General features: G+C 65.3%; 47 protein-coding genes, 3 tRNA genes and 4 pseudogenes (2 of these 54 only partly in view). 28 read left to right on the top strand and 26 right to left on the bottom strand.

The features are described from left to right. A protein-coding gene (locus K307_RS11915) for a LysR family transcriptional regulator (RefSeq protein ID WP_042878444.1) crosses the window boundary here: on the top strand, positions 1-102 show its 3' end. Its footprint begins 843 nt before the window's first position; only the last 102 of its 945 coding nucleotides appear in the window; its start codon lies beyond the left edge, outside the window; its stop codon occupies positions 100-102. Positions 103-244: 142 nt separating this feature from the next. Here the strand turns inward: K307_RS11915 and K307_RS11920 are convergent, their stop codons facing one another. The 3 genes from K307_RS11920 to K307_RS11930 all read right to left on the bottom strand — a co-directional run bounded on the left by K307_RS11920 (position 245) and on the right by K307_RS11930 (position 3,456). After that, positions 245-1,408: a porin gene (locus K307_RS11920; RefSeq protein WP_042878446.1), complete on the bottom strand. Its 1,164-nt coding sequence runs from the start codon at positions 1,406-1,408 to the stop codon at positions 245-247. 116 nt (positions 1,409-1,524) lie between these two features. Beyond that, positions 1,525-2,094: an RBBP9/YdeN family alpha/beta hydrolase gene (locus K307_RS11925; protein WP_042878448.1), complete on the bottom strand. Its 570-nt coding sequence runs from the start codon at positions 2,092-2,094 to the stop codon at positions 1,525-1,527. A 27-nt stretch (positions 2,095-2,121) separates the two neighbouring features. Then, entirely contained in the window at positions 2,122-3,456 is a 1,335-nt protein-coding gene (locus K307_RS11930; protein ID WP_042878450.1) for an MFS transporter, read from the bottom strand. 569 nt (positions 3,457-4,025) lie between these two features. Here K307_RS11930 and K307_RS11940 point away from each other — a divergent pair. The 4 genes from K307_RS11940 to K307_RS11955 are packed head-to-tail and all read left to right on the top strand — an operon-like array spanning position 4,026 to position 9,590. Beyond that, positions 4,026-6,344, top strand: coding sequence for a DUF3141 domain-containing protein (locus K307_RS11940; protein ID WP_042881871.1), 2,319 nt, complete (start codon positions 4,026-4,028; stop codon positions 6,342-6,344). 53 nt (positions 6,345-6,397) lie between these two features. Further along, complete coding sequence (locus K307_RS11945) at positions 6,398-7,336, top strand: phosphate acetyltransferase (RefSeq protein WP_042878454.1); 939 nt, start codon at positions 6,398-6,400, stop codon at positions 7,334-7,336. A gap of 4 nt (positions 7,337-7,340) precedes the next feature. Continuing rightward, positions 7,341-8,516, top strand: a complete 1,176-nt coding sequence (locus tag K307_RS11950) for an acetate/propionate family kinase (protein WP_042878455.1) — start codon at positions 7,341-7,343, stop codon at positions 8,514-8,516. 45 nt (positions 8,517-8,561) lie between these two features. Next, positions 8,562-9,590 carry a hypothetical protein gene (locus K307_RS11955; RefSeq protein ID WP_042881873.1) on the top strand — a complete coding sequence of 343 codons (1,029 nt, stop codon included), beginning with the start codon at positions 8,562-8,564 and terminating at the stop codon, positions 9,588-9,590. Between the two features lie 40 nt (positions 9,591-9,630). Here the strand turns inward: K307_RS11955 and K307_RS11960 are convergent, their stop codons facing one another. After that, positions 9,631-10,581, bottom strand: coding sequence for a LysR family transcriptional regulator (locus tag K307_RS11960; RefSeq protein WP_042878456.1), 951 nt, complete (start codon positions 10,579-10,581; stop codon positions 9,631-9,633). 93 nt (positions 10,582-10,674) lie between these two features. Here K307_RS11960 and K307_RS11965 point away from each other — a divergent pair, with 93 nt between their 5' ends. Beyond that, entirely contained in the window at positions 10,675-12,012 is a 1,338-nt protein-coding gene (locus tag K307_RS11965; RefSeq protein ID WP_042878458.1) for a D-serine ammonia-lyase, read from the top strand. A gap of 73 nt (positions 12,013-12,085) precedes the next feature. On the opposite strand, the gene K307_RS11970 is transcribed toward K307_RS11965, so the two are convergent. Beyond that, positions 12,086-13,405 carry an MFS transporter gene (locus K307_RS11970; RefSeq protein WP_042878460.1) on the bottom strand — a complete coding sequence of 440 codons (1,320 nt, stop codon included), beginning with the start codon at positions 13,403-13,405 and terminating at the stop codon, positions 12,086-12,088. 134 nt (positions 13,406-13,539) lie between these two features. Between K307_RS11970 and cyoA the strand changes: the two genes are divergently transcribed. The 4 genes from cyoA to cyoD all read left to right on the top strand — a co-directional run bounded on the left by cyoA (position 13,540) and on the right by cyoD (position 17,776). After that, positions 13,540-14,589 (top strand): ubiquinol oxidase subunit II, encoded by a 1,050-nt coding sequence (cyoA, locus tag K307_RS11975; RefSeq protein WP_042878461.1) that lies wholly within the window; start codon positions 13,540-13,542, stop codon positions 14,587-14,589. Positions 14,590-14,686: 97 nt separating this feature from the next. After that, positions 14,687-16,690 (top strand): cytochrome o ubiquinol oxidase subunit I, encoded by a 2,004-nt coding sequence (cyoB, locus tag K307_RS11980; protein ID WP_042878462.1) that lies wholly within the window; start codon positions 14,687-14,689, stop codon positions 16,688-16,690. Continuing rightward, complete coding sequence (gene cyoC / locus K307_RS11985) at positions 16,683-17,342, top strand: cytochrome o ubiquinol oxidase subunit III (protein WP_042878463.1); 660 nt, start codon at positions 16,683-16,685, stop codon at positions 17,340-17,342. Before cyoB ends, cyoC begins: the two co-directional genes overlap by 8 nt. Then, entirely contained in the window at positions 17,339-17,776 is a 438-nt protein-coding gene (cyoD, locus tag K307_RS11990; protein WP_022538575.1) for a cytochrome o ubiquinol oxidase subunit IV, read from the top strand. Before cyoC ends, cyoD begins: the two co-directional genes overlap by 4 nt. Before the next feature lie 54 nt (positions 17,777-17,830). On the opposite strand, the gene K307_RS50605 is transcribed toward cyoD, so the two are convergent. Further along, a complete protein-coding gene (locus tag K307_RS50605; protein ID WP_329955850.1) occupies positions 17,831-18,058 on the bottom strand; it encodes a hypothetical protein in 228 nt (75 codons plus the stop codon). Between the two features lie 134 nt (positions 18,059-18,192). Further along, positions 18,193-18,708, bottom strand: coding sequence for an Lrp/AsnC family transcriptional regulator (locus tag K307_RS11995; RefSeq protein ID WP_042878467.1), 516 nt, complete (start codon positions 18,706-18,708; stop codon positions 18,193-18,195). A 173-nt stretch (positions 18,709-18,881) separates the two neighbouring features. On the opposite strand from K307_RS11995, the gene K307_RS12000 reads away from it, so the two are divergent. Further along, entirely contained in the window at positions 18,882-19,898 is a 1,017-nt protein-coding gene (locus tag K307_RS12000) for a 1-aminocyclopropane-1-carboxylate deaminase (protein ID WP_042878470.1), read from the top strand. 38 nt (positions 19,899-19,936) lie between these two features. Here the strand turns inward: K307_RS12000 and K307_RS12005 are convergent, their stop codons facing one another. Further along, the gene (locus K307_RS12005) at positions 19,937-20,434 is read right to left on the bottom strand and encodes a hypothetical protein (RefSeq protein WP_042878472.1); all 498 of its coding nucleotides are present in this window, start codon (positions 20,432-20,434) and stop codon (positions 19,937-19,939) included. A gap of 178 nt (positions 20,435-20,612) precedes the next feature. Here K307_RS12005 and K307_RS12010 point away from each other — a divergent pair, with 178 nt between their 5' ends. Further along, the gene (locus K307_RS12010; protein WP_042881875.1) at positions 20,613-21,011 is read left to right on the top strand and encodes a DUF1801 domain-containing protein; all 399 of its coding nucleotides are present in this window, start codon (positions 20,613-20,615) and stop codon (positions 21,009-21,011) included. Positions 21,012-21,063: 52 nt separating this feature from the next. After that, positions 21,064-21,462, top strand: a complete 399-nt coding sequence (locus K307_RS12015) for a cupin domain-containing protein (protein ID WP_419187115.1) — start codon at positions 21,064-21,066, stop codon at positions 21,460-21,462. Between the two features lie 23 nt (positions 21,463-21,485). Here K307_RS12015 and K307_RS12020 read toward each other — a convergent pair whose 3' ends face one another. The 3 genes and pseudogenes from K307_RS12020 to K307_RS50340 all read right to left on the bottom strand — a co-directional run. Next, a complete protein-coding gene (locus K307_RS12020) occupies positions 21,486-22,280 on the bottom strand; it encodes a 1,6-dihydroxycyclohexa-2,4-diene-1-carboxylate dehydrogenase (protein WP_042878474.1) in 795 nt (264 codons plus the stop codon). Between the two features lie 15 nt (positions 22,281-22,295). Further along, positions 22,296-23,214, bottom strand: a pseudogene (gene benC, locus K307_RS49395) (benzoate 1,2-dioxygenase electron transfer component BenC); the annotation flags it as partial. Then, a pseudogene (locus tag K307_RS50340) lies at positions 23,200-23,559 on the bottom strand (dioxygenase); the annotation flags it as partial. The pseudogenes benC and K307_RS50340, both read right to left, overlap by 15 nt. Positions 23,560-23,718: 159 nt before the next feature. Between K307_RS50340 and K307_RS12035 the strand changes: the two are divergent. Next, positions 23,719-24,469, top strand: a pseudogene (locus tag K307_RS12035) (LysR family transcriptional regulator). 4 nt (positions 24,470-24,473) lie between these two features. Here K307_RS12035 and K307_RS12040 read toward each other — a convergent pair. Beyond that, the gene (locus K307_RS12040) at positions 24,474-25,370 is read right to left on the bottom strand and encodes a LysR family transcriptional regulator (protein WP_042878475.1); all 897 of its coding nucleotides are present in this window, start codon (positions 25,368-25,370) and stop codon (positions 24,474-24,476) included. A gap of 112 nt (positions 25,371-25,482) precedes the next feature. Between K307_RS12040 and K307_RS12045 the strand changes: the two genes are divergently transcribed. The 6 genes from K307_RS12045 (at position 25,483) to K307_RS12070 (ending at position 30,903) form a co-directional block, all read left to right on the top strand. Beyond that, positions 25,483-26,619: a muconate/chloromuconate family cycloisomerase gene (locus K307_RS12045; RefSeq protein ID WP_042881881.1), complete on the top strand. Its 1,137-nt coding sequence runs from the start codon at positions 25,483-25,485 to the stop codon at positions 26,617-26,619. Between the two features lie 38 nt (positions 26,620-26,657). Next, the gene (gene catC / locus K307_RS12050; RefSeq protein ID WP_042878476.1) at positions 26,658-26,936 is read left to right on the top strand and encodes a muconolactone Delta-isomerase; all 279 of its coding nucleotides are present in this window, start codon (positions 26,658-26,660) and stop codon (positions 26,934-26,936) included. A 70-nt stretch (positions 26,937-27,006) separates the two neighbouring features. Next, complete coding sequence (locus K307_RS12055) at positions 27,007-27,981, top strand: tripartite tricarboxylate transporter substrate binding protein (RefSeq protein WP_419187151.1); 975 nt, start codon at positions 27,007-27,009, stop codon at positions 27,979-27,981. A gap of 211 nt (positions 27,982-28,192) precedes the next feature. Continuing rightward, positions 28,193-28,978, top strand: coding sequence for a 3-oxoadipate enol-lactonase (pcaD, locus tag K307_RS12060; RefSeq protein ID WP_042881883.1), 786 nt, complete (start codon positions 28,193-28,195; stop codon positions 28,976-28,978). A gap of 242 nt (positions 28,979-29,220) precedes the next feature. Then, positions 29,221-30,066 carry a class II glutamine amidotransferase gene (locus K307_RS12065; protein WP_042878479.1) on the top strand — a complete coding sequence of 282 codons (846 nt, stop codon included), beginning with the start codon at positions 29,221-29,223 and terminating at the stop codon, positions 30,064-30,066. Between the two features lie 162 nt (positions 30,067-30,228). Beyond that, positions 30,229-30,903 carry a response regulator transcription factor gene (locus K307_RS12070; RefSeq protein WP_042878481.1) on the top strand — a complete coding sequence of 225 codons (675 nt, stop codon included), beginning with the start codon at positions 30,229-30,231 and terminating at the stop codon, positions 30,901-30,903. Between the two features lie 27 nt (positions 30,904-30,930). Here K307_RS12070 and K307_RS12075 read toward each other — a convergent pair whose 3' ends face one another. Next, complete coding sequence (locus tag K307_RS12075; RefSeq protein ID WP_042878483.1) at positions 30,931-31,302, bottom strand: response regulator transcription factor; 372 nt, start codon at positions 31,300-31,302, stop codon at positions 30,931-30,933. Positions 31,303-31,733: 431 nt separating this feature from the next. Between K307_RS12075 and K307_RS12080 the strand changes: the two genes are divergently transcribed. The 5 genes from K307_RS12080 (at position 31,734) to K307_RS12100 (ending at position 38,990) form a co-directional block, all read left to right on the top strand. Continuing rightward, positions 31,734-32,771 (top strand): LysR family transcriptional regulator, encoded by a 1,038-nt coding sequence (locus K307_RS12080; RefSeq protein ID WP_042881885.1) that lies wholly within the window; start codon positions 31,734-31,736, stop codon positions 32,769-32,771. Between the two features lie 303 nt (positions 32,772-33,074). Further along, entirely contained in the window at positions 33,075-38,579 is a 5,505-nt protein-coding gene (locus tag K307_RS12085; protein ID WP_042881888.1) for a trifunctional serine/threonine-protein kinase/ATP-binding protein/sensor histidine kinase, read from the top strand. A 145-nt stretch (positions 38,580-38,724) separates the two neighbouring features. Continuing rightward, positions 38,725-38,800 (top strand) — tRNA-Asn (locus K307_RS12090). 5 nt (positions 38,801-38,805) lie between these two features. After that, positions 38,806-38,881: transfer RNA gene (locus tag K307_RS12095), tRNA-Gly, on the top strand. Between the two features lie 34 nt (positions 38,882-38,915). Further along, positions 38,916-38,990: transfer RNA gene (locus K307_RS12100), tRNA-Thr, on the top strand. Positions 38,991-39,068: 78 nt separating this feature from the next. Here the strand turns inward: K307_RS12100 and K307_RS12105 are convergent. The 8 genes from K307_RS12105 to K307_RS12140 form a co-directional block, all read right to left on the bottom strand. Next, complete coding sequence (locus K307_RS12105; RefSeq protein ID WP_042878485.1) at positions 39,069-40,592, bottom strand: MFS transporter; 1,524 nt, start codon at positions 40,590-40,592, stop codon at positions 39,069-39,071. Positions 40,593-40,619: 27 nt separating this feature from the next. After that, positions 40,620-41,798, bottom strand: coding sequence for an efflux RND transporter periplasmic adaptor subunit (locus K307_RS12110; RefSeq protein WP_042878487.1), 1,179 nt, complete (start codon positions 41,796-41,798; stop codon positions 40,620-40,622). Next, the gene (locus tag K307_RS12115) at positions 41,795-43,300 is read right to left on the bottom strand and encodes an efflux transporter outer membrane subunit (RefSeq protein WP_051974826.1); all 1,506 of its coding nucleotides are present in this window, start codon (positions 43,298-43,300) and stop codon (positions 41,795-41,797) included. Before K307_RS12115 ends, K307_RS12110 begins: the two co-directional genes overlap by 4 nt. A gap of 577 nt (positions 43,301-43,877) precedes the next feature. Further along, entirely contained in the window at positions 43,878-44,066 is a 189-nt protein-coding gene (locus K307_RS46075; protein ID WP_419187116.1) for an MEKHLA domain-containing protein, read from the bottom strand. Beyond that, positions 44,067-45,569 (bottom strand): DHA2 family efflux MFS transporter permease subunit, encoded by a 1,503-nt coding sequence (locus K307_RS12125; protein WP_196251580.1) that lies wholly within the window; start codon positions 45,567-45,569, stop codon positions 44,067-44,069. A gap of 139 nt (positions 45,570-45,708) precedes the next feature. Continuing rightward, on the bottom strand, positions 45,709-47,025 hold the full coding sequence (locus tag K307_RS12130; RefSeq protein WP_042878491.1) for an HlyD family efflux transporter periplasmic adaptor subunit: 1,317 nt from the start codon (positions 47,023-47,025) through the stop codon (positions 45,709-45,711). Positions 47,026-47,066: 41 nt separating this feature from the next. Next, positions 47,067-48,554, bottom strand: a complete 1,488-nt coding sequence (locus K307_RS12135) for an efflux transporter outer membrane subunit (RefSeq protein ID WP_042878493.1) — start codon at positions 48,552-48,554, stop codon at positions 47,067-47,069. A 170-nt stretch (positions 48,555-48,724) separates the two neighbouring features. Then, positions 48,725-49,162 (bottom strand): MarR family winged helix-turn-helix transcriptional regulator, encoded by a 438-nt coding sequence (locus tag K307_RS12140; RefSeq protein WP_042878495.1) that lies wholly within the window; start codon positions 49,160-49,162, stop codon positions 48,725-48,727. Between the two features lie 216 nt (positions 49,163-49,378). Between K307_RS12140 and K307_RS51040 the strand changes: the two genes are divergently transcribed. From K307_RS51040 to K307_RS12145, 3 genes and pseudogenes are all read left to right on the top strand, one after another. Next, positions 49,379-49,756, top strand: a complete 378-nt coding sequence (locus tag K307_RS51040) for an amidohydrolase family protein (RefSeq protein ID WP_419187152.1) — start codon at positions 49,379-49,381, stop codon at positions 49,754-49,756. Continuing rightward, positions 49,731-50,049, top strand: a pseudogene (locus tag K307_RS48530) (amidohydrolase family protein); the annotation flags it as partial. The gene K307_RS51040 and the pseudogene K307_RS48530, both read left to right, overlap by 26 nt. A 167-nt stretch (positions 50,050-50,216) precedes the next feature. Further along, entirely contained in the window at positions 50,217-50,963 is a 747-nt protein-coding gene (locus K307_RS12145) for a TrmB family transcriptional regulator (protein ID WP_042878497.1), read from the top strand. Between the two features lie 550 nt (positions 50,964-51,513). Here K307_RS12145 and K307_RS12150 read toward each other — a convergent pair. The 5 genes from K307_RS12150 to K307_RS12170 all read right to left on the bottom strand — a co-directional run. Next, complete coding sequence (locus tag K307_RS12150) at positions 51,514-52,743, bottom strand: CaiB/BaiF CoA transferase family protein (protein ID WP_155301132.1); 1,230 nt, start codon at positions 52,741-52,743, stop codon at positions 51,514-51,516. A gap of 41 nt (positions 52,744-52,784) precedes the next feature. Continuing rightward, positions 52,785-53,954 carry an acyl-CoA dehydrogenase family protein gene (locus K307_RS12155; protein ID WP_042881892.1) on the bottom strand — a complete coding sequence of 390 codons (1,170 nt, stop codon included), beginning with the start codon at positions 53,952-53,954 and terminating at the stop codon, positions 52,785-52,787. Between the two features lie 79 nt (positions 53,955-54,033). After that, positions 54,034-55,026: a Bug family tripartite tricarboxylate transporter substrate binding protein gene (locus K307_RS12160; protein ID WP_042878500.1), complete on the bottom strand. Its 993-nt coding sequence runs from the start codon at positions 55,024-55,026 to the stop codon at positions 54,034-54,036. A 57-nt stretch (positions 55,027-55,083) separates the two neighbouring features. Then, on the bottom strand, positions 55,084-57,234 hold the full coding sequence (locus tag K307_RS12165; protein ID WP_042878502.1) for an acetate--CoA ligase family protein: 2,151 nt from the start codon (positions 57,232-57,234) through the stop codon (positions 55,084-55,086). Positions 57,235-57,345: 111 nt separating this feature from the next. Next, on the bottom strand, positions 57,346-57,671 hold the 3' portion of the coding sequence (locus K307_RS12170; protein ID WP_042878504.1) for a DUF2889 domain-containing protein. Its footprint extends 250 nt past the window's final position; the window shows 326 of its 576 coding nt (coding positions 251-576); its start codon lies beyond the right edge, outside the window; its stop codon occupies positions 57,346-57,348.

Raw genomic sequence — 57,671 nt, forward strand, 5'->3', positions numbered from 1 at the left:
TCGTCGGCAAAGGTCAGAGTTTGCATTGATTGGTTGCAGAAGCACTTGCCACGTGAACGGCTGCAAGCGCCTATGCCTCCTTCTCGAAAGGTTCCGCGCTGAGGTAGCGGCCGGACGAGTCACCGGCCGCCTTCCCCGGAAATCGGTGAAGAGCCCCCAAAAAAAACGGCCGCTCGGGAAAATCCCCGGGCGGCCGCTAACGAGCAAGGTGCTCGGTGTCGATCCGATGATCTGGAGCGTCTGGTCAGAACTTGTGGCGAATGCCGACGGCCGCGCCGAACATATTGCTCTGGCCGTTGGCCAGCGTGTAGCTGTTGCCCAGCGACAGGCTGTTGGCGAAGATCGTTGCCAGCGACTCGAGCATTAGCCCGGCGTTCTTCGCATAGGCGGTGGTCAGGTAGACGTCGGTGCGCTTGGAGAACGCATAGTTGGCCACGAAAGCGACCTGCCAAGGATTGGCGACGTTGGTATTGCCGAACAGGCTCCTGACGTTGTCGTAGTTGTATTCCAGCGTCAGGCCGATGGCCGGCGTGACCTGGTAGTTGGCGCCGATCCAGTAGAAGTCATCGCGCTGGATCACGACATCCGCCGCGTTCTTGTTCTGGCCCCAGCGGTAACCGCCCATGATCTTGGCCGGCCCGTAGGTATAGCTGGCGCCCACCACGGCCTTCTTGGCGGTGCCATTGCTGGTGCCGATGGTCGGGTTCCACTGGTCGTAGCCAGCGGTCACGCCAAACGGCCCGCCCTGGTACGCCACAGCGGCGCCATAGGCGGTATCGCGGCGGAACTGGCCCGGGACTTCGCCGTTGCCACCGATCGGCGTTGCTACGCCCACGGTTGCCGGCAAGGCCAGGCCAGTGCCGAACGACCAGTGCGCCAGCGCCGTGACCGGGCCGAACTTGCCGGTGTACTTGACCGTGTTGTCCTCACGGAAGTTCGGGCCGGACTGCAGCACCACCGGTTCGTATTGCGTGGCATAGGCCGTGGGCGAGAAATTGGCCAGCGCCTCGAACATCGACGTGTACTGGCGGCCGAGGCTGATCTGCCCGATGCCGGCCTTCTGCACGCCCACGAACGCCTGGCGCCCGAACAGGCGGCCGCTTTGCTGCGAGGTGCCGGTGTCAAGGTTGAAGCCGCTTTCCAGTACGAACAACGCCTGCAGTCCGCCACCGAGATCCTCGCTGCCGCGAAGACCCCAGCGCGAGCCGGAGACCCCGCCGGAGTTCATGCGGTAGACGTCGTTGGCCGGGCCGCGGTTGAACTGGTTGGCGGCGGTCGGTACCGCGCCGAGGTGATTGACGTACTCCACGTTGATGTCCGCCACGCCGTAGAGCGTGACGTTCGTCTGCGCGAAGGCGCCTCCCGAACAGGCGAGCAGTGCAACTGCTGCCGTGCTCCTGAGCTTCATTGGTATTTCTCCTCTTTTTCCTTTGGTTTGCGATGCGGATGAATCCGTCTTGGCAAGTACTACGGGTACTGCAATGTCTCTTGCGGCGTTGTGCGGCGCGAAGGCCGTCCCGGGCCTCAGTTGGCGCGCAACAGCTTTTCCAGCAACTCGATCGCCCGCGGCCACGGGCCATATCCCGCTGCCGGGTTCAGGTGACCGACCTCGCCGAGGTCGATCAGCCGGCTGCCCCAGTCGCAGGCCATCTGCGCGGCGCGCTCATAGCTGGCGAGCGGATCGTTGCGGCTGGCGGCGAGGATGCTGGGGAAGGGCAGTTGCGAGCGGGGTACGGGCAGCCAGCCGTGCTCGGCCAGCGTGGCGTTGTCCGGATAGCCGGCCGGCATCGGTGTTTCGAGGTCGGCGGGCGTGGCCAGCAGCGCGCCACGGATCTTGCGGTGGTGCTGCGCAGCCCAGTGCACGGTGATCATCACGCCGGCGCTGTGCGCCACAAGCACCACCGGGCCGTCGATGTCGGCAAGGGCGGCATCCAGCGCGGCCACGCGGGCGTCGCGGCTGAGTTTGTCGTGTTCGAGCGGCGCCACCGAGCGGGCGTTCGGCAACTGAGCCTGGAGCAGGGTCTGCCAGTGCTCCGCCACATGGTCGCGCAGGCCTGGAACCATCAGGAAGGTGGTATCAGCGGGAAGATTCATCGGTATTTCGGGTAGTAAGTCAGAGAATCAGGCGTTGTTCGCGTGTGCCTCACGCTGGCGTTCCATGCGAAGCAGGTCGGCCGTGTAGGTGCGGCGCCCGACCAGGAAGCACACTGCGGCAAGCACGCCGGCCAGCGGGATCACCTGGAGCGCGCCCAGCAAGCCGATGCGGTCGGCAATCAGGCCGGTGACAAAAGGTCCGGGCGCGAGGCCCAGCAGGTTGTTTGCCAGCGTGAGCGTGGCAAACGCGGTGGCATGGATGGCCGGGTGGGTCAGGTTAGCCACCACGGCACTGGCCGGGCCGGCCGTGCCACCGACAAACAGCATGCCGGCACCGATCAGCACCAGCTGCGCAGTGCCCGCAGGCAAGTGGAACGCAGTGAGCAGCAGCGCGCAGCAGGTCACGCTGTAGGCAACCGCCATCAGCCACTTGCGCCTGGGCGCGTGGCGGGCCGCCCAGTCGGTCAGCGCGCCGCACAGGATCATCCCCGCGCCAGCCGCCAGCACGAACGCCGCGGCGGTCATGCCCGCACGATCGGTCGCCATGCCGTAGTAGCGCGACAGGTAGCTCGGCATCCAGGTAAGCAGGGCACCCATCACCAGCAACTGCAGCGCACTGCCTACATACGCAAAGAGAATCGAACGCGCCGAGAAGAGGGCGGACAGCAGCGGGCGCAGCGACACGGTCTCATGCCGGGGGGCACTGTCCGCTTCCTCGCCCAGCGCACGACGCTGCGCCTGCAGGCGCGGCTCGGTAATGAAGAGGCGATAGAACGCCACCAGCACCAGCCCGAAGATCGCCATGCCGGCAAAGGCCCAGCGCCAGCCAAACTGTGCCGACAAGGCACCGCCCAGCCCCATGCCCAGCACGGAGCCAAACGCACCGCCAGCGATAAACGCCGAGCTCAGGCTGGCACGCAGGTGGCGCGGAAACACCGACAGCACCACGGCAATGCCGACGCTGCCATAGGCCGCCTCGCCAATCCCCACGCACAGCCGCGCCACGAACATCTGCCCGAAATTGTTGGCCAGCGCGCAGCCCAGCGTAGCCAGGCTCCACAGCGCTGCCATCAGGATCAGGCTCCTGACCCGGCCCCATCGGTCAGCCAGGATCGATAGCGGAAACGTCAGCAAGCCCACCATCAGCGCCACGATCCCGCCCAGCGCACCCAATTCGGTATCGCTCAGCGACCATTCCACCTTCAGCAGTGGAAATACGGCATTGAGCACCTGCCGGGACATGTAGTCCGACAGCAGCAAGCCAAAGCTCAACGCAAAGACGAGCCAGGCGTAAGAACGTGACGATTTCGCACCGGCTGCGCCGGCTGCGATGGGGGAATGCGTGGAGGTTTGCCCGAGCATGAAAGTCCTTCCTGAATGCGCTTGACTGCGACCATCGCTGGGCCGGCCAGGGAGTCAAAACTCTCCCTTGAGGCGCTGGCCACAGTCCTGTCGCGACTGGCGAAGTATCTAGGATTGGCTATCGATGGTTTGACGAACGGGGACAAGTTGTTTGCATTTTGGGACAGTCGGGGAAAACCAGAGGTGGGTGGCGGGGGCTGAAATGGCGGTGGGCAAGGCAGGCGTCACCTGCAATCCGGAGGCTGCCGATATTGCCCAGAATAGACGGGCCCGGGCCAGTGCGACATGACGCACCTGTTCGCGGCGCTATCAGGCTGCGTCAAAGTTCTGGCGGACAGCGCGGATACGTCATAGATTGATCAGGGCAAGCGAAACGCGGCATTGCAGCAAAGCCCGGTGTGACCGAACCGCCCATGCGCATGGCATGGCGTTTGCGGTTTGGCGCGCACTCAGCGACCGGATTTCATCCCAACGGTAGGCGCAGACTTACCGACGGGAGTCTGTTGTCGCGATTCCGCCGGTGAATCTCTGGCCGGATGCTCGAAAAACAGGCTATCGAGGCGGTGACCATGGACGCAGGAAAGCAACTCGTGCATGCCCAAGAGGTCGGCATCAAGACCGGCCTGGTGCTCCAGAAACGGCTCAAGAATGCGCAGGAAGCCTTGAGCCGCCGCGTGCAGGCGGCTTCCGGGGACGGCGATATCGGCGAGACCGCCTCCGATGCGCTGTCCGGTGTCGATCCCATCAATGGCTTCGCCTACGCGGTGGACGCTGCGCAGCGCGCCATCCTCTTCTGGGACACGCTGCGCCAGCGCGGAAATCATTTTGTCGAGCACGCCGCCGAGGGCCTGAAGCCAGTCCTGCACTTCGAATACGAGTTCATTCTCGACGGCCGCCAGTTCGAGCGGCCGGTGAATTACGCGCTGCTGCGCATCACGCCGCCCGCAGGCGTGACGGTGGACAACGGCCGCCGTCCCTATGTCATCATCGACCCGCGGGCCGGCCATGGTCCTGGCATTGGCGGCTTCAAGGACGATTCGCAGGTGGGCGTGGCGTTGCGCGCCGGCCACCCGGTCTACTTTGTCATCTTCTTCCGCGATCCTGAGCCTGGACAGACCCTGCTGGACGTCTGCGAAGCCGAACAGCGTTTCGTGCGCAAGGTACGGGCGCTGCATCCGGACAGCCCCAAGCCGGCCATCGTCGGCAACTGCCAGGGCGGCTGGGCGGCGATGATGCTGGCGGCGTCGAGCCCGGACGACACCGGCCCGATTGTCATCAATGGCGCGCCGATGTCCTACTGGAGCGGCGCCTGGAGCGAAGGTGAGGGCGATAACCCGATGCGCTACGCGGGCGGACTGCTCGGCGGTACCTGGCTGGCTTCGTTCACCGCCGACCTCGGCAACGGCAAGTTCGACGGCGCCCACCTGGTCCAGAACTTCGAGAACCTGAACCCGGCCAACAGCCTCTGGGACAAGTACTACAACCTCTTCAACAAGGCCGACACCGAGCCACCGCGCTTCCTTGAATTCGAGCACTGGTGGGGCGGCTACTACCTGATGAACCGCGAAGAGATCGAGTGGATCACCCGCAACCTCTTTGTCGGCAACAAGCTGTGGTCCGGGGATGTCAAGGACTCGGGCGGCCAGGGATTCGACCTGCGCCATATCAAGTCGCCGATCGTCCTGTTCGCCTCGATGGGCGACAACATCACCCCGCCGCAGCAAGCGTTCAACTGGGTGGTGGACCAGTACGCGAGCACCGAAGAGATCAAGGCGCGCGGGCAGGTCATCGTCGGCATGATGCACGAAAGCATCGGGCATCTCGGCATCTTCGTTTCAGGCAAGGTCGCCATGAAGGAGCATGCGCAGATCGTTTCGGTGCTGAAGACCATTGAGCTGATGCCGCCCGGCCTGTATGGCATGGTCATCACCGAGCGCAAGGAGAAGGACGAGCACGGCCAGAAGCAATATGACGTCGCCTTCCACGAGTATCGGCTGGAAGATATTGCGGCGCGGCTCAATCGCTTCCAGCGCGTCGACGAAAGGCCGTTCGAGGCGGTGGCCGCATTGTCCGACTTCAACCAGCGGGCCTATGAACTGTTCGCACAGCCATTCGTGCAGGCAATGTCCAACGATATGTCGGCGCGCATGCTGCGCGCATTCCACCCGCTGCGGGTACAGAACTGGGCCCTCTCCGACATGAATCCATGGATGGCCTGGCTGGGCCCCGCCGCCGACGCGGTCAGGGCCAACCGGCAGACGCTCGCGGCGGACAATCCGCTGCGCCGGCAGGAGCAGGCAGGTGCCGAAATGGTGAGCGCCATGCTGGACAACTATCGCGCGGTGCGAGACGCCATGACGGAAGCGTCCTTCTTCAACATCTACGCCAATATGTTCTGGCAGTATCTCGGCGACAAGGCCGAAACACGGCCTGGCGTGCCCGTGATTACCGAGCCCAGGGAGTTGCCGGAAGTCAAGCAAGCCCTGGCCGCCATCAGCGAAGGCGGCTATGTCGAGGCGCTCGCCCGCGTGGCCTTCCTGCTGACGCACAGCGGCGAACCGTTGCCGCTTTCGCGGCTCGAGTTACGCAAGGAACTGGTCGCCGACTATGCCGAATACCTGCCCGCGCTGGCGCCGGATGCGTGGCGCAGGATCCGGGGCGTGCAGGAGATCATCGTGCAATACGCACCGGACCAGGCGCTCAAGACGCTGCCGGCATTGCTCAATGATCCGGCCGAGCGCGAGCGGCTCCTGACCTTGCTCGACAAGCTGTCCACCGATGAACACGTACTTGGCAGCCAGCCCACGCCTGAACAGGCGGCGATGCTGGCGCGCATCCGTGCCGCACTGGCGGGAAAGCCGGAGCGCATTCGCCGCGCGGCCGGGTGACTGCGCAGCGCGTGTCCACGCCAATGCAAAAAACCGAAGCAGGAGGATGGTAGATGGACAACAAGCACGAGAAGTACCAGCGCCTGATCGAGTATTGCCAGGCCATCCCGCCAACGCCGACCGCGGTGGCGCACCCGTGCGACCAGAGTTCACTGGAGGGGGCGGTCGAGGCTGCAAAAATGGGGCTGATCGCTCCCATCCTGGTCGGGCCGCGTGAGCGCATCGAAGCGACTGCGAAGGCCTTTGGCCTGGATATCAGCCCCTATCCGATCGTCGACGCGCCACACAGCCACGCCGCCGCAGCGGCTGCGGTGGAACTGGTGCGCGAAGGCAAGGCCGAAGCGCTGATGAAGGGCAGCCTGCACACCGACGAGCTGATGGCAGCCGTGGTAAAGCGGGAGAGCGGCTTGCGCACCGACCGGCGCGTCAGCCATTGCTTCGTGATGGATGTGCCTGGCCATGAAGAGGCCTTGATCATCACCGATGCCGCGGTCAATATCGCTCCCACGCTGGAGGAGAAGGCGGACATCCTGCAGAACGCAATCGATCTTGCCCATGCGCTGCAGATCAAGGAAGTCCGCGTGGCGGTGCTGTCGGCCATGGAAACCGTCAACCCGAAGGTGCCGTCAACCATCGAGGCCGCGGCGCTATGCAAGATGGTGGACCGCCACCAGATCACCGGCGCGCTCGTCGACGGACCGCTGGCCCTCGACAATGCCATCGACCTGGAGGCGGCGCGGATCAAGAAGATCGACTCCCCGGTGGCCGGCCGCGCCAACGTGCTGCTGGTGCCGGACCTGGAAGCCGGCAATATGCTGGCCAAGAGCCTGTCTTTCCTGGCTGGCGCCGACGCGGCCGGGATCGTGCTCGGTGCGCGGGTGCCGATCATTCTCACCAGCCGGGCCGATTCCGTGCCCACCCGGCTGGCGTCCTGCGCCGTTGCCGCCCTGGTGGCGAAAGCCAGGCGCGAGTCCGCAAAGGTAATGGGGTAGCGCCATGGCCGACGTGATCCTGGTACTCAATGCGGGCTCATCCAGCATCAAATTCAGCGCCTTCGACGCCAGCGACGATGCGCTCCGGCTGGTCCTGCGCGGCAGCATCGACGGGCTCTACACATCGCCCGGCTTCCGTGCCATTGACGGGGCCGGCGACGAGGTCGAGGCGAAGCAGTGGGGCGACGGCACCGAACTGGGACATGGCGGGGGCATCGCCTTTCTCGCCGATTTCCTGCGCAGTCATGGCGAAGGGCACCGGCTGATCGCGGTCGGGCACCGGGTTGTCCATGGCGGTGTCCGCTTTACGCAGCCGGCGAAGATCACCACCGAGGTCATCGCGGGGCTGGCAGCCCTGAGCCCACTCGCGCCATTGCACCAGCCGCATAACCTCAAGACCATCCAGATCCTGGCGCAGCAGCGCCCGGAGCTGCCGCAGGTGGCGTGCTTCGACACGGCGTTCCACAGCACCCAGCCGGATACCGCGCAGGCGTTCGCGCTGCCGGCTGAAGTGACCGGGCGCGGCGTGCGGCGCTATGGCTTTCACGGGCTGTCCTACGAGTACATAGCCAGCGTTCTGCCCGACGTGGATGCCCAGGCCGCTGCGGGGCGCACCGTTGTCGCCCACCTGGGCAATGGCAGCAGCATGTGCGCACTGGTTGCAGGGCGCAGCGTTGCCAGCACGATGGGATTCACGGCAGTGGATGGTCTGCCCATGGGCACGCGTTGCGGCAATCTGGATCCTGGGGTGATCCTGTACCTGATGGATGAACTGGGCATGGATGTCCGCGCCGTCGAGGACCTGATCTACCGCAAGTCCGGTCTGCTCGGTGTCTCGGGCATCTCGAGCGATATGCGCGCACTGCTTGCCAGCGACGATCCGCGTGCCCGCTTTGCGGTCGAGCTGTATGCCTACCGGATCGGGCGGGAACTCGGCTCGCTTGCGGCCGCCGCGCAAGGCCTGGACGCGCTGGTGTTTACCGCCGGCGTTGGCGAGCACGCCGTCCCGATACGGGAACAGGTGTGCCGGCAGGCACAATGGCTGGGCGTGGCACTGGACGCAAGCGCAAATGCAAGCGGCGGACCGAAAATCAGCGCCCCGTCGAGCAAGGTCGCGGTGTGGGTGATCCCGACCAATGAAGAGCTCATGATCGCCAGGCATACCAGGGCGGCGCTCTGAACGGGGCGCGTGTCGGTTTGAAGGGGACCGCGCGGGAGCATGTCGATGGGACTTCTACGGTGGATGCGCCGGCGCGATGCGCGAGGCCATGCACACGACAAGCAAGAGATGGCCGAGCTGACGGAGCGCGTCACCCGGCTGAATCCGCGCTTGCGGCTGGTGTCGCGCTACCAGCAGCGGCTTCGGCCTGCGCTTGGGCAGGCGCTGGACTATGTGCGCGAACTGGTCCAGGCGCTACCCGCCCCGCGCGAGGCCAGCCCGCAGGCATGGGGTACCGACCCCTGCATCCAGGCTTTCTTCGGCACGGCCCGTGACGTGCAGCTGGCCCTCAGCCGCTCTCCCGAACTGCGGGAGTTCTTCGCGCAGTCGCCAGATACGCCGCAGGCCTACGCAGTCCTTGGGATGGAGATGACCGAGCGGCGCACGCTCGGCGTTGCGCTGGAAGGTGACGTCATGCGCACGGAAGTGCCGCAAACCACCATCAGTTTCGGCGATCACAAGGTCAGGATCATCGCTTGCACCGAGGGCGCCCTGCGCGAGGAAATCGTGGGACGAATGTTCGATCAGCTCGCCATGGAAGGGCTGGCCCGTTCCGCTGCCGGCAAGTCGCGCCGTGACGTCCTCGAGCGCGAGCAGGCGCTGCTGGTGGCGCGCCTGAACCTGGCCCGGCGGCAAGGCACCGGCATGCGTTCGGTGTTTGGCGGCGATGGAGAAGCCACGCCCGGCGAGCAGGGCAGGTTGAGCGAGCAGGTTGCCGAGAACGAGCGCGAACTTGCGCAGCTTGGCCCCGAAACCGGGGCGCTTGAGCGTCAACTGGAATGCCTGGCCGAGGTACTCGCGGACGCGCGCTCTTGCTTTTCCCTCGAGAAAAGACACCTGCGGCTTAGTGCAATGAATGTGCTGCTCGCGCCGGACAGCACGGCGCCGGCACACGAGATCGACCTGCTCACCGCCCACGTTCCGGGCGATCCGCCACTGGTGCGATCCTTCGCGCTGGTACGCATTGCACGTGGCGACATGCTGCCGGCCACCGCGCTGCTCGATGAGGCGGAGCGCCTGCTTGGGGGGCTTTAAGAACTCGGGAATTCGGGAAATATTGCACGTCAGCGTCGCCTTACCCGATCCCGAGCACGCGCCTGCGCGCGCCGTCGAACGCCGCGCCTTCCACCGCCAGCCACGCCTCGACCTCGGCCACCTGCGCAGTCTGTCGGTGTGCGCAGACGAAGTGGTATGACGCTTCGCTGGGCGCGTGGATGCCCCAGAGATCGACAAGCCGGCCCGATTCGATTTCCCCGAGCACCAGCGCCGAGCGTCCGATGGCAACGCCTTGCCCCGCCAGCGCGGCATGGATGGCCAGCTGCGACAGGTTGAATCGCTGGCCGTCCGATACGTCGGGCAGGGTCACGCCGGCATGGCGCAGCCAGCACTGCCATTCATCGGACTCTCCGGCGCCGTCCCACGGGCTGACATCGTGCAACAGCATGCTGGCGCGCAGGCCGTCGGGCGAGCGTAGTTCGGGGTGTGCCGCCAGATAGGCGGGACTTGCAATCGGGATCAGCCATTCCTTGAGAAACAGGCGCGCCTTGAGGTCCTCGTAGCCGCCGGGATCAAAGCGCACGGCTGCCTCGGTGCCGTCGCGCATCATGCGCGAGCGGTCCAGTGCGTGGAACTCGCCGTAGACGCGCAGGCCGATGTCGGGGTGCTGCCGGAAGAAGTTGCCGAGCCGCGGCGTGAGCCAGGCCATGGCGAACGATGGCGAGCAGGACAGGGCGATGGGCTGCTTGTCCCCCGGCTTGCGCAGTTGCGTCAGCGTGCTCTCGATGGCCTGGAACGACTCGCGCAGCACGAGGCGCAGCCGCTCGCCTTCCGGCGTCAGCACGAGCGCGCGCGGCGTGCGCAGGAACAGGGGTCGGTCCAGCCACTGTTCGAGCTGCTTGACCTGCTGGCTGACCGCGCCCTGCGTCACGCACAGTTCGGCAGCCGCCTGCGTGAAGTTGCAATGGCGCGCGGCCGTCTCAAAACAGCGGAGCCATCCCAATAATGATGCAGAGAGCAAGTTTGCCATTAGTATGACTAATAGATTGATCAGTACGAATGGTTTGTCACGGGCAGCGATCGGGGAAAGAATGCGCACATCTCCGTTCACGCCTCTTGTTCCATGACAATCGATTCTTCCGCATTATCTTCGGACATGATCAAGGATATGCAGGCCGCCCAGCCTGTGTTCTGGGGCAATCCCCAGCGCAGCGAGGACCCGGCGCTCCAGACCGTGGTGGATGGGCACGGCATTAGTCTAGCTGATGTACGCGCCGCACAGGCGCGTTTTGACCGGTTCGCGCCGCTGCTGGCGCGGTTGTTCCCGGAGCTGGAGGAAAGCGAAGGGCATATCGAGTCGGCCTTGCTGCCCGCGCCGGCCATGCAACGCTCGCTCGGCTTGACTGCGTCGGCCGGTGTCCTCTGGATCAAGGCGGACCACAGCCTGCCTGTGGCCGGGTCGATCAAGGCCCGGGGCGGCGTTCACGAGGTACTCGAATTTGCCGAATCCCTGGCGCTCGAACATGGCCTGGTGACGCTAGACGGCGACTACGCCGCGCTGGCCGGGCCGGCGGCGCGAGCGCTGTTCGGCCAGTATCAGGTAGCGGTGGGCTCCACCGGCAACCTCGGCCTGAGCATTGGCGTGATGGCGTCGGCGCTGGGCTTCCGCGCCGCGGTACACATGTCTGCCGATGCCAAGGCCTGGAAAAAGGCACGGTTGCGGGCGCGCGGCGTGGAGGTGGTGGAGCATACCGGCGACTACGCGTCGGCCGTGGCGGCCGGGCGGCGCGAGGCCGATGCCGATCCGTACAGCTATTTCGTCGACGATGAGCGATCGTTGGCGCTGATGCTCGGCTACAGCGCGGCGGCACTGCACCTGCAGCGCCAGCTCGATGCGGCAGGCGTGCGCGTGGATGCCGCGCATCCGCTGTTCGTCTATCTGCCGTGCGGGGTCGGCGGCGCGCCTGCCGGTATCGCTTTCGGCTTGCGCGAGTTATACGGGCCCCATTTCCATGCATTCTTCGCCGAGCCCACGCAGTCGCCGTGCTTCCTCGTGGAAATGCTGTCGCACGGGGCGTCGGTCTACGACTTCGGCCTTACGAACCGCACCGAGGCCGACGGCCTGGCCGTGTCCCAGGCATCGGAACTAGCCGCCGAGGCAATGCGTCCGCTGCTCGGGGGCGTCTACACCGTGGCTGACGACAGGCTGTTCGTCGACCTGCACCGCCTGCGCGAATCAGAGGGACTGCAGATCGAGCCGTCGGCTGCCGCCGGCTTCAGCGGGCCGGGCATGCTGACCGGCACCGACGCCGGCCGCACCTACCTGAAGCAACACGGTCTTGACCGGACGATGATGCAGGCCACGCACCTGGTGTGGACCACAGGCGGGCTGTTCGTCCCGCCGGAGGAGTATGCGCGCTTTGCCGGGCGCGGCGCGGCGCTGGCCGCATCGGGCCGTTGAGTATTTGCCCCGCTTATTTGCCCGCTTATTTGGCCCGATTTTTCCGACCTGCCAAGACGAGGGCGTTGCGCGATCACAACTCCGGTGTACCGAGCGCGCGGCTGATCCGCAACGCCGCCAGCGTGGCAACCACGCCTGACATCAGGTACAGGCTGACCGCGACCAGGCCGAACAGCGACGACAAGCCCAGCGCCACCAACGGTGCAAAGGCAGCGCCGAACAGCCAGCCGAAGTCCGTGGTCAGCGCAGCCCCGGTATAGCGGAAACGGGGTTCGAAGTTCGACGTTACGACGCCGGCAGACTGCCCGTACGACAAGCCCAGCAGACCGAAGCCGACCAGGATGAACAGATCCTGGCCTACGGGGCCCCCATCGAGCAGCCACGGCGTCACCAGGCTGAAGACGCCGATCAGCACGGCCATCGTCGCCAGCGTCTTGCGCCGGCCGACGCGGTCCGCGATCCACCCCGAGAGCAGCGTGCCGATGAACGCAATGAAGCCACCCACGATCTGGATGGCGAGCACATCGGAAATGTCCTGCGTCTGGTGCAGGATCACCCAGGACAGCGGGAACACCGTGACCAGGTGGAACAGCGCATAGCTGGCCAGCGCGGCAAACGCGCCGAGAAAGATGTTGAACCCCTGCGCATTCACCATCTGCAGCGTGCTGATCGGCTCAAGCTCGTCTTCTTCCAGCAGCCGCGTGTATTCGTGGGTCACCACCAGGCGCAGCCTTGCAAACAGCGCCACGACGTTGATGGCGAAGGCCACGTAGAACGGATAGCGCCAGCCCCACTCGATAAACTCCTGCGGTGTCAGACTGGCATGCAGGAACAGGAACAGCGCACCGGCAACGATGAAACCGGTGGGCGCGCCGAGCTGGCCCACCATCGCGTACCACCCGCGCTTGTCCTGGGGCGCGTTGAGCGCCAGCAGCGACGGCAGCCCGTCCCACGATCCGCCAAAGGCAATGCCTTGCAGGACGCGGAACAGTGCCAGCAGGTAGATCGAGGTGGCACCCAGCGAGGCGTACGACGGCAGGAAGGCAATTCCCACCGTGGCCGTGCCGAGCAGGAACAGCGACGCGGTCAGCTTGATACCGCGCCCCCAGCGCCGCTGGATGCGCATGAACAGCGCCGTGCCGAACGGCCGCGCGATAAACGCGAACGAGAAGATCGCGAAGCTGTAGAGCAGTCCCGCCAGCTCGCCCGCGAACGGAAAGTAGACCGTCGGGAAGACGAGCACGGAGGCAATGCCGTACACGAAGAAGTCGAAGTACTCGGAGGCGCGCCCGATCACCACGCCAGTGGCGATCTCCGCAGGAGCCACGTCATGGTGGCCAGGGGCCGGAGGTGCCGTGGGCGACGCGCGATGCTGGTGGGTCAGGCTGGCCATCGTAGAGGCTCCTTATCGCCGAGTGCTTCTTTAAGTCACGCACTCACAAGAATAGCGCCTAAACTGCCATAGGTAATCGAAAGGTCGGTTCGTCGGTACATCACCGATATTCTTTTGACGCCACTTCCGAGACCATGCGACGCTTCGACGCTGCTGTGACGCCGCTGCGTGCCCCGGGAAGACTGCTTCTTCGGTGTGCCGCGATCGCCTTGCTGGCAAGCCTGGCCGGTTGCAGCGCAGTGCTGCTTTCGCCATCCGGTGACATGGCCGTGCGCCAGCGCGATCTGATCATCATCGCCACGTGCCTGATGTTGCTGATCATCGTGCCGGTGATCCTCCTCACGCTGTTGTTTGCGTGGCGCTATCGGGAAAGTGCCACCGATGCGCCCTACAACCCCGAGTGGGACCATTCGACGGTGCTTGAGCTGGCGATCTGGTCTGCGCCGCTGCTGATCATCATCGCGCTCGGTGCCGTGACCTGGGTCAGTACCCACCAGCTCGATCCGTACCGGCCGCTGACGCGGCTGGAGCCGGGGCGGCCCGTTGCGGCCGAAGTCAAGCCGCTGACGGTGCAAGTGGTGGCGATGGACTGGAAATGGCTGTTCCTGTATCCCGAGCAAGGCATTGCAACGGTCAACGAACTCGCAGCGCCGGTCGATCGCCCGATCGCCTTCCGCATTACCGCGACCTCGGTGATGAACGCGTTCTTCGTTCCCTCGCTGGCCGGCATGGTCTACGCGATGCCCGGGATGGAAACCAAGCTCCATGCGGTCATCAACAAGCCCGGCGTCTTTGACGGCTTCTCGGCCAACTACAGCGGCGCGGGCTTTTCGCACATGCGCTTCAAGTTCCACGGCCTGTCGAACGAAGACTTCGATCGCTGGATCGAGCAGGCCAAGGCATCGGGAAAAGACCTGTCGAAGGACACTTACCAGAAGCTCGCGCAGCCAAGCGAGCGCGATCCGGTGCAACGCTATGCCAGCGTGGCGCCAGAGCTTTACGACCTGATCCTGAACCGCTGCGTGGGTGGCGGGACCTGCATGGCAGACACCATGGCGCTCGACCGCAGCCGCGGAAAGTTCGACCCGTCCGGCGAGATCTGTACCGCGAGCAACACCGGGGCGGTTGCGCCGGTGTTCGCGTCGGATTCCAAGCCGAACGACGGCAGGCGGCTGCTGCGGTGAGGCTTGCTATCGCAGCCTCCCGCTTAGCATCCCTCGTTGCGGTTTTCGCCAATCCCTAACGGCCACTCTTGGTCATTTCAGGCCCCAGGTGACAATAATGCCCGAGCGCTCCGAACTCGCCAATCTGATCTTCGGCCGTCTTTCATGGGATGCGATCCCGCTCCATGAGCCGATCCTGATCGGCACCTTCATCGTGGTCGTGCTGGGCGGGCTCGCGCTGGTCGGCGCGATCACCTATTTTCGCCAATGGGGCTATCTCTGGCACGAGTGGTTCACGAGCATCGACCACAAGAAGATCGGCATCATGTACGTGATCCTGGGCATCGTGATGCTGCTGCGCGGCTTCGCCGATGCGGTCATGATGCGCATCCAGCAGGCCATCGCATTCGGCGACAACGCCGGTTACCTGCCGCCGCATCACTACGACCAGATCTTTACCGCGCACGGCGTGATCATGATCTTCTTCGTGGCCATGCCGCTGGTCACTGGGCTGATGAACTTCGTCATGCCGCTGCAGATCGGCGCGCGCGACGTGGCGTTCCCGTTTCTCAACAACTTCAGTTTCTGGATGACCACGGGCGGCGCGATCCTGGTCATGATGTCGCTGTTCGTCGGCGAATTCGCGCGCACCGGCTGGCTGGCCTATCCGCCGCTGTCCGGCATCATCCACAGTCCGGACGTCGGCGTCGATTACTACATCTGGGGGCTGCAGGTGGCCGGGGTGGGGACCTTGCTCTCAGGGATAAATCTGCTGGTCACCATCGTCAAGATGCGCGCGCCAGGCATGACGTTGATGCGCATGCCGATCTTCACCTGGACGGCGCTGTGCACGAACGTGCTGATCATCGCCGCGTTCCCGGTCCTGACCGCTGCGCTGGCATTCCTGGCACTCGATCGCTATGTCGGCACGAACTTCTTCACGGCCGACCAGGGCGGCAGCGCGATGATGTACGTGAACCTCATCTGGATCTGGGGCCATCCCGAGGTCTATATCCTCGTGCTACCCGTCTTCGGCGTGTTCTCCGAAGTGGTCGCCACGTTCTGCCGCAAGCGCCTGTTTGGCTATGCGTCGATGGTCTACGCCACGGTGGTGATCACCGTGCTGTCATACCTGGTCTGGCTGCACCATTTCTTCACGATGGGCTCGGGCGCCAGCGTCAATTCGTTCTTCGGGATCACGACCATGATCATCTCGATCCCGACCGGCGCCAAGATCTTCAACTGGCTGTTCACGATGTACCACGGCAAGATCCGCTTCGAGGTACCAATGCTGTGGACCATCGGTTTCATGGTCACGTTCGTGATCGGCGGCATGACCGGCGTGCTGCTGGCGGTGCCGCCGGCGGACTTCTCGCTGCACAACAGCCTGTTCCTGATCGCCCACTTCCATAACGTGATCATCGGCGGTGTGCTGTTCGGGCTGATGGCGGGCATCACCTACTGGTTCCCGAAGGCATTCGGCTATCGCCTGGTCTCGTCGTGGGGCAAGGCCTCGTTCTGGTTCTGGCTGATTGGCTTTTACTTTGCGTTCATGCCGCTGTACTGGCTTGGCCTGCATGGCGTGACCCGCCGCATGAGCTATTTCGAGGATGCGTCGCTGCAGATCTGGTTCCAGCTGGCGGCCTTCGGCGCGTTGTTGATCGCCATCGGCATCGCGTGCTTCCTGGTCCAGCTGGTGGTCAGCTTCATGCGTCGCGAGGAGTTGCGCGACCTGACTGGCGATCCGTGGAATGGCCGCACCCTCGAATGGTCGACGTCGTCGCCACCGCCGCAGTACAACTTCGCCTTTACGCCAGTGGTGCACGACACCGACGCCTGGTGGCACATGAAGCAGCATGGCTTCCAGCGGCCGGAGCAGGGCTTTATCCCGATCCACATGCCGAAGAACACCGCGGCCGGCATCGTGCTGGCGGGCCTCTCCACGCTATGTGGCTTCGCACTGATCTGGTACATCTGGTGGCTGGCGATTGCCTCGTTCGCGGCAACCATCGTCGCCGCGATCATCCATACCTTCAACTACAAGCGCGACTACTATCTTCCGACCGAGCAAGTGGTTCGGACCGAAGCGGCGCGCACACAACTGATGGCCGGCCATGGTTGAGACGACGACCTTTCCCCGCCACGTGGAAGCCACCGCTGTTGCCGGTGAAGCCCCACCGGGTGGGTACCAGTTCTATCTGACCGATGCGCACCACCCGCAGAACGGCACGCTGCTCGGGTTCTGGCTCTACCTGATGAGCGACTGCCTGGTATTCGCGTGCCTGTTCGCCGCCTATGGCGTGCTCGGCCGCGAGTACGCGGGCGGGCCGACCGGGGCGGAGCTGTTCGAACTGCCGCTGGTGGCACTGAACACCACCTTCCTGCTGATATCGTCGATCACGTATGGCTTCGCCATGCTGCAGATGCAGCAGAACCGCATCGCCGGCACGCAGATCTGGCTGGCCATCACGGGCGTTTTCGGCGCGGCGTTCCTGGCCGTCGAACTTTACGAGTTCGCGCACTTTATCCACGAGGGCGCGGGCCCGCAGCGCAGCGCGTTCCTGACCTCGTTCTTCTCGCTGGTCGGCACGCACGGGCTGCACGTGACGTTCGGCATCGTCTGGCTGATCGTGCTGATGACGCAGGTGGCACGGCACGGGCTGATCACGGCCAACAGGCGCCGGCTGATGTGCCTGTCAATGTTCTGGCACTTTCTCGACGTCGTATGGATCGGCGTCTTTACCTTCGTCTACCTGATGGGATCCTTGCCATGAGCGCGCACGACGATACGCTGGGTGTCCCCGGACACGGCCATGGACATGAACATGAAGAAGACGTGGGGCCGCACGCCACGCTGGGCGGCTACCTGACGGGCTTCGTGCTTTCCGTCTTTCTGACTGCCGTCCCGTTCTGGCTGGTGATGGGCGAGGTGTTCGAGAAGACGTCCACCACGGCCATCGTAATCCTGCTGATCGGCGCGGTACAGATCGTGGTGCACATGATCTACTTCCTGCACATGAACGCGAAATCCGAGGGCGGCTGGAACATGCTGTCGCTGATGTTCACGCTGGTGCTGGTGGTGATCACGCTGACAGGTTCGCTATGGGTGATGTTCCACCTGAACAGCAACATGATGCCGACCATGCAGCATGACCGGACGACGGAAGCGGGGTCTGGGACTGCGATCTTGCCGCCCAAGACGAAGTAGGGGAAGAAGGATCGGACGAAGCGGCCTGGCGTGTATAGCCAGGCCGCTTGCGCTTTAGCGTCCGCGGGTCGAAGCCGCGCGTTGCGCGCGGGTGGCGAAGCTGCCCTTCGGTACTCCACCACCCATGGCCTTTGCGGTAGCTGACTGGATCCGTGACGCATCAGGCTGCGTCATGGGCTTGGCTTTGCCAGCCGTCTTTGCTGGGCCTTGCGATTGCCGTCCCGAGCCTTTCATGGTGGTCTCCATCGTGGTAAGGGCGTGTCTCTTGCACACGTCTTTCATTGGACGCGGCGGAAAGAGGCAAGTTTCTCAGTGAGCGGCCCCCGCTCGAGATAGAAGGCTGGCGGAGCGCCTGCCTGGGGCGCCTTAAGAATCCGGGCAAGATTGCACGGCAGGGCCACTGTGCCTTGCTTCCCCTAGACCGGAAACTGCGTCGTGGACAACACCTGCTTGAGCACCATGAACGAGCGGATCTGCCTCACGCCTGGCAGGTACAGCAACTGTTCCGCGTGCAACCGGTTGAAGCTCTCGCTGTCGCGGGTGCGCACCATCAGGAAGTAGTCGAATTCGCCGGTCACCTCATGGCACTCCATGCAACCGGACACTTTCTGCACGGCTTTCTCGAATGCCGCAAAGGATTCCGGCGTGGAACGGTCCAGCACCACGCCGATGATCACCAGCATGCCCGCGTCCAGCGCGACCGGGTTCAGCAGCGCCACCACGCCCCGGATCATCCCGGCTTCCTTCAGCCGCTCCACGCGCCGCAAGCAGGCGGGCGGGCTCAGGTTCACCCTGGCCGCCAGCGCCACGTTCGAAATCGAGGCGTCTTTCTGCAACAGGCGGAGTATGGCCTTGTCCGTGCGATCCAGCGCCGGGGCGGGTTCCGGGGCCGGCGCGATATCTGCGCGAACTTTTATTTTGCGGGTGACCATTTTTCTGCAACTATCGTAGGCAAAGACGTGGCTTGATAACGTAATGGTGTGTTTAAACAGCAATCTTTGCAAGCACGTTTCTCAGGCAATTGCCTACCATTTCACTGAACGCAGCGCCTCACCTGTCCAGGGGGCGGTGCCCCCCCTCAACGCCACCACCCGGAGAAGATGCCGTGAACCTCGACCGCTTTCCCCGCTACCCGCTGACTTTCGGTCCCACGCCAATCCACCCGCTGGCACGCCTGAGCGAGCATTTGGGCGGCAAGGTGCATCTCTATGCCAAGCGCGAAGACTGCAACAGCGGTCTGGCCTTTGGCGGCAACAAGACGCGCAAGCTGGAATACCTTGTGCCCGACGCGCTGGAGCAGGGCGCCGATACGCTGGTGTCGATCGGCGGCATCCAGTCGAACCAGACGCGCCAGGTGGCTGCCGTGGCGGCCCACCTCGGCATGAAGTGCGTGCTGGTGCAGGAGAACTGGGTGAACTACTGGGACGCCGTGTACGACCGCGTCGGCAATATCCAGATGTCGCGGATGATGGGCGCCGACGTGCGGCTTGTGGCGGACGGCTTTGACATCGGCATCCGCCCGAGCTGGGAGGATGCCATGCAGAGCGTGCGCGACGCGGGCGGCAAGCCGTATCCGATCCCCGCGGGCTGCTCGGAGCACCCGCTCGGCGGGCTGGGTTTTGTCGGCTTTGCGGAGGAAGTGCGCGCGCAGGAAGCCCAGCTCGGCTTCAAATTCGACTACATCGTGGTCTGCTCGGTTACGGGCAGCACGCAGGCTGGCATGGTGGTCGGCTTCGCGGCGGATGGCCGCGCCGACCGCGTCATCGGCATCGATGCCTCCGCCAAGCCGGCGCAGACGCGCGCCCAGATCCTGCGCATTGCGCGACATACCGCGGAGCTGGTCGACCTCGGCCGCGATATCGCCGAAGAGGATGTCGTGCTGGATACGCGTTACGGCGGTCCGGAATATGGCCTGCCGTCCGAAGGGACGCTCGAGGCCATCCGCCTCTGCGCGCGGCTTGAAGGCGTGATGACCGACCCGGTCTACGAAGGCAAATCCATGCACGGCATGATCGACATGGTGCGCCGCGGCGAGTTCCCGTCGGGCTCCCGCGTGCTTTACGCCCACCTTGGCGGCGCGCCCGCGCTGAACGCCTACAGTTTCCTGTTCAAGGACGGCTGACGCGATCCGCGGCCCGGATTCGCTGCCGTAGCAGCCGGCTAGCGAATCTTGTCAAACCCGCCAGCCGCCCAGCGGGCGGCGCTCTCGCGCGTCAGGCGAAAGTCGGGCCGTACCTTGACGGTCGCCAGCGCATCCCCGAAGGGATCCAGTGCCGTGAGCGTGCCGACGGGCTCGAATTCATCTGGCGTGATGACCAGCCTGACGGTCACAGTCCCGGATTCGGTCTCGATGCTGCACTGCTTGTTGAGTTGGGCGTGCAGTTGCTGCTCATGCCGCCGGATGACTTCCGCGGCAGTCTTGACCAGCGTCTGGTGGGCCGTGGCATCGAGCGGCTTCGGATCGACCTTGTTTCGTCCCATGGTCCAGGGGCCGACCAGCGCCGGCTCGGCGCTGCCGTCCCGGATCATTTCGACCGCCCAGCCGTCGCCATCCTCGTTCTTGATAACCCGGGCGGTCCAGCCCTTGTCTCGCCAAAGCCGGGGCTCGTGAATGGCGGAAGATTCGTGCTCGGAAAGAGCGTCGTCGGTGTGGTGCATCAATCTCGTCGTACTGGTCGCGGACCCGCGAGCATACAACACCATGGATGGGGCGCGTGGGCGGGCATTGAATCCGCCTGTGAGCCCACCTTAGAATCTGGCTCTGACACCCACGTCGCGCATAATCTGGCTCTGACACCCACATTGGATCAGCGTTTGCGCTTGAGGAGAAATGGGCATGACGAAGAACGACACGCAGGAAAGCCAGTCTGCTTCTCAGCTGATAGACGCGAGAATCAAGGAGCTGGACGACTGGCGGGGCACGATGCTCAGCCGGCTCCGTACCCTGGTCAAGGAAGCCGATCCTGAGGTCGTCGAGGAGTGGAAGTGGAGAGGGGTTCCGGTCTGGTCGCACGACGGATTGATCTGCACCGGCGAGACTTACAAGAGCGTCGTGAAGATGACCTTCGCCAAAGGGGCGGCTCTGAAGGATCCTTCTGGCCTCTTCAATTCCAGTCTTGACGGGAACACAAGGCGTGCCATCGACTTCCACGAGGGCGAGAAGATAGACGAGGAAGCGTTGAAGACTCTCGTTCGCGCCGCCGTGACCCTGAACAAGTCCAAAGCCAAAGGCTAATCCACGCGAGCGGGTACACCGGCAAGACAAGAACAATCCAGGAGGAGGGCAAATGATGAATTCCAAGATACTGAGTATCCTGGCGGCCGCCGGGCTCTGGATCGCCTCCGGGGCCGTGCTGGCGCAGACCGGCGGCCTGTCCCGCACGGTTGTTGGTCGCGCGGACGTTTCCGTTCCGGGACGCGAAGCCGTGGTAGCGCGTGTGGAAGTGGCGCCGGGCGGCCGTGCCGGGCGCCACACGCATCCAGGCGACGAGATCAGCTATGTGATGGAGGGCGAGGCCCAACTGCTGATCGACGGCCAGCCGCCCCGGATGGTCAAGGCCGGCGAATCCTTCGTGGTGCCGGCCGGGGTCGTCCATGACGCGCACAATCCCGGCAGTTCGCCGGCGCGCGTTATTGGCGTGTATGTGGTCGAGAAGGGCAAGCCGCTGGCGAGTCCAGCGCCCTGAGACCGCAGCGGCCGGCGCATTGCTCAGCCCTGATCGCCACCGCCCACGGGTAATACGGTTCCGGTGATGTACGAGGCCTCGTCCGACGCCAGGAACAGGATCGCGCCGACCTGCTCGTCGATCGTGCCGTAACGGCGCATCAGGCTCGACGCCACGGTCTGATCGACGATGGCCTGGTACCAGCCCGCCTCCTGCGCCGACTGGGGCGCGGCGTTGCGAGGAATGCGGCGCGGTGGCGCCTCGGTGCCGCCGGTGGCCACGGCGTTCACGCGAATGCCTTCGGCCGCATGCTCGAACGCCAGGCTCGCGGTCAGCGCGTTGACGCCGCCCTTGGCCGCCGCGTAGGGCACGCGGTGGATGCTGCGCGTCGCGATCGACGACACGTTGACGATCGCGCCGTGGCGCCGCTCGACCATGCCGGGCAGCACCGCGCGGCAACACCACAACGTGGGGAACAGCGAGCGCCGGATCTCCGCCTCGATCTGGTCTTCCTCGTAGAGCTGGTACGGCTTCGCCCAGATGGTGCCGCCGACGTTGTTGACCAGCACATCGATGCGGCCCCACGCGTCCAGCGCGGCCCGCGCCATTTCGGACGCGCCGGCATAGGTTTCCAAGTCCGCGGTAACAGCGACGACCTTGCCGCCACCGGCGGCGATCTCGCCGGCGGCCTCGTGCACGAGTTCAGAGCGGTCCACCAGCACCACTGACGCGCCCTCGGCCGCCGCGCCCAGCGCCACGCCGCGCCCGATACCCTGCGCGGCGCCGGTAACGACGACGACCTTGTCCGCAAAGCGGGCATTGCGGTCCCTTGCTTGCATGCTTGCTCCTTGCAGTCAGGCCGCGTTGCTGGCCGAGAATTTTTCGTAGTAGAAGCCCGAGGGCGCTATGCCCGCCTGCTGCAGCCAGTCGCGTACGGCCTCGAACATCGCGACCGGGCCGCACAAGTAGACGTCGACATCGCCGCCATTGAGCCATTCATCATCCACGTGCGCGGTCACGTAGCCCTTGCGCGGATGCGCGCTGGCCGGATCGGCGACGCAGGTGCGGTACTCGAAGCCCGGTACCGACTGGCGCGCGGCATCGAGCTGCGCCAGAGCCACCAGGTCGATATCGTTGGTCACGCCGTACACCATGCGCACAGGCTGCGTGCTGCCGGACTCGGCCAGCACGCCAGCATCGACAGGAACGGAGCGATGCCGGTGCCGCCCGCCAGCATCAGCACCGGCCGCGTCACGGGACGCAGGTAGAAGCTGCCGTACGGCCCCGAGAACGAAATGCGCTGGCCCGGCTGTGCGGCGCCGGTCAGGTAAGTGCTCATGCGGGCGTCCGGCACGTTGCGCACGACGAAGGTCGTGCGGGCCTTGCCGGGGGGCGAGCTGAACGAGTATGAGCGGGTCACATCGCTACCCGGGATACCGACGTTGACATACTGGCCGGCGAGAAAGTCGATGCCGCGCGCATTTTCGAGCTCGATCGAGAAACCGATGGTCGAGTCCGACAACTGCGTCACCTCGGCGATAGCGCCGTGCCATGTGCTCACGCCGGTCTTGCAGGCGGTCGACGAGGCGGGCACGCGGAACACGCAGTCGGAGCGCGGACGCGTCTGGCACGCCAGTACGTAGCCCTGCGCGGCGCCTCCTCGGCGGTCAGCGCGTCTTCGATGTAGCTCGATTCCGGCAGGTCGTACGATCCGGACTCGCACAGCCCGCGGCAGGTGCCGCAGGCGCCGTCGCGGCAGTCCAGCGGGATGTTGCCGGTGCTTTCGGGCGCGCCGGCCACATACAACGGGCCTTCGATGGTGCGCGGCGTGCCGCCGGCGAGGCCCGCACGGGCTTCGGCCTCGTCGGCGCGGATGTCGAGAAAGCGCTCCAGCCCCAGGCCGGCGGCGAGCAGGCCGAGTTCCTGGCTGGCGCCAGCCTCGGCAAAGTATTCGATGCCTTTCCAGACTTCGCTCGGGCTCAGGTCGAGGTCCTCGATGGCCTTGAACAGGTCGGATGCCAGGCGCACCACTACCTGTACGCGCGCATCGGCCTCGCCGGGCCGGGCGGTCGCGACGATGAAGTTGTTTACCAGGGCCTCGATTTCTGGGTGGGTCATTAGATGTCTCCAGTCTCGTGTTCGTGGGGATCGCAATCAATCAGACAATGCTTTTTTGGTATCAAGCTTGCTGTCTTGCTTGTGATGGAGCATAGTTGAGGCCGATTTCCAGCGTCAAACTCTGATTTAGTATTTTTTCGATACCCATAAGGTATATTCGTGGAATTGCGTCATTTGCGTTACTTCGTCGCGGTCGCGGAGGAACGCAACTTCACCCGCGCCGCCGAGCGGCTGCATATCGCCCAGCCGCCCTTGCCCCGGCAAATCCAGCAACTGGAGGGGGAACTGGGCGTCCAGCTGTTCGAACGCCAGACGCGCCCGCTCAAGCTGACCGACACCGGGCGCTTCTTCTACACGCACGCGCTGCGGGTCCTGGCGCAGACCGCGGAGCTGGAAGCCATGACCCGCCGCGTTGGCCAGATCGAGGCGCATCCGCCATGAAGACCCGGCCGTGCGGCGCGTGGTGCTGCGCGAGGAGCGCATGATCGTGGCGCTGCCGGTCGGCCACCCGTTGGGCGAGGCGCGGCAGGAGCTGTCGTTGCATGAGCTGGTCGGCGAGACGCTGATCATCTTCCCCAAGGCGCCGCGGCCCAGCTATGCGGACCAGGTGCTGGCCGCGTTCCACGACCGCGCGCTCAAGCCACGGCGCATCCAGGAAGTGCGCGAGCTGCAGATCGCGCTGGGCCTGGTGGCGGCGGGCGAGGGGATTTCCGTCGTGCCGAGCAGCGTGCATGGCCTCAAGCGGGACGATGTCACCTACGTGGAGCTGGACGATCCCAACCTGGTGTCACCCATCATCATGAGCATGCGCATGCTCGACGAGTCCGCCGACCTGCGCGCCATGCAGGAAATGATCTATCGGCTGTACGAGGAGGCGGGCATCGCCTACCTGCCGCCGACGCAAGAGTAGGGAACTATGCCTGCGCGTCCGGCCGGCCCTGCCGCAGCACCCATGCCACCGCGCGCGCCAGGAAGGGCGAGGTATCGCCCGCACGCTGGCTCATGATCACCGGCGAGACGAAGCCCGGTGCGTCGATGGGGCAGTAGCGCACGTCGTCGCGGTGCAGGCGCTGCACGGAGGCGGGCACCAGTGTAATGCCCAGTCCCGCCGCCACCAGCCCCAGCGCGGTCTGCAGTTCGTTGGCTTCCTGTACCACGCGTAGCTGCAACCCCTGTGCGCGGAACAGCGACAGCACATGGTCGGCATAGCTGGGCCGCGGCCGGGCAGGGTAAAGCACGAACGGGTGGTGCGCCAGGGTCTCGGCGGTCAGCGTGCCGTCGCGCGGTATCGGCTGCGCCGCGGGCAGGGCGGCGACCAGCGGCTCGGCCATCACTACCTGCTGCGTGATGGCCGGATCGTTCAGCGCAATGCGGCCAAAGCCCAGGTCGATGCGCCCGGCCTTCAGGGCCGCCACCTGCTGCACCGTGATCATCTCGCTCAGGCCCACCTCCACCTGGCTGTCGGCGCCGCGCAGCTCGCGGATCAGTTCCGGCAGGAAGCCGTACAGCACCGAGGGCACGAAGCCGATGCCGAACCAGCGCTTCTCGTTGCGGCCGATGCGGCGCGTGCCCTCGATGGCTTCGTCCAGCCGCTGGGTCAGTTGCAGCGATTGCTCCAGTAGGAAGCGCCCGGCCTCGGTCAGGCGCAGGCCGCGGCCGACGCGGTCGAACAGCGCCACGCCGATTTCTTCCTCGACCTGGCGGATCTGGCGCGACAGTGGCGGCTGGGCCATATGCAGCAGCGACGCCGCCCGCGTCACATTGAGTTCCTGGGCGACGGTCTGGAAATAGCGCAGGTGACGGAGTTCCATATCAGGACCTTTATGCATACCCGTGAGGTATGGGACTAGACATCATCGGTCTTGGACTCCAGTACAGTCAAGGCGCATACTCCAGCGCAATATCAAATTGCATCGAAAAGGTATCAAAGTGGGCAACCAAGCGACGATCACGGCAGTCCAGGCAATCCTGGTCGACCTGCCGACTATCCGGGCGCACCAGCTCGCCATGGCAACCATGCAGCAGCAGACGCTGGTCATCGTGCGGCTGCAGTGCAGCGACGGCATCGAAGGCATCGGCGAGGCCACCACCATCGGCGGCCTGTCCTATGGCGATGAAAGTCCCGAAGGCATCAAACTCACCATCGACACCTACCTGGCCCCCGCGCTGGTCGGCCAGGACGCCGCCAACGTGCATGCGGCCATGGCGCGCCTGAACAAGGTCGCGCGCGGCAACCGCTTCGCCAAGTCGGCGCTGGAAACCGCGTTGCTGGATGCGCAGGGCAAGCGCCTGGGCGTGCCGCTGGCCACGCTGCTGGGCGGCGCCGTGCGCGACACGCTGCCGGTGCTGTGGACCCTGGCCAGCGGGGATACCGGGCGCGATATCGCAGAGGCCGAGCAACTGCTGGAAGCGCGCCGCCACAACACCTTCAAGCTCAAGATCGGACGGCGCGCCGTGCGCGACGACGTGGCCCACGTGGCGGCGATCAAGCGCGCGCTGGGTGATCGTGCCCGCGTGACCGTGGACGTGAACCAGGCCTGGAACGAGGCTGAGGCCGCCACCGGCATTGCGATGCTGGAAGCCGCCGGCATCGACCTGATCGAACAGCCCACGCCGCGCGAGCAGCGGGCCGCGCTGGCCCGGCTGGCCGCGCGCTTTATCGTGCCGATCATGGCCGACGAGGCGGTGTGCGGGCCGGAAGACGCGATGGAGCTGGCGCGCATCGGCGGCGCCGACGTGTTTGCCCTGAAGATCGCCAAGTCCGGCGGCATCTTCGGCATGCTGCGCACCGCGGCTGTCGGCGATGCGGCCGGCATCGCGCTCTATGGCGGCACCATGCTGGAAGGCAGCGTGGGCACCATCGCCGCCGCCCACGGCTTCTGCACGCTGCCGCAGCTCGCATGGGGCACCGAGCTGTTCGGGCCGCTGCTGCTCGAGGACGACGTGGTCGCCACGCGGCCGGAGTACCGGGATTTTGCCCTGCACCTGCCGCAAGGGCCGGGCCTTGGGCTCGCGCTGGACGAGGACAAACTGGCGCACTATCGCCGCAAGCAAGGCTGAGCATCAGCCCCCAACGCAATACGATCGGAGGAACCCTCATGCTTTATCTGGTACGGATGGACGTCAACTTGCCGCACGACATGCCCGCGGCCCAGGCCGATGAGATCAAGGCGCGCGAGAAGGCCTACGCGCAGGACTTGCAGCGCCAGGGCAAGTGGCAGCAGCTCTATCGCGTGGTGGGCGAATACGCCAACTACAGCATCTTCGATGTCGAATCCAACGACGAGCTGCACACGCTGCTGGCCGCGCTGCCGCTGTTCCCGTATATGAAGCTCGCGGTGACGCCGCTGGCGAAGCATCCGTCGTCGATACGCTGAACAATTCAATCAAAAGACAGGACGGAGACAAATGAAATCCCTGCTGCAACGGCTGTTCCCGCGGCCTTCGATGACACCTGGCGCCCGCACCGGCGCCGCCGCGATGATGCTTGCCGTGGCAGCGGCCAGCGCGCCCGCCCATGCCGCCTGGCCCGACCACCCGATCCGCTGGATCGTGCCGTTCCCCGCCGGCGGCGCGATGGACAATATCGCCCGCACGCTGGGTGAAGACATGTCGCGCACGCTCGGCCAGGCCGTCGTGGTGGAGAACCGCCCCGGCGCCGGTGGCAATATCGGCGCGGAGCTGGTCGCGCGCGCGCCGGCCGACGGCTACACGCTGATCATCGTTGCCAACGGCATGGCGGTGAATCCCGCCCTGTACGGCAAGCTCAGCTACGACCCGGTGAAGGACTTTGCCCCGGTGTCGCTGCTGGCCGTGGTACCCAACGTGCTGGTGGCCAGCAAGGCGAAGACGCCCGCCAAGACGGTGGCGGAGGTGGTGGCCAATGCCAAGGCGCGGCCGGGCAAGTACACCTATGCGTCAGCGGGCAATGGCACCTCGATCCACCTGGCGGGCGAGCTGTTCACTTCCATGGCGGGCGTCGACCTGCTGCATGTTCCCTACAAGGGCAGCGGCCCCGCCATGACCGACCTGCTTGGCGGCCAGGTCGACTATATGTTCGACAGCATTACCTCGGCCAAGCCGCATATCGATTCCGGCAAGCTCACCGCCATTGCGGTGACGACCAGCAAGCGCTCGACGGCGCTGCCCAATGTGCCCACCGTGGCCGAGTCGGGCCTGCCTGGCTATGAGCTGTCGCCCTGGTTCGCTGCCTTCGTGCCGGCGCGCACACCGCCCGCCGCGATCGAAGGGCTGAACCGCGCCATGCTTGAGGCGCTGCGCAAGCCTGCCGTGCAGAAGCGGCTGGCGGCGATTGGCGCGGAACCCATCGGCAGCACGCCGGCAGCGCTGCGCGACCACCTGGCCCGCGAGACCGCCAAGTGGGGCGAGCTGATCCGCGCCCGCGGCATCCACGCGGATTGATGCCGTTGCGATGCGCTTTCCACGACCGCCAGCGGGCTCCCTCTCCCGCTTGCGGGTTGGGGTGAGGGCGGGAGCGTCCACGAAGTGAGGCGACACGATGCTTGCCGCGCGCCGGCCCTCACCCCCGGCCCCTCTCCCGCAAGCGGGAGAGGGCGCAATCCGCCCGATTCCCACATCCTGACAAATGTTCTCAAGGAACAACCACTACTTCATGAGCACTGCGACACGCGGCGATCTTCGCCTCCACTACGAACTCGAAGGCCCGGCCGACGCGCCGGTGCTGGTCATGTCCAACTCGCTCGGCACCACGCTGGCAATGTGGGACCCGCAAATGCCCGTACTGCGCCAGCACTTCCGCGTGCTGCGCTACGACACGCGCGGCCATGGTGCTTCGTCGGTGAGCGCGGAGCCATTCGGCATGGCCGAACTCGGCGCCGATGTGCTGGCGGTGATGGACCATGCGGGCGTGCAGCGCGCGCACTTCTGCGGCCTGTCGATGGGCGGCATGACGGGCATGTGGCTGGCGCGGCATCACCCGGATCGCTTCGGCCGCTTCGTGCTGGCGAACACCGCTGCGCTGATCGGGCCGGCCTCGGGCTGGAACACCCGCATCGAGACGGTGCAGCGCGACGGCATGGCTGCCATTGTCGAAGGCGTCCTGGCACGCTGGTTCACGCCGGCCTGGCTGGCGGGCGATCCCGCTCGTATAGCGCCTGTGCGCGCCATGCTTGAACAGGCCGATGGATCGGGCTACATCGCCAACTGCGCGGCGGTGCGGGACGCTGACCTGCGCGAGCTGCTGCCGGCTATCGAGGCTGAAGTTCTGGTCATTGCCGGCCTTCAGGATGCGGCGACCACGCCCGAGCAGGGGCGAGCCGTGGCTGACGCGATGCCTCGCGCGGCTTATCTGTCGCTCGATGCGGCTCACCTTTCCAATTGGGAGCTGCCCGGCGAATTTGCGGATGCTGTGACCGCTTTCCTGCAGCGTAGCCGCTGACCCAGGCTGCGGCGGATGGAGCACCTTGCAGGTTGCGCGACGGCCCCGTTCTGAGGGCGGGCGGGGCAGGGCGAGCCCGGGCCGAATGGCGGCGCTGCAAACTGCAGCTGCGCCGCGACCGGGTTTCCCACATTTCGTCCCGCGGCGCATCACCGCCTCCCCCGCGTTGCCCTTCGCGCCTTGCCGTCCTACAACTGGAGTGTGGGCCGGAAGGCACCGGACCGCATTCGAGGAGGAGCATCATGTGCCGCTGGCTGGCCTACTCGGGCAAATCCGTTGCGCTGGAAACGGTGCTGTTCCAGCCGGAACACTCGCTGATCGACCAGAGCCTGAATTCGCGGCTGGGTCATACCACCACCAATGGCGACGGGTTCGGCGTCGGGTGGTACGGACGTCACTCGGAGGTGCCGTTCCGCTACCGCTGCCTGCACCCGGCCTGGAGCGACACCAACCTGCGCGAGACGGCGCGGGCGGTGCGGGCGCCGCTGTTCGTCGCCCATGTGCGCGCGGCCACCGGCACGCCGACGCAGGAGACCAACTGCCATCCGTTCCGCTTCGGCCGCTGGCTTTTCGTCCATAACGGCCTGATCCGCGAATACCCCGTCGTGCGGCGCGACCTGATGATGGCCGTGGCGCCGCACCTGTTCCGCTGGATCGAGGGATCGACCGATTCCGAGGTGATGTTCTTCCTGGCCCTGACCTTCGGCCTGGAGCGCGACCCGCGCGGCGCGCTGGAGCAGATGGCGGGGCTGATCGAGGACGTCGGCCACCGCTACGACGTGCAGTTTCCGCTCAACATGACCGTCTGCGTGACCGATGGCCAGCAGATCGTGGCGGCGCGTTATTCGAGCGAGGCGGACTCGCGCACGCTGTTCCACAGCACCTCGTTCCGGCAGTTGCGCGCGCTCTACCCGGACGACCCGCGCATCATCGCCGCCGGCGACAATGCCTTCCTGGTGCTGTCCGAGCCGCTGATCGACGTGCAGGGGGTGTGGGAGGAGATTCCCGAGGCGACCATCCTGATTGCCCGCAATGGCGAGATCGAGCACAACCGCTTCTTGCCGCGGCTGCCGAACCATTCGACATAACGGGCAGCGACGGGGCACCGTCAGGGGCGCCGCGAGGCAGGTGGCGTCGGCTCTGGCAGGCGCCAGGGTCTTGCGCACTTCAGATCAACTAGAATAGCTACCGTGATCATCGACGGTGACGTGCATGCCGCATGCACTGCCGGTCGGGACGAAGGAGCCGAGATGAGTTCGGAGTCGCATTCGACTTCGGCAAAAAGCCCACACGACCGCAAGGATCCAGTGGTCTATGTGGTCGACGACGACGAGGGGATGCGACTCGCCCTTGGCGGCCTGCTGCGCTCAGTCGGGCTGCGCGTGGAGACATTCGAATCGTCGCAGGACTTTCTTGCTTTCCCGAAGGACGACGCCCCCAGTTGCCTAATTCTCGATGTCAGGCTGCGCGGCGAAAGCGGCCTTGCCTTGCAGGAACACGTTGCGAAGAGCGGTGTGCGCATGCCGATCGTATTCATGACAGGGCATGGCGACATCGCGATGACAGTCAAGGCGATGAAAGCGGGGGCAGTCGATTTCCTCGCGAAGCCGTTTCGCGACCAGGACATGCTGGACGCAGTCGCTAATGCGCTGGCTCGCGACGGTGAGCGTCTCGCGGCCGAACAATCGATCGCGGCGCTTCGTGCTGCCTACGGCTCGCTGACACCGCGCGAACGGGAAGTCATGGGGTTCGTCGTGGCCGGCCTGATGAACAAGCAAATCGCCTCCGAGATGAATCTCAGCGAGATTACCGTGAAGATTCACCGGGGGCAGGTCATGAAAAAGATGGCGGCGCGATCCGTTGCGGATCTCGTCAGAAAATCAGAATCACTGGGCGTCGATCCGCAGCCGCAGAAGTCGCCTTGAGGCCGGCGATATCGGGTCGTCGATCCGCTATGGCTGATCCAGCGCGACGCTGAGCCAATGCGCAATGGCGTCGGCATCGACCGGCTTGTCGAGTACAGCCAGCGCGCCGCTCGCCAGGGCCTTCGCCTTCAGCTCGGCCGTCGGGAACGCCGTGATGAATATGGTCGGCGGCGAGTATCCCAGTGCCAGGATGCGGTCGTGCATCGCAACCCCTGACATGCCGGGCATCATGACGTCCGAGATCAGGAATGACGTCTCGGCGATCTGGCCGGATTGCAAGAATTCCTCTGCCGATGCGAACAGGCGTGTTTGCCTGCCGAGCGAGCGTACGAGACTCGCCGTCGCCAGGCGGACGGCCTCGTCGTCATCGACAATCGAAACCAGCTGAGCGGAACACAAAAGACCCCTCCACCTTCAGGAAAGGGCGCACGCAGCCAGAACGGCGCCGGGTGCGTCACGTGCGTCTACCATACCCAGCGTAATTCTCATATCAGCGGCCGAGAATCATACAAACGTATAGGCGCGTCGCAAGCACATCGCCAAACCTGCTCCGAAGACCGTCTACGCCAGGTATGGTGCAGGTCCGCTGGAAACGGCGAACACATACTTTGATATGAGTCCCGGCGGTCCGTAATATGAGTCCCGGCGTTCCGTACATTCCAGCCGTGGGGCCGTGCTCCGGTCCGGCGGGTTATACCCTGGTATGAGCGTTCGAAGCCTATGTAGGGGCAGCGCTACCAGTCCGTAGAATGGGTTTGTGGCGCCCGCGCGCCTACCCTTGTCTCATGGCCGGTGCGATCGCGCAGTGCGCCAATAAGTGGAGGCCCTCCATGGAACAATCGGATACATCGCAGCGTGGCTTTCGCGTTGGCTTGCCAAACAGCGCTGACACTTTGTCCGCCTGTTTCGCAACGAGCTACAGCGGAATCATCGCGTTCATGGCGGTCGCCACTGAGGGAAGCTTCGCCAAGGCTGGGGAACGATTGGGGATCGGGCGCTCGGCGGTGTGTCGAAATGTCCAGAAGCTGGAAATGCAGCTAAGCACGCGCTTGTTTCTCCGCACTACGAGGACAACGCAGCTGACGCGAGAGGGCGAGAGGTTCTTCGAGAACTGCAACCAGGGCGTGACCCATATTGTCGAGGCAATGAACGACATGCTGGAGCTTCGCCAGGGTCCGCCGCGCGGCTTGCTTCGCATCAGCTCGACAGTCGGATTTGGACGCAAGGTGGTTGCACCGCTGCTTTCCAGGTTCTCCGAGGCCTACCCCGATATCGCGATCGACCTGCTTCTGGATGACCGGCCAACAGATTTCGCTGCCGAACAGATCGATGTCGCATTTCGCGATGGCCGCATCGAGGATTCCAGCATCATTGCGAAACAGTTGATTCCGATGCAGATGGTACTGTGCGCGTCCCGTTCCTATGCCGATACGCGGGGACTGCCATCCACGCTGGAAGAGCTGAGGCAGCACGACTGTATTAACTTGAGAGTCGCCGGCGGTCGCGTCCTGGATTGGGAGTTCAAGGTTGACGGCCATATGCGCAAGTATCTGCCGACTGCCAGTTTGACGTTCAATGACGTAGACCTGGTACTGAAGGCAGTCCTGGAAGGACGCGGAATTGCCCAGATGCCGGCGTATCTGGTTCGCGATCACATCGCGAGCAATGAGCTCGTCATGGCGTTAAGGCGGTATGTGCCGGACGACCGGGGCCACTACATCTGCTACCTTTGCCGGCAGCATTTGCCGTCACGGATTCGTGTGTTTGTTGATTTCATGACCGAGCAGATCCGCGCGCTCGATCTGAATTACCTGACGGACTTCGATACGGATGACACCGGGACTTCGACAGAGAAGATGGCGGCCTGAATCTGCTTCCGGTCGCAACCGGCCCACATGTGAAGACAATGCCACTTAAGTAAGTCCACCCCGAACCGGCCCGCCAAAGTTTGCGCCAGACTCGGTCCCACCCCGTCCCTCCGACCACTCCCGATTCCGCCGCAGTGTATGCTGAACAGCGTTGGTAATCGCGGAGCTGCCGTGTTGTCAACCGCTTTCGGAGCGTGCCCTGCCCGGATTATGCTCGGACGAACATAGCGTCCAACCCAATAACGGGCGGCAGCCTGCTGGCAGCGTGCGGCAGATGAAGACCTAAATATGGTTCCGGCGCCGATGGGTAACAGACTCCAGATCTTGTGGGACGATGGCGAGCGCGTCTTGTGTCGCGGGCAGCGTCCTGGCGAGGAGGGCGGCCCCAACGTTCTGCTTGCCCGGCCAGCCGCCGAGCATCCACTACCCGCCACCCTCGATCGCCTCGCACACGAGCTTGGCCTCAAGGACGAGCTCGATGGCGCATGGGCGGTGCGGCCACTGGAACTGGTGCGCGAAGGCGGCCGGACCCAGCTGGTGCTCGAGGACCCCGGCGGAGAGCCGCTCGCGCAGCTGCTCCGCGCACCCATGGAGATGGGAAATTTCTTGCGGCTCGCCGTCGGCATCGCCGCGGCGCTGGGCAAGCTCCACCAGCGCGGCCTCGTCCATAAGGATCTCAAGCCCACCCATATCCTGGTGAACTGCGCCGACGGAAACGCGCGGCTTACGGGATTCGGCCTTGCTTCGCGGCTGCCGCGCGAGCGGCAGGCGCCCGAGCCGCCCGAGACCATCGCCGGCACGCTCGCCTATATGGCGCCCGAGCAGACCGGCCGGATGAATCGCTCGATCGATTCGCGCAGCGACCTCTATGCATTCGGCATCACGCTCTACCAGATGCTGACCGGCGCGCTGCCGTTTGCGGCCGCCGAGCCCATGGAATGGGTGCACTGCCATATCGCCAGAAAGCCGGTGCCGCCCAGCGCACGGGTGGAGACCATCCCTGCCGTGGTCTCCCAAATCGTCATGAAGCTGCTCGCCAAGACGGCCGAGGAGCGTTACCAGACTGCCGCCGGTGTTGAACATGATCTGCAGCACTGCCTGGCCGACTGGCAGTGTCAGCGTCGCGTCGATGACTTCCCGCTGCACGAACACGACACGCCTGACCGGCTGCTGATTCCCGAGAAGCTGTACGGGCGGGAGCACGAGGTCGACACCCTGGTCGCCGCGTTCGCGCGGATCGTCGGGAGCAGCGCGCCGGGGCTGGTGCTGGTCTCCGGCTATTCCGGCATCGGCAAATCCTCGGTCGTCAATGAACTGCACAAGGTGCTGGTGCCGCCGCGGGGGCTGTTCGCGTCCGGCAAGTTCGACCAGTACAAGCGCGACATCCCTTATTCGACGCTGGTGCAGGCATTTCAAAGCCTGGTGCGGCCACTTCTTGGCAAGTCCGACACGGAGCTGGCGGGCTGGCGCGGTGCCTTGCTGGAGGCGCTGGACCCCAATGCGGGGCTCATGACCGACCTCATTCCCGACCTGAAGCTCATCATCGGTGAGCCGCCATCGGTCCCGGAACTTGAGCCACAACAGGCACAACGCCGTTTCCTGCTCGTGTTCCGGCGCTTCATCGGTGTATTTGCCCGCGCGGAACATCCGCTCGCGCTCTTTCTCGACGATCTGCAGTGGCTCGACGCGGCGACGCTCGACCTGCTCGAGGACCTGCTGACCGGCTCGGATCTGCGGCACCTGATGCTGATCGGCGCCTACCGCGACAACGAGGTCGATGCCACGCATCCGCTGACGCGCAAGCTCCAGGCCATCAGGAACGCTGGCGTCAAGATCGACGAAATCAGGCTGGCGCCGCTCGCCAGTCAGCACGTCCGGCAGTTGACCGCAGAGGCGCTTCACTGCGAGCCGGAGCGCATCAGGCCCCTGGCCCGGCTGGTGCATGACAAGACCGCCGGCAATCCTTTCTTCGTCATCCAGTTTCTGCACGCGCTGGTCGAAGAGGATTTCCTCGCCTTCGATCATGACGCGGGGCATTGGCGCTGGGATCCGGATCGCATCCATGCCAAGGGTTACACGGACAATGTCGTGGACCTGATGGTCGGCAAGCTGACCCGCCTGCCGGCTGCGACGCAGCAGGCGTTGCAGCAGCTTGCCTGTCTCGGGAACGTCGCCGGGATCACGACACTTTCGACCGTTCTCGGCACCCCGGAGGCACAGGTCCACGCAGCGTTGTGGGAGGCGATTCGCCAGGAACTGGTCGAGCGCCTGGAGGGCGCCTACGCCTTTGTTCACGACCGGGTTCATGAAGCCGCCTATTCGCTGACTCCCGAAACCTCGCGCGCCGAGGCCCATCTGCGGATCGGGCGGCTGCTCGCCGCGCAGACGCCGCCGGAAAAGCGGGAGGAGGCGATCTTCGAGATCGCAGGCCAGCTCAATCGCGGCGCCGCGCTGATCACCGGGCAGGACGAGCGGGAGCAGCTGGCCGAGTTCAACCTGATCGCCGGCCAGCGCGCCAAGGCATCGACGGCCTATGCCTCGGCGCTCACCTATCTCGTCACCGGTGCGGAACTGTTGGGCGACGATTGCTGGGAGCGCCGGCATGACCTGATCTTTGCGCTGGAGCTGAACCGGGCCGAATGTGAATTCCTGACGGGGCAGTTGGCGGCTGCGGACGAGCGATTGGCGGCGCTGTCCGAGCGCGCCACGACAACGGTCGAAAGAGCCCTCGTCGCGTGCCGGCAGTTGGATGTCTACCTGGTCCTCGATCAGAGCGAGCGCGCGGTCGCGGTTTGCCTCGCCTACCTCCGGCATGTCGGCATCGAGTGGTCACCCCATCCGGACGACGACGAGGTGCGGCGCGAATACGACAGCATCTGGTCACGGCTAGGGGACCGTACCATCGAGGACCTGATCGATCTGCCGCTGATGGAGGACGCGGCCTCCCTCGGGACCGTCGAGGCGCTGAGCAAGCTCTTCGCGCCGGCCTTGCAGACCGATGCGAACCTGGCTTGCCTGACGATCTGCAAGGCGGTCAGTCTCAGCCTCGAGCGGGGCAACTGCGATGCTTCCTGTGTGCTCTATGCCAATGTCGGCAGGGTCGCCGGGCGGCGTTTCGGCGACTACCAGGCCGGATACCGGTTCGGCCAGCTCGGCTGCGAACTCGTCGACCGACGCGGGCTCAAACGCTTTGAGGCCAAGACGTATCTTTGCTTCTCGATTTTTGTCGTACGCTGGCTGAAGCCCGTGCGGAATTGCCGCGATCTGCTGCGCCGCGCTTTCGCCGCGGCGAACCGGATCGGCGACCTCCCGTATGGCGCTTATGCGGGCAACAGCCTCAACTCGGACCTGCTCTTCGCCGGCGAGCCGCTGCCCGAAGTGCAAAGCGAAGCCGAGCACGGCCTTGCGTACGCCGAGAAGGTGCGGTTCGGACTTGTCATCGACTTTATCGCCACGCAACTCGCGCTGATCCGGATGCTCCGCGGCCTGACGCCGACATTCGGCTGCTTTGACGACGGGCAGTTCAATGAGCTTCGCACCGAAGCCCATCTGGCCAGCAACCCGGGCCTGGCGCTCGCCGCGTGCTGGTACTGGACCCGGAAACTGCAGGCGCGCTATCTCGCCGGCGACTATGCGGCGGCCATGGATGCCGCATCGAAGGCGGAACAGCTGCTCTGGACCTCATCCTCGTTCTTTGAGGAGGCCGAATATCACTTCTACGGCGCGCTGGCCCACGCCGCTTGCTGGGACATCGCCCCGGGCGACGTCCGGCCTCAGCACCTGGACCCCATGGCTGCGCATCACAGGCAATTCCAGGTCTGGGCGGAAAACTGCCCGGAGAACTTTGGAGACCGGGCCGCGCTGATCGGGGCCGAGATCGCCCGCATCGAAGGCCGCGTGGTGGATGCTGAGCGGCTTTACGAGCAGGCGATCCACCTGGCGCAGGAAAGCGGCTTTGTCCACACTGAGGCGCTCGCCAACGAACTCGCGTCCCGCTTTTACGGGGCCCGCGGGCTTGCGAAGATTGCCCGGGTGTATTTACAGGACGCCCGCTACGGCTACCTGCGTTGGGGCGCCGATGGCAAGGTGCGGCATCTCGAGGAGAGGTATCCGTACCTGAGGACGGAAGAGCCCGCGCTTGGCCCCACGAACACGATCGCAACGCCGGTCGAACACCTCGACCTCGCGACCGTGATCAAGGTGTCGCAGGCCGCCTCGGGCGACATTGTGCTGGAAAAGCTGATCGATATGGTCATGCGTACGGCCATTGAACAGGCCGGCGCCGAACGAGGTCTGTTGATTCTGTCGGACGGCGGCGAACAACGGATCGCGGCGGAAGCGACGACCGGCGGCGACGCGACCCAGTTGCAGCTGCGCGATGTGCCGGTGAGCGCGGCGATGCTGCCGGAGTCGATCCTCTACCACGTCCTGCGCACCCGGGAGAGCGTCTTCCTCGACGATGCCGCGGCCGAGCCCCCGTTTGCCGCAGATCCCTACATCCGTCAGCATCGCGCCCGTTCCATTCTCTGCCTGCCCTTGATGGATCAGGCGAAGCTCACCGGCGCACTCTACCTCGAAAACAATCTGACTGCGCGCGTGTTCAGCCCGACCCGGATTGCCGTGCTGAAGCTGGTGGCCTCGCAGGCCGCGATCTCGCTGGAGAATGCCCGTTTGTACCGCGACCTCACTGAGCGCGAAGCGAAGATCCGGCGCCTCGTCGACGCCAACATCATCGGGATCATCATGTGGAATTCCGGTGGCGACATTCTTGAGGCCAATGACGCATTTCTGCGCATGGTGGGATACGAGCGGGAGGATCTTGTCTCGGGTCGCGTACGCTGGAAGGATCTGACGCCGCCGGAATGGCGGCAGGGCACCGAACGCGCCGTGGCAGAGGCCGGGCAGGCGGAGCTCACCCAGCCCTACGAGAAGGAGTACATCAGGAAGGATGGCAGCCGTGTGCCCGTCATAGTCGGTGCGGCCACTTTCGAAGCAAGCCGGAAGGAAGGTGTCGCTTTCGTGCTCGATCTGACCGAGCGCAAGCAGGCCGAGGAAAGAGTCCGCGAGAGCGAGCGGCGCTATCGCGAGGTGCAGACGGAACTGGCACACGCGAACCGCGTAGCCACCATGGGGCAGCTCACGGCCTCGATCGCTCACGAAGTCAACCAGCCGATCGCCGCGACGGTGATCAACGCCCAGGCTGCGCTGCGGTGGCTGAGCGCCCAGCCGCCTAACATCGACGAGGTAGGGCAGGTGCTCGGTCGTATTATCAAGGATGCCAATCGGGCGGGGGACGTGCTCGGCCGGATCCGTGAGCTGATCAGGAATACGCCACCGCGCAAGGAACCGGTGGACGTGAACGCGGCGATCCGCGAGGTGGTCGAACTCACCCGTGGCGAAGCCACGAAGAGCGGGGCCACGGTGCAGGCGCAACTCGCCGACGGTTTGCCATGCATCGAAGGAGACCGTGTCGGGCTGCAACAAGTGCTCCTCAACCTGACCATCAACGCGCTCGAGGCGATGAGAGGCGTCAGCGACGGCGAGCGACAATTGCTCATCAGCACAGGGACCGACTCTGGCTGCGTGTTCGTGACAATGCGCGATTCGGGGCCCGGCTTTGGTCCGGAGAGCGCCGAGCGCGTCTTCTCCCCGTTCTACACCACGAAGCCCACCGGTTTGGGAATGGGGCTGTCGATCTGCCGTTCGATCATCGACGCGCACGGCGGCCGATTGTGGGCGAGCGAGAACCTGCCCCGCGGTGCCGTCGTTCAATTCACCGTGCCCGCCAATCCAGCCGATTCATCGTGATTGCCACGCAGTCCCGCGCGGACGTCTGGGCGTTGCCTGGCCAGCGTGAAGGCGCGTCACAGGATTGACCTGAGTCTTGGCGCGATCTATTGCATCAACGGAACACGTTGTTGTAGAATCCGCGCTTCGCTGAAAGGCGATGTATTCCCTGATAGCTCAGTCGGTAGAGCGACGGACTGTTAATCCGCAGGTCCCTGGTTCGAGCCCAGGTCGGGGAGCCATGCATGCGGGAGTAGCTCAGTTGGTAGAGCGCAACCTTGCCAAGGTTGAGGTCGCGAGTTCGAGACTCGTCTCCCGCTCCAGATCGTTCCGGTTGTCTCGCACCCCGGCGCGTATGCCCATGTGGCTCAGTGGCAGAGCACTCCCTTGGTAAGGGAGAGGTCGGCAGTTCGATCCTGCCCATGGGCACCATCTCACTTGTCTTTGGTCCGGCATCGCGCAAGACCTGCGTGGCGCCATGCTCGTGCACGCGGTGCTGCCGGTGAGCGCTCATCGGATCACCTTTTGGACCAGGCTCACCGCGATCGCCAGCACCGCCACCGCCGCCAGTGCGCGGAAATGGTCGAGGTTCGCCAGCAGCGCGGACTGCTGCGCCAGCATCTGTGCGATCTGCGCCGTGGCGACCTCCGCGGCGCGAACCGGATCCATCGAATTCGAGAACGCCGCCGTGAAGCGCGCGTGGGTCTCCTGGTACTGCGGGTTGGCAGGATTGATCGCGCCATTCAGCGTGCTGTAGTGAAGCGTCGTCAACCACTGCTGCCCGACCGTGGCCACCGTCACGCCCAGTGCCTGGCCCATCTGCCCCAGCATGTTCTTGGCCTGCTGCGCGTGCGAGAACACCGACTCGTCGTGCATGACGCCGTTGAAAGTCTGCATGGCCGTGACGGGAATCAGCGTCATGATGAACACCCCGTAGAGCGCGAGCGCCGGCAGCACATGGCTCCACAGGTCAGGGGCGGGCGTGGCCCGGCTCATCAGCCAGGCGGAGGCCGCCAGCGCCAGGAAGCCCGTGACGAAGTACTTGCGCGGGTTGGGCCAGCGCGGCAGCAGGCGCGAGATCGTCAGCCAGGTCGCGACGCCGGCGGCCAGGCCCAACGCATAGAACTGTCCAGCGGTAGCCCATGAGTGTCCCAGCGAGCGCTGCAGCACGATCGGCAGCAGGTAGCCGTTCGAGCCCAGCGTGACATAACAGAAGGTAAAGAGCGCCAGGCCGCTCAGGTAGCGCGGCTCGACCAGGCTGCGCAGCTTGAGCAGCGGACGTGTGCTTTTCGATTCGGTCCAGATGAAGGCAAGCAGCGCGCTGGCGCCCGCAACCGCGCCGATCACCAGCCACAGCCGGTCGGCGTAAAAGTCATAGTAGGAACGCTGCAGCACGAACAGGACCAGGAAACTGCCCGCCGCCAGCGCGGCAAGCCGCACCGGATGCGCGTCCGAGCGTTGCGCCGGCGCCAGCGTGGTCGTGGGCAGGACGCTGGTGGCCGGCAGCAGCGCCAGCACGGCCGCGGCCACCAGCCAGAAGATCAACGGCCAGCGGTCCGCGGTGACGATGGCCGAGGCCAGCCAGGGCGCGAGCGCCATGCCGCAGCACACGCCCGTGGCCAGCGCCTTGATGCCGACAAAGCGCGCAGGGCTGGCCGGAATCAGATTCACCGCCAGCCGCGACGAGGTCACCATGCCCGCACAGCCCAGCGCCATCACCATGCGGCCAACCAGGAGGGCCGGATAGCTGTCGGCATTCGCACACAGGATCGCACCGGTCGCAGCCACGCCGAGCGCGGCCTGGACATAGCGGCGCCATCCCACGCGTTCCACCATCCAGCGCTGCAGCGCGATCACCACCACGGCCACGCTCGCATATGCCGCCGCGACGGTGCTGTACTCCTCGGGGCTGGCGCCGATCTCGCCCATGATGGGGGAGGCGGCAAAGGCCACCATGCCGTTCTGCAGGAAGTCGATCGAGGTCAGCGCGCCGATCGTCAGCAGCAGCAGGCCTTGGGGTTTAGCGGGTTTCATGCCGGCGTCTCCGTTGGATTGCGGTGCCTACAGGTTTTCTTCGACAATGCGGCGCACCAGTACGTCGGCGCGGGCCAGCTCGTCGGCGAACACCGTGGTGCGGTAGTTCTGGCCCGACGCATCGACGGCGACCAGCCGCTTGCCTTCGCGCGAGCGCGTATCCACCGAGACCTTCATCGACAGGCCGATCTGCAGCGGGTGGGCCGCGACTTCCGCGGGGGTGAGCGCGATGCGCACCGGCACGCGCTGCACCACCTTGATCCAGTTGCCGGTGGCGTTCTGCGCCGGCAGCAATGCAAAGGCACTGCCGGTGCCGGCGTCCTGCCCGATGACACGGCCGTGGTACACCACGCGGTCGCCGTACAGGTCGGTGGTCAGCGTGACCGGCTGGCCCAGGCGGATATCGCCCAGTTGCGATTCCTTCAGGTTGGCCGTGACCCACAGGTGGTCCAGCGGCACCACCGACATCATCGGCACGCCGGCGCTGACACGCTGTCCCACCTGCACCGAGCGCTTGGTGATCACGCCGCCGACCGGCGCAGGAATGCGCGTGCGCGACAGCGCGATGCTGGCATTGCGCACCTGCGCCGCGGCCGCCTGCACGTCGGGGTGGGAGTCCACCGAGGTGCGCTCGACCAGCGCCTGGTTGCGCTTGAGCTGCTCGGTCGCCATGGCCAGCGACGCCTTCGCGCTGCGCACGGCGTGCCTGGCGTGGACCAGTTCCTCGCCCGAGATCGCGCCACTGGCGACCAGCGCCGAGCGGCGCGCCATGTCCTCCTGGGCTCGCGCCAGCTCGGCCGAGCGCAGTTCCACGTTGGCGCGGTCCTGGCCCGCGGCGGCAAACTGGCCGCGCACCTGGCGCACGGTGCGGGCAAGCTGGGCCTGCGCCGCGGCGAGGGCGAGCTGCGCATCGACGCCGTTGAGTTCGACCAGCGTCTTGCCGGATTCGACGAGGTCGGTGTTGTCGGCGAGGATCGCAGTCACCACGCCACCTACCTGCGGCGTCACCTGCACCACATTGCCTTCGACATACGCGTCTTCCGTCGATACCCAATAGCGAGCGTGTTGCAGCCAGTAGCCGCCTGCGGCGGCGAGCGCGACGGCGACCGAGGCCGCGGCGACGATGCGCCAGCGGCGTGCCGGGCGCACGTCAGCCTGTTCCGCCGGTGGGTCGATGGCAGATTTGAGTTGGCTGGCGGGGTTCATGATGCGCTCCTTGCCGCGGGGGTTTTGGCCGCGCCGGTTTCGTTGGCGGGCGCGGCAGCCGTTTCGTATCCGCCGCCGAGGGCGCGGATCAGTTCCAGGTGCAGCGTGCGTTCCTCGGTTTCGAGATCGATCAGCAATTGCTTCTGCTGCAGGACCTGGCCTTCGGCCGACAGCACCTGCAGGTAGTTGCCGACGCCACTGCGATAGCGCGACACGGCCATGTCGTAGGCCTCCTGCGTCAGCTGCAGCGCTTGTTGCTGTTCGCCGGCGCGCTCGGCCAGCCAGCGCAGCGCCACCAGCTGGTTGACCACGTCATGCAGCGCGGTGACCAGCGTGGCGTTGTATTGCTCGGCAGCGGCGTCGTATTCCGCCTGCCTGGCGCCGAGGTTGGAGCGCAGCCGGCCACCGTCGAAGATCGGCAGCGAGATCGCCGGGCCGATGCCGAAGGTGCGGCTGCCCGCCGTCAGCAGGTCGGACAGGCTCAGGCTTTGCAGGCCCGCAAACGCGGTCAGGCTGATGTTGGGATAGAACTGGGCCTTGGCCGCCTTGATATCGTGTCTGGCAGCTTCCACGCGCCAGCGCTGCGCGACCACGTCCGGCCGGCGGCCGATCAGCTCGGCCGGCAGCGAAGCCGGGACTGCTACCGCGTAGTCATCGCGAAGCTGCGGGCGGCGGATATCGGCGCCCGCGTCCGGGCCTTTGCCGACCAGCGCGGCGAGCTGGTTCTGGGTCAGCGCAATGATCTCGTTGATCGCGGCAAGGCGCTCGCGCGTGGCGGGCAGCGCCGCTTCGGCCTGCTTCATGTCGAGCCGCGAGTCGAGTTGCGCGTCGACGCGCCGGCGCGTCAGCTCCAGCGTGTTCTGGCGCTGGCGATAGGTCTGTTCGGTCAGCGCGCGCTGCGCATAGGCGGCATCGAGCTTCAGGTAGGTCCGCACCACGGACGTGGTCAGGATCAGTTCCGCCGCGTGGTAGTCGACTTCCGCGGCGCGGGCGCGGTCGAGCGCAGCGTCGAACGTCGCCTGGTTCTTGCCCCAGAAGTCCAGCTCGTAGCCGAGGCCAAGCTGCACGTCGCTGGCCCATTTCCAGCTGCCTGCCAGCGGCCGTGGCACGAGGCCGTTCTCGCTGAAGCGCTGGCGCGTGCTCCTGGCGTTCAGGTTGACTTGCGGAGACAGCGCGGCTTCGGCACCGCCTGCCAGCGCATCCGCCTGGCGCACTCGCGCCGCGGCGATGCGCAGCGTCGGCTGTCCGGCCAGGGCCGCCTCGACCAGCGCATCCAGCTGCGGGTCGCCAAAGCCCTGCCACCATGCGCGCTCCGGCCATGCCGCCGGCGACACGGGGGTAGCGCCCAGCGACGCGGTCGCGGCGAGGCGGTTGGCATCGTCCACCGTGGCCTGCGTCTCCAGCCCCTTCATGCTGGCGCAGCTCGCCAGGAGCACGGCTGCGCCCAGTACGCCGAGGCGTCGCAAGGCCGGGACGGTGCGCGCCTTTCGTGGAATAGTCATCGCCTTTCTCCGCAACGCTTTGGCCAGCCCAAATATGCCTGCGCAGATAACTCCACATCCGAACTGCGGTGCCGCTCCACGTCGAATACGCGCGCCGCTGGCCAAAGACCGGCAAAGCCGCCGCCGATAATCAGGATCTTTCGTGCCACGGTGTTACCTCATTTCTTCAGGTGGAGATGCTGCCGGCAGACGGGGGAGTTGCGGCAGCAGGCGAAGTAAAGCGGGACAGGGCAAGCCAGCATCCCACTTCATGGGTGAAGGCCGGCAGATCGGCGTTGCCTTGCCGACTGGATGGATGCGGCCCGTCGTTACCGGGCCTGGGGTGAACCGGTTGCTACTTCACCGGCGTCAGGATCGGCATGAACCCGGGCGCGTCATGGCGATGAACCGGATCGGCGCCGCCAGGCGGATACTCTACGGCGATCATCTGGACCTTCTTTTGCCGCAGGGACGGCTTGGAGTGAATCCTAGGCTTCGGCTCAGGATGTCGGTAGTGCCGTCACGGCGCGCACGCTGTTGTCGCTTTGGCACCAATCGCGCAGTCAGTCTGAAACCGTAATCAGTCCAGCAGGTGCAATCAGATGTCTCGCGTGCGCGGGATGACGACCGCCTGGCCGTGCTGCTTGCCGTCCGCATCGAGAAGTTGCCACAGCGTCGCCTCCTCGATCATGAAGCGCTGGCCTGACTTGGTGATACGCACGCCCCTGTCAGGAACTGCATAGTCAGGCGTCCTGTCATGACTGCGGGACGTGCGTAGTCTTTTCACTCAGTGCGCAGCCGCAGCAGCGGCTGCAGAGCCGCCCCTGGCGGGCTTCGTGAACCAGATCAGCGGCACGATGGCGACGAAGATCACGCCCGAGATCCAGAAGATGTCGTTCAGGCCCAGCATGATGGCCTGGGTGTTCAGGCCGCGTTCGAAGTAGGCGACGGCCTGGCCCTGCGTGAATCCCATCGTCGCTTGCAGCGCTTCGATCGACTTGGCGTACAGGGGGTTGTGCACGCTGGCCTGTTCCGCGAGCTGCGCGTGGTGCAGGATGGCGCGGTTGTTCCAGCCGGTGGTCGCGAGCGACGTACCCACCGCACCGCAGAACACGCGAACGAAGTTTGACAGGCCTGCGGCAGCGGGAACCTTTTCGGCCGGCTGGCCGGACAGGATGATGGCCGTCAGCGGCACGAAGAAGAGTCCGGTCGGAATGCCTTGCAGCAGGGTAGGCAGCACCAGCGTGTAGGTATCCACGCCCGTGGTGTAGTGCGAGCGCATGAAGTACACCGCCGCGAATCCCAGGAAGGAGAGGGTGGCGAGCACGCGCAGTTCTGACTTCGGCAGGATCTTGCCCACCACCGGGGCCATCAGCACGGCGAAGATGCCCAGCGGCGCGGTCACCAGCCCGGCGTTGACGGCGGGGTAGCCCAGGTATTGCTGCATCCACTGCGGCAACACGACCAGGTTGGCGAAGAAAACCGCAAAGGCGACCGAGATGGCGACGGTGCCGGCCAGGAAGTTGCGGCCCTTGAACAGGCGCAGGTCGATGATCGGATTGGGTTCGGTCAGCTCCCAGATCACGAAGAAGATGAAGCTGAGCATTGCGACGATGCCCAGCCCGATGATGACGGGCGAGCTGAACCAGTCCAGATCCTTGCCCTTGTCGAGCATGATCTGCAGCGACGCAACCCAGGTGACCAGCGAGGCCAGGCCCACCACGTCGATCGACAGCTTGCGCGTCGGCGTTTCGCGGTCGCGGTAGGTCGCCCAGGTGACGGCGGCGGCGAACAGGCCGACCGGCACGTTGATGTAGAAGATCCACGACCACGCGTAGCTGTCGGTCAGCCAGCCGCCCAGCGCCGGGCCGGCGATGGGGCCGACGGTGGCGGTAATGGCCCACAGCGCCAGCGCGGTGGCGCTCTTTTCCTTGGGGTACGACGACAGCAGGATCGACTGCGACAGCGGGATCAGTGGCCCCGCCACGGCACCCTGCAGGATGCGCGCGGCGAGCAGCGTGGTCAGGTTGGGCGCCACGCCGCATAGCCAGGATGACAGCACGAACAGCAGGATGGCGCCGACGAACAGGCGGACCTGTCCGATGCGCTGCGTGAGCCAGCCGGTCAGCGGGATCGCGACAGCATTGGCCGCGGCGAACAGCGTGATCACCCAGGTGCCTTCGTCAATCGACACGCCGAGGTTGCCGGCGATCGTCGGGATCGCCACATTGGCGATCGACGAATCCAGCACGTTCATGAAGGTGGCCAGGGCCACGGCGAAGCTTCCCATCAGGAGCTTGCCGCCGGTGAGCGGGGCTGGCACGAGTGAGGTCTGGGCTTGGGATTGCAAGATGCGCTCCGGGGTTTTGGGCCGCTTTTTCTGATGGGTCAGTTAAATTGGCGCGGGAAGGCGATTGGCGTGATGCCGCTCATGCGCCGGAGGCGGTGCCGGCAGCTTGCGCCGTGCGCTGGATCGCCTGAGGTTGCTGCGCAACTTGCGAAGCTGGCGATGACTGCCCCTCAGCTGACTTGCCGTTGCTGTTCTGCGCGATGATCCGCGTGATCTCGCGGTTGGCCTCTTCGCCGTAGCGCTGGAACACGTCGGTGCGATAGGCGGTGCGATAAGTGGTGTGTTCGGGCACTTCCGCGCCCGGGCTCAGGTGCGAACCGGAATTCTTGCGCGTTTCCACGTCGACCTGCATTGACAGCCCGATCTGCAGCGGATGCTTGCGCAGCTCCACCGGATCGAGCTGGATGCGCACCGGCAGGCGCTGCACGACCTTGATCCAGTTGCCCGTGGCGTTCTGCGCCGGCAGGGCCGAGAACGCGCTGCCGGTGCCGGCCGACAAGCCGATCACCTTGCCGTGATAGGTCACGCTGCTGCCATACAGATCGGCCTGGAGTTCGACCGGCTGGCCGATGCGGATGTGCTTGAGCTGGACCTCCTTGAAGTTGGCATCGACCCACACGCCGTCGAGCGGCACGATGGCCATCAGCGGGTTGCCGGGGGCAACGCGCTGGCCCACCTGCACCGAGCGCCGCGCCACATAGCCGGTCACGGGTGCCGGCAGCGAGTTGCGGGCGTTGGCCAGGTAGGCGTCGCGCACCTTGGCGGATGCGGCCTGCACGCTGGGATGGTCGGCGACGCTCGTCTTGTCGGTCAGCGCATGGTTGGCGGCAAGCTGCTGGCGGGCGGTCTCGAGCGCGGCTTCGGCGGCCTTGACGGCGTCACGGGCATGCGCCACGTCTTCCGCCGCGACGGCGCCGGATTCGGCCACCTCGGTGCGGCGGCGCAGGTCGTCCCGGGCGCGGGCCAGGTCTGCCTGGCGTTGCTGGACGGTGGCACCGAGCACGTCATTGTTGACATAGAGCGCGCTGATCTGGCGCACGGTCTGGCCGAGGGTGGCCTCCGCATTGGCCAGCGCCACCTTTGCATCGGCAGCGTCGAGGGTCACCACGGGCTCGCCGGCCTTCACGATCTGCGTGTCATCGGCATTCACCGCGACCACCGTGCCGGCGACCTGCGGCGTGAGCTGGACGAGGTTGCCGTTGACGTAGGCATCGTCGGTGTGCTCGTGGAAGCGGGCCACGGTGTAGTAGTACGCGCCGTAGCCGGCGGCGGCGAGCGCGGTGGTCAGGCCGAGCAGGGCCAGCAGGCGCTTGCGGGTGTTCCTGGCGGGCGTCGGTGCGGCCGCGGCGGGTGCGGTTTGCGGGTCGGCCGGGGTGGTCTTGGTCGTATCGTTCATTGCGTCAGCTGTCACTGTGATTGTTTGCGTCGAGAGGAGAGTCAGCGGACCAGGGCCGCCTTTGTGGTCGATTCGGAAGCATCGGTAAAACCGCCGCCCAGCGCGGCCGCCAGCGCAATCTGCCGGTCGCGGCGGTTCATGCGCAGGTTGGCCACCACCTGGCTGCTGCGCAGCGCGTTGGTCTGCGCGTTTAGTACGGTCAGTTGCGTGGTCAGGCCGGCCTTGTACTGCGCCAGCGCCAGCGTCAGGGCGCGTTGCGCGGCGGTGTCGCTGCGCACGGCATTGTCGATCTGCGCGTCGACGGCGCGGATGTCAGAGAGTTGGGTGGCCACGTCGGTCAGGGCGTTCACCAGCGTCTCGTTATAGTTGGCGACCGCGAAGTCAAAATCTGCGTAGCGGCCCTTGAGCTGGGCGCGCAGCGCGCCGCCGTCGAAGATCGGCAGGTGGATGGCGGCGCCGCCCGAGGCGGTGCGGCTGGCGGCGCGCAGGAAGCGGCCCCAGCCGATGGCATCCAGGCCGATCATCGCCGTCAGGTTGATGTCCGGGTAGAACTCGGCCTTGGCCACCTTGATGTCGTGCAGGGTGGCGTCGACGCGCCAGCGCGCGGCAACGATGTCGGGACGGCGCGAAACCAGGTCGGCCGGCAGGTTGTCGGGCAGGCGGACTTCGTCGCCGGCGCCGAGGTTGGGGCGGGCGATCGCCTGGCCGCGGTCCGGGCCCTGGCCGAGCAGCGCGCCGAGCTGGTAGCGGGTGCGCTGGATGCTGCCTTCCAGCGCGGCGACGGCGACTTCGCTGGCGGCGAGATTGGCCTCGGCGGTGCGTTTCTCGACTTCGGTCTCCAGGCCCATGGTCACCCGGCCGTTGGTCACGCGCAGTACTTCGCGGCGCTGTTTGACTTCATCCCTGGAGATATCGAGCAGCGTGTAGAGGCGGGCGAGTTCGTTGTAGGCGCGCGCGATGGCGGTGCTCAGCGTCAGCTTCACCTGTTCGGCCTCGGCTTCGCCGGCATGCACACCAGACACCGCGGACTTCAGCGCCTCGCGGTTCTTGCCCCACAGGTCGAGGTCATACGAGGCATTGATGAACGCCTTGTTCTCCGACTGCCACGTCCCGGCGAACTGCGGCGGCACCATCGCGTTTTCCGTGTAGCGCTGGCGGTTGAACGAATAGCCGGCGCCCACCTGCGGCAGCGTGTTGGCATTGGCGCCCTCGCTGAACGCCACCGCGGAGGCCACGCGGGCACGGGCCTTTTCCAGTGCCGGGCTGCCCTGCAGCGCTTCGGCAATCAACGCCTTGAGCTGGGCGTCGCCGAACTGGTCGGCCCAGTCCGCCGAAGGCCAGTGGCCTTGCTCGGCGGGGATGCTTTGCGTGGTGGCGTAGGTGGTGGGTTCGGCGATTCGCTTGTCGCTGCGGATGCCGGCGTAGTTGGCACAGGCGCTCAGGACTGCAGCTACCAGCACCGAGAGCAGGGGACCGGCAAAGCGGCGGGCCAGGCTGGGCGCGGCCGGGAGAGTAATTTGACTGTGCATTGTCTGATCTGTCAGTTAAATGCGTAAAGAAAGGGACGATCTCGGGCAGTTGGCGCAGGCAGCAGGCACTTCGGGCCATCAGGACGGAGAGGGCGGGGCCGGCGAAGCCGGCGCGCCTGGCGCAATCTCTGACATTTGCACCCTCAACTAAATGGGCAAAAAAGACGCGCTCACGCGTCCGCAAATTTGGCGAGCAGCCGGCGGAACTCGGAAAATTCTTCCTTGCTGAAGTTCCTGAGGCGCTGATTGAGTACTTTGGGGGCCACGTCCGGGATGCGCTCGGCAACTTCCTGGCCCTTTGGGGTCACCGTCAGGTTTACCACACGGCGATCGTCGAGACTGCGGCTGCGTGACAGCAATCCCTTGGCCTCCAGCTTGTCCAGCATGCGGGTCATCAGGCCGGTGTCGATGCCAAGCACCTTGCTCAATTCGAAGGGGGTGGTAGCAACGCCATGCGTGAGCGACATCAGGATCCCCATCTGCTGACCAGTGATGTCCAGATCCTTCAATGCCGCATCCATTTCCATCAGCAGCGTGTTGCGCGCGCGGTTGAGGAAGAAGCCGATGCTCTGGGTGATCTGGAAGTCTTCCTTTGAGTAGTGGTCCATGACGCGGATTCCTTGATTGCTGACCTGGACAATAGCTGATCTGTCAGATAATCGCAAGGAAAAATTTGTGATGCATATCAAATACGCTGCGCAACAAGGCCGGATCGGCGAGCGCACGCTAGGAACAAATCGGAAGTCTCAGCAATTGGCTAACGGGGCGATCCGGCTCTAAGTTGCTGTTACCCGTAGATGCCCAAACTACGTGGCAATCGTTCAATGCCGAGGTGTCGATCTCAATCGACGGCGCACACCCAACGCCCCAGTCTCGCGTACGGCGATGACGATGACCGAGTGTCCTACGTCAATGCGTCCGGCCCATCGATTCTCTGCACATCTCGCAATACCCACGCGACCAAGCCAGAACCCTCCAGGCTCAACAATTCCATCCACGACGGACGATTTGCAGCCGTTGGCGGCGACGCCGAAATCCTGTCTCTGGCAGGACCGGCAACGAACGTGATCGACCTTAAGGGACGGTCCGCCTTGCCAGGACTGATCGACAACCATACGCACGTCGTGCGCGGTGGCCTGAATCCTCTACGCCACGCTGGCCAAGGGCCCAAAACTGCTGTATCCGCAACGGAATCTCCTTGACCGTGATACCGCGCTCCGCATGTGGACAGAGAAGGTGGCGTGGTTCTCGAACGAGGAAGGCGCCAAGGGTCAAGTCATGGCCGGTCAATTGGTTGACCTGATCGTTCCGGACCGCGACTTACTTCTTCACCTGTCCTGAAGACGAGATTGTGAACACGACGTCGGACCTGACGATCGTCGGCGGCCGCGTTGTCTACGGGGCAGGCGATTTCCAGCATCTTGACCGCAATGCGCCACCGCCGGCGATGCCTGACTGGTCTCTCGTCCGCAAATTCGGTGGCTTCGGCGCCTGGAAGCTGGAGCGGAGCCCCTCAAGCAGGTCATGGGTAACGGCAAGATGTAGGGTATGGACGCGCAAACCATATCGCCTACAGTATGGGGGGACGGCGCGGCACCCCGTGCGCGCCACGCGTACCATTCGCCTCAAATCTGGAGCATCGACTAGAAGAGGATCCGATCCATGAACATGGTTGAAATGCTGCAAGCGGCGGGCATTGATGGCCACAAGGCCGACTTTTACCTCGCCTCACTGGAACTGGGCGAAGCAACTGTTGCTGCAATCGCACAAAAGGCAGGTATCGGGCGAACTAATGCCTACGAAGTGCTGGACAGGCTCGTAGCGTCGGGCTTCGTATCGACGATCCAGAAAGGCGCACGCTCTTATGTAATTCCACAGGATCCGATCATGCTGTTACGCAAGATCGAATCTCAGCGTCAAATCATTCAGGAGGTTCTCCCTCAACTCCGCTCCATTCACAATTCCTCTGGAGGAAAACCGAAAGTCCGATTTTTCTCGGGATTGGAGGGCATCAAGACTGTCATGAGTGAAACGCTGGAATGTCAATCGAAAGAAGTCAGCGCGATTATGTCTAACAGCGAGCTGTTCCGTACCCCAGGCTTTGACTTCATCAATGATCTTATAGCCCGTCGCGCGAAGGCAGGGATCAATGTGCGCGTCATTCGTACTGGGCCGGGCGATTCTCGGGATTTATGGCGATCGTCAAAAAAGGACCGGCGAGAACTTCGGTGCGCACCGGAGGACTTTGAAATCGGTGTGACAACTTATCTATTCGACGACAAAGTGTCCATCATTTCCTCACGTGCCGAACACTATGCACTGTCGATCCAAAGCCCGGAGTTCTTTGCTTTTCAGATGAGCCTCTTCGAAATACTTTGGAGCGTTAGCGCTCCAGTTAGTGCGAGCTAAGCCCAAGGTTTGACTCGAGCCAGCGCTCGCTCTTCGGGCAACACGCATCGTGGGATGCGTGCATTGCGCCTGCCGCAGCGACCGCCGCCCTGACAAGGCAGTGGATCCGCGCAATCTCGGCCGCAAGCGACGCACTTGGCGGGAGTCCACTGCCGCTCCTGGCCCATAGTCACTAAGGGCTCGGACGATTCATCGTCAAATCAGACACGGCCCGCTAGCGTGCCACCACCAGGACGGATCGTCTCAAAGACACAACGGCCTGACACGTTCTGAGGATCCCGGATTTCGATATACCCAACGTGTCGGCTCGCTTGCTCTATCTGGACCGTTAATTTCAATCGCCCCGCCATGCTCCAACTCGTTCTGGGATCGGAGCGTGTCAGTATTTGCGGGCCGGATACGCTCGCCCGGATGAAAGATCTCCGGGCGCTGGTAGACGTCCGGAAAGGGGCGCCCCCGCTTGCCAGGCGAATCCATGCTTGCATGGACCCGCGACCTTGTCGGCGCGGGCGACAGCCGGGGCCATAGCCGGGGTGATAAGGGGCGGGCGCTAGCGAATGGCGCCCGCGCCGCGCATCGATTCAATCTCGTTCTTCTCATAGCCGGTCGCCAGCAGGATCTCTTCGGTGTGCTCGCCCAGCATCGGGGCGCGCTGGCGGATGCTGCCGGGCGTGCTGCTGAGCTTGATTGGCACCCCGGCGATCTTGACCGGCACGGCCGAGCCCGGCTGGTCCACGTCGACCAGCATGTCGCGCACACGGTAGTGCTCATCCTCGAAGATTTCGGCCGAGGTGTAGACCGGGCCGAACGGCACCTTCCCGCCCAGGCACTGCGCAAGTTCTTCCTTGGTGCGCTGTGCGGTGAAGGCTTCGATTGCGTCGATCACGCGCTGGGCATTCCGTACGCGGGCGGCGTTGGTGGCGAACGCTTCGTTGCTGCCCATTTCCGGGTGGCCAATGGCGATTGCCAGCTTTTCCCAGAAGGCGTCGGTCGCACAGGCGATGGAGACGTAGCCATCGCGCGCGCGGAACACCCCGAACGGGCAAAGCAGCGGGTGGCGGTTGCCCTCTGGCGTGGGGACCGTGCCGGTGTAGGAGGTCTGGTAGACGATGCGCTCGCACATGGCCAGCACCGCGTCGGTCATGGCCACGTCGACAAACTGGCCTTCGCCGGTGTCGCGGGCACGGTGCACGGCGGCCAGGATGCCGATGCAGAGCATCAGCGCCGGGACGGTGTCGCCCACGCCGGGGCCGATCTTGGTGGGGGTGTCGCGATCCGGCCCGGTGATCCCCATCATGCCGCCCATGGCCTGCGAGACCACGTCGTAGGCAGGCCAGTGCGCATAGGGGCTTTCGCCGCTGCGCGGGTCGCCGAAGCCGCGCACGGTGCCGTAGACCAGGCGCGGATTGGACTGGCGCAGCGTTTCGAACGACAGGCCAAGCCGCTCCATCACGCCGGCGCGGAAGTTCTCGACGACGATGTCGGCGTGGTCGATCAGCTTGCGCACGATCTCGCGGCCCGCTTCCGTCTTGAGGTCCACGGCGATCGAGCGCTTGTTGCGGTTGACGCTCTGGAAATAGCCGCCGAATTCACGCAGGGTGTCGTCTTCGCGGAATGGCCCGGTGATGCGGGTACCGTCGCCGGTCATGGCCTCGACCTTGATGACGTCGGCGCCGTGGTCGGCCAGGATCTGCGTGCAGAACGGGCCCGCCAGCATCTGCGTGAGGTCGACCACCCGGAGGCCGGCGAGGGCGCCGGTGGCTTTGTGCGGGGGCTGCATGCGTGGGTCCAAGGGGGCCTCCATTGCTGTCGCAGGGGTTTTCATTGCGCGACAGCCTTGCCGAGGAGCGCATCGGAGATGATCCGCATCTGGATTTCCGAGGTGCCTTCGAAGATCTTGGTGAGGCGCGCATCGCGCCAGTAGCGCTCGGCCGCGAAATGCGTGGTGTAGCCGGCGCCGCCATGGATCTGGAGGCCTTCGCTGGTGACGCGCTCGGACATCTCGCTGGCAAAGAGCTTCACCATCGAGGCTTCGGTGTCGGTGCGCACGCCTTCGTCGATCTTCTCGCACACGGCGTAGAGCAGGGCACGCGACGCCTCGATCTGCGTGGCCATGTCCGCCAGCTTGAAGCGGATCGCCTGGAAGTTGCCGATGGGCGTGCCGAACTGGGCGCGATCCCTTGCAAATTGCAGTGAATCCTCCAGGCTGCCCTGCGCCAGCCCGATCGAGCGCGCGGCCGTGTGCGCGCGGGCGGTCTCCAGCCCGGCGGTGGCGAGGTAGAACGCCTTGCCTTCCTCGCCCACCATGCACGATGCCGGCACGCGGCAGCCGTCGAACGCCAGTTCCCAGGTGGTCCAGCCGTGATAGCCGATCTTGGGGATGACACTGCCCTGCACGCCATCGGGCAGGGCGCCGCGAGGCTTTTCGAGCATGAAGGCGCTGAGGCCGCGGTGGCGCGCCTTGGTGTCGACGACGGGATCCGTGCGGCAGATCACTAGGATGAAGTCGGCCTGGTCGGCAAAGGTGCACCAGTACTTGCTGCCGGTGATGATCCACTCGTCGCCGTCACGCACCGCGCGACAGGAGATATTGGCCACGTCGGAACCCGCGTTCGGTTCGGACAGCGAAAACGCGCCAAGGAACTCGCCGCGCGCCATGCGCGGCAGGTACTCCGCCTTCTTTTCAGGTGACAGGGCCTTGAGCGCGCCAATGAGGCCGTTGCCGCGCGCGATCAGGCTGCCGACGCTCATCCAGCCGCGCGAGAGCTGCTCGGCCACCAGGCAGTACTCGTAGGCGCCCAGCCCGAGGCCGCCGTATTCCTCGGGAATCAGGATACCGAAGTAACCCAGTTCCGCCATCTCGTCGATCAGGTCACGCGGGATCTGGCCCTTTTCCGGATCCAGCTTGTTGGCGAGCGGCAGCACGCGTTCGATCGTGAACTGGCGCGCCGCCTCCTGGATCATGCGCCGCTCTTCGGTCAGTCTTTGCACCTTGAACTCCTTCTTTGTGGTCCTGCTGTACCCATCGCTATGTACGTACATGGCAGCAGGGGAATTTTTTGGGGGGACACTACTCCGGCTGGATGCCGGCGATGGCGATCAGGCGCTTCCAGACTTGCTGGTCTTCCACGATGGCCTTGCTGACCTCCGGGCCAGTGGCCGGATACGCTGCGCTGCCGCGGCTGGCGTAGTGCGCGGCCGCTTCCGGTGACTTCACGAACTCAAGGCTCAGGCGGGAGAGCCGCTCCACGATCGCAGCCGGCGTGCCGGCCGGTGCGAACAGACCCGTCCAGTTGATCATGGTGAGTTCAGGCATGCCGGCCTCGGCCAGGGTCGGCACGTCGCCCAGCGCCGGAATGCGGGTCGGGCCCATGACCGCGAGCGCCCGCATCTTGCCGGAGCGCACATGCGGCGCCACCGCGGAAGCATCGACGCCGGCGTAGTCGACCACGCCGCCCATCACATCGGTGAGCAGGTTGCCCTGCGTCTTGTAGGGAACGTTGACCGTGCGCATCTTTCCCGCTTCCCGGAATGCGGCCATGAGGATCTGGAAGCCCGTGCTGCTGGTGCCATAGTTCAGTGAGTCCGGCCGCGCGCGCGCTGCCGCGGTCAGGTCGGCGATGGTGCGATAGGGCGAAGAGGCGGGTACGACGATGGCGACAGGCAAGGCGTGCAGGCGTGCGACCGGCACGAAGTCTTTCGCGGGGTTGTAAGGGAGTTGCTTGAACAGGTACGGATTGGCCGCCATGGTGCTGGAACCCGCGTAGAGCAGGGTGTAGCCGTCCGGCGCGGCCTTGGCCACGTAGTCGGTGCCGATGATCATGCTGGCGCCGGGCCGGTTCTCGATCACCACGCTCTGGCCCAGCTTCTGGCCAAGGTATTTCGCCAGCAGGCGCGAATAGTCGTCGAGGCCAGTGCCGGGGCTGGTGACCGATACGATCTTGACCACGCGTTCGGGATAGTTCTGCGTCTGGCCGCCTGCCGGCAAGGCCAGGCCGAGCAGCGTGCCGAGGGTTGCCAGGCCGATCAGGTGGCGCCTGGCGGGTGCTTGGTTCTTGGTCATGCTTGTCTCCGGTGTTTTTTGTATTGATGGTTTGACGATGCCGGGCGCAGCGGCTGTTCAGGCGCTGGCCGCCTGGATCCTGGCGATCAGCGCGTCCACCGCGACCACGCCGTCGGCGCCGCAGATCAGGGGATTGACATCGAACTCGGCGACGGCCGTGCGCTGGTCCGCGGCAAACTCCGAAAGCCTGGCAATGGCGTCGGCCAGCCCGTCGATATCGGCCCGGGCGGCGCCACGGAAGCCTTGCAGCAGCGGATAGCCGCGCAGCCGTTCGAGCAGGCGATGCGCCTCTTCCTTCGAACAAGGCACGCTGCTGGTCACGGTGTCCTGCATCAGCTCCACCAACACGCCGCCCATGCCGACCACCAGCAGGGGGCCGAGGTGCGGGTCCATTTGCGCGCCGACCAGGATCTCCACGCCGGCCGGCACCTGCCTTTGCACCAGCACGCCATGAATGGCGGCTTCGCCGGCTATCTTGCGGGCGTTGGCCATGATCTCGCGGTAGGCCGTGGCCACGGCGCCGGCATCGCGCAGGCCGATGCGGATCACGCCGGCCTCGGACTTGTGCGGGATCTCGGGGCTTTCGACCTTGAGTACTACGGGGTAGCCGCATGCCGCAGCCGCCTGCACCGCCGCGTCTTCACTCGCCACGAGCTGCTCGCCGACCACCGGCACGCCATAGAGGGCGAGCACATCCTTGGATTGCCGCTCGGTCAGTACCCGCGACGGCGCGGCCTCGATCATGCGGCGCGCATCGCGGATCACGGATTCGTCCGTCAGGCGGGGCGGGCGCGGTACGCTGCGCGCCGCCATCCACTGTTCGCGCGCATGCCAGGCGGCCAGCGCGGCAAAGCAGTCCGATGCCGAGCGGAACAGGGCCAGGTGGGGCAGGTTCTCGGCCATGGCGGCGTTGGGGCCTTCCAGCCATTCGGACAGCCACAGGCCGCAGGCCAGCTTGCCGTGCTTCTGGGCCAGGTCGTTGAACAGCTGCAGGCGCTGGATGTTGGGCGCGCCCGTGACGGGCAGCGGCAACACCACGGCAGCGTAGGCCGGGTCGCTGAACATGGCTTCGCCGCACGCGACGAACGAGTTGAAGTTGTTCGCGGCCTCTGCGGTGACGTCGCACGGGTTGCGCGCGGCGCCGAAGTCCGGGATGCAGCGCTCCAGCACGGCGCGGGTGGCCTCGGCGGGCTGGGGCAGGGCGACCTGGAAGCGCTCGGCCTCGTCGGCGGCGATGATGCCGGCCCCGCCCGAGATCGACACGATGGCGGTGCCGGCGGCGCTGGGGCGCGGCGCCTTGGCAAAGAAGGCGGTGGTGGGGATCAGCTGCTCGAGCGTTTCGACCTGGACCACGCCGGCCTGCCGGAACGCCGCGGCATAGGCGCGGTCCGAACCGGCCAGCGAACCGGTATGCGACATGGCCGCCTCGGCGCCCAGCTTGCCGCGCGCGGTCTTGAATACCACCAGCGTCTTGCCCGCCTCGGCACAGGCTTGCGCCGCGGCAACGATGCGGCTGGCGTCGGACAGGCCCTCGAAGATGCAGGCGACCGCGGCACAGTTGGGGTCACCGGCCAGATAGGAGATCTGGTCCGCGACGTCGATATCACCGGCGTTGCCGCAGGAAAACACATGGCTGAAGGCCGTGCCGTGGTGGACTGCCTCCTGCATGGCAAAGGCGAGGGCCCCGGACTGGCTGACCACGCCGATGGCATGCCCCGGCAATGGGGTAGTGCGCGGCGCCAGGTCGGCAAAGGAGACGATCGCGTTGTCGACATAGTTGGCGTAGCCGATGCAGTTCGGTCCGAGCAGGCGCACGCCGCTCTCGCGCGCAATCCGGATCAGGCTGAGCTGCTCCACGACGTGCCCGGGCTTGCCGGTCTCGGCATAGCCGGAGGCGAACACCACCACGCCACCGACGCCAAGCTCGCCGCACTGGCGCACGATCGGCTCCACGGTGTCGCGTGCCGTGGCGATCAGGACGCAGTCGGGGGTCTCAGGCAGGCTGGCGAGCGAGGGGTAGCAGGCCTGCTCGCCGATGCGCTCGTACTTCGGGTTGACCAGCAGCGTGCGTCCGAAAAAGCCGCGCAGGTTGGCCATGGCGCGGCCGGCGAAGGCGCGGTCGTTCGGCGTCGCGCCGACAAGCGCGATGCTGCGGGGATGGAAGATGCGCCGCAGGTCGGCATGGGTGTACAGCATGCGTGAAGCCATCGGATTCTCCAACGTTCAGAAGGACTGCGAAAGGCAAGCGCACCAGGCGCTCGCGGCAAGGCGCCCGGCGCGGCGGTTAGGCCGTGCCCAGCCGGGGCGGCCCGCAGGCGGCTATCGCGCGGCGCCGCGCCGGTGTTCCGGCCAGAGCACCTTGACGGCTTCGCCGTCGATGCGGTGGGTATGGCAGCTGTTGACCAGCGTCGGCTTTGGCATCGGACCTTGCTCGTCGGCCGGCCGGCGGCTGCCGCGCTCGGTGCGCAGCAGTGCAAAGATGGTCTGCATGGCGGTGGTGGCCAGCACGCTGACCAGTTCCGTCAGGTGCGTGCAGCCCTGCACGCCGCCCAGCCGTGCCTTGACCTCGCGCTTGAAGCCGGGGCCGATGCGCATGCCGCTCAGCGCCGCATAGGCCGACTCGATTTCAGGGCAATAGATGGTCG

This window comes from Cupriavidus necator A5-1 (assembly GCF_000744095.1).
GTDB classification, from domain to species: Bacteria; Pseudomonadota; Gammaproteobacteria; order Burkholderiales; family Burkholderiaceae; genus Cupriavidus; species Cupriavidus necator_A.

Coding starts and splice junctions, on each gene's coding strand:
- K307_RS11920 (WP_042878446.1), bottom strand. CDS start 1,408: ATGAAGCTCAGGAGCACGGCAGCAGTTGCACTGCTCGCCTGTTCGGGA.
- K307_RS11925 (WP_042878448.1), bottom strand. CDS start 2,094: ATGAATCTTCCCGCTGATACCACCTTCCTGATGGTTCCAGGCCTGCGC.
- K307_RS11930 (WP_042878450.1), bottom strand. CDS start 3,456: ATGCTCGGGCAAACCTCCACGCATTCCCCCATCGCAGCCGGCGCAGCC.
- K307_RS11940 (WP_042881871.1), top strand. CDS start 4,026: ATGGACGCAGGAAAGCAACTCGTGCATGCCCAAGAGGTCGGCATCAAG.
- K307_RS11945 (WP_042878454.1), top strand. CDS start 6,398: ATGGACAACAAGCACGAGAAGTACCAGCGCCTGATCGAGTATTGCCAG.
- K307_RS11950 (WP_042878455.1), top strand. CDS start 7,341: ATGGCCGACGTGATCCTGGTACTCAATGCGGGCTCATCCAGCATCAAA.
- K307_RS11955 (WP_042881873.1), top strand. CDS start 8,562: ATGGGACTTCTACGGTGGATGCGCCGGCGCGATGCGCGAGGCCATGCA.
- K307_RS11960 (WP_042878456.1), bottom strand. CDS start 10,581: ATGGCAAACTTGCTCTCTGCATCATTATTGGGATGGCTCCGCTGTTTT.
- K307_RS11965 (WP_042878458.1), top strand. CDS start 10,675: ATGACAATCGATTCTTCCGCATTATCTTCGGACATGATCAAGGATATG.
- K307_RS11970 (WP_042878460.1), bottom strand. CDS start 13,405: ATGGCCAGCCTGACCCACCAGCATCGCGCGTCGCCCACGGCACCTCCG.
- cyoA (WP_042878461.1), top strand. CDS start 13,540: ATGCGACGCTTCGACGCTGCTGTGACGCCGCTGCGTGCCCCGGGAAGA.
- cyoB (WP_042878462.1), top strand. CDS start 14,687: ATGCCCGAGCGCTCCGAACTCGCCAATCTGATCTTCGGCCGTCTTTCA.
- cyoC (WP_042878463.1), top strand. CDS start 16,683: ATGGTTGAGACGACGACCTTTCCCCGCCACGTGGAAGCCACCGCTGTT.
- cyoD (WP_022538575.1), top strand. CDS start 17,339: ATGAGCGCGCACGACGATACGCTGGGTGTCCCCGGACACGGCCATGGA.
- K307_RS50605 (WP_329955850.1), bottom strand. CDS start 18,058: ATGAAAGACGTGTGCAAGAGACACGCCCTTACCACGATGGAGACCACC.
- K307_RS11995 (WP_042878467.1), bottom strand. CDS start 18,708: ATGGTCACCCGCAAAATAAAAGTTCGCGCAGATATCGCGCCGGCCCCG.
- K307_RS12005 (WP_042878472.1), bottom strand. CDS start 20,434: ATGCACCACACCGACGACGCTCTTTCCGAGCACGAATCTTCCGCCATT.
- K307_RS12010 (WP_042881875.1), top strand. CDS start 20,613: ATGACGAAGAACGACACGCAGGAAAGCCAGTCTGCTTCTCAGCTGATA.
- K307_RS12015 (WP_419187115.1), top strand. CDS start 21,064: ATGATGAATTCCAAGATACTGAGTATCCTGGCGGCCGCCGGGCTCTGG.
- K307_RS12020 (WP_042878474.1), bottom strand. CDS start 22,280: ATGCAAGCAAGGGACCGCAATGCCCGCTTTGCGGACAAGGTCGTCGTC.
- K307_RS12040 (WP_042878475.1), bottom strand. CDS start 25,370: ATGGAACTCCGTCACCTGCGCTATTTCCAGACCGTCGCCCAGGAACTC.
- catC (WP_042878476.1), top strand. CDS start 26,658: ATGCTTTATCTGGTACGGATGGACGTCAACTTGCCGCACGACATGCCC.
- K307_RS12055 (WP_419187151.1), top strand. CDS start 27,007: ATGACACCTGGCGCCCGCACCGGCGCCGCCGCGATGATGCTTGCCGTG.
- pcaD (WP_042881883.1), top strand. CDS start 28,193: ATGAGCACTGCGACACGCGGCGATCTTCGCCTCCACTACGAACTCGAA.
- K307_RS12065 (WP_042878479.1), top strand. CDS start 29,221: ATGTGCCGCTGGCTGGCCTACTCGGGCAAATCCGTTGCGCTGGAAACG.
- K307_RS12070 (WP_042878481.1), top strand. CDS start 30,229: ATGAGTTCGGAGTCGCATTCGACTTCGGCAAAAAGCCCACACGACCGC.
- K307_RS12080 (WP_042881885.1), top strand. CDS start 31,734: ATGGAACAATCGGATACATCGCAGCGTGGCTTTCGCGTTGGCTTGCCA.
- K307_RS12085 (WP_042881888.1), top strand. CDS start 33,075: ATGGGTAACAGACTCCAGATCTTGTGGGACGATGGCGAGCGCGTCTTG.
- K307_RS12105 (WP_042878485.1), bottom strand. CDS start 40,592: ATGAAACCCGCTAAACCCCAAGGCCTGCTGCTGCTGACGATCGGCGCG.
- K307_RS12110 (WP_042878487.1), bottom strand. CDS start 41,798: ATGAACCCCGCCAGCCAACTCAAATCTGCCATCGACCCACCGGCGGAA.
- K307_RS12115 (WP_051974826.1), bottom strand. CDS start 43,300: ATGACTATTCCACGAAAGGCGCGCACCGTCCCGGCCTTGCGACGCCTC.
- K307_RS12125 (WP_196251580.1), bottom strand. CDS start 45,569: ATGGGAAGCTTCGCCGTGGCCCTGGCCACCTTCATGAACGTGCTGGAT.
- K307_RS12130 (WP_042878491.1), bottom strand. CDS start 47,025: ATGAACGATACGACCAAGACCACCCCGGCCGACCCGCAAACCGCACCC.
- K307_RS12135 (WP_042878493.1), bottom strand. CDS start 48,554: ATGCACAGTCAAATTACTCTCCCGGCCGCGCCCAGCCTGGCCCGCCGC.
- K307_RS12140 (WP_042878495.1), bottom strand. CDS start 49,162: ATGGACCACTACTCAAAGGAAGACTTCCAGATCACCCAGAGCATCGGC.
- K307_RS51040 (WP_419187152.1), top strand. CDS start 49,379: ATGCCGAGGTGTCGATCTCAATCGACGGCGCACACCCAACGCCCCAGT.
- K307_RS12145 (WP_042878497.1), top strand. CDS start 50,217: ATGAACATGGTTGAAATGCTGCAAGCGGCGGGCATTGATGGCCACAAG.
- K307_RS12150 (WP_155301132.1), bottom strand. CDS start 52,743: ATGCAGCCCCCGCACAAAGCCACCGGCGCCCTCGCCGGCCTCCGGGTG.
- K307_RS12160 (WP_042878500.1), bottom strand. CDS start 55,026: ATGACCAAGAACCAAGCACCCGCCAGGCGCCACCTGATCGGCCTGGCA.
- K307_RS12165 (WP_042878502.1), bottom strand. CDS start 57,234: ATGGCTTCACGCATGCTGTACACCCATGCCGACCTGCGGCGCATCTTC.